Raw genomic sequence first — 56,752 nt, 5'->3', positions numbered from 1 at the left:
GTCAGCCAGTCCAGCCCGTATTGCAGGCGCCGGCCGCGCAGGTCGAGCAGGCGCTCGAACACTTGGCTGCCGGTCTCCAGCTGGGCCTCGGCCTGGTTCTCCACGGCACGGGTGGTGGCGGTCTTGACGGCGAAGTAAGTGGCCGCGACCACCACCAACAGCAACAGCGCAAGCACGCCGGCGATACGGGTCTGGAACGTATGGCGCCACCTCATCGCTGTGCCCTCTGGCAGCGTGCGTCTGTTTCTGCCACTACGTCCCTGTGTCATAGGCTTCCCTGGCAACTGCTGACCCGGCGTCAAAAAAACATCCATTTGGATTGGATATTCGGTTTAAGCAGATTAGCTGGGAGCTGGGATAAGTACACCCAATAAAACAAGGAATGTTGCTGTCAAGTTATTGGCGGCACGGGCTTGACTTGGGGCTGAGCTGGGCGCGGAGCGCCCGTGGAGGCATTCCCACGCGGAGCGTGGGAACGATCGATAAACCAGAGGCGGAAGGAGATCCAATGTGGGAGCGGGCTTGCCCGCGATTGCGGTGGGTCAGCCAACACATGCATCAGCTTATAGGCCCTCATCGCGGGCAAGCCCGCTCCCACATAAGCCGAGCCTGTGCCTCTCTTTAGGCACCGCGCGCGCGCATGAAATCCCCCCAACGCCGCACCAAATAGTTGTGCTCATCCATCACCGAGTTCCACACCGCAATGTGCCCCATGCGCTGTTCATAGGAACCGCCATCACGCACTTCGCCGATATCGATCAACGGCAGGCCATCACTGCCCAGCAGCTCCTCCCGCGCAGGTTGACCGGCGTACCAGTAATCCCACTCGGCGCTGCTCAGGTGGTCGCGGCTGCGCGCCGGGTTGCCGATGTAGTAACCCTGGCGCGCCATCACCGCGCCGGGCCAGCCGGACAGCCACCAGTTGAGGTAGGCATAGGCCGCATCCAGCACCGGCCCTTGGGCATGGCGCGACAAGGACAAGCCGCCAAACCAGGCGCGATAGCCTTCACGCGGCACCGCCAGGCGGTATTTCACCCCGGCGCGGTGCAGGCGCATCAGGGTCGGCGACCACAGGCTCTGGATGTCGATGCTCGGGCTGAGCATCAACTGCGCAGCCTCTTCGTCATCCGACCAGAAGGCGGCGAAGTGGCCTTCCTTTTGTTTGCGCACGAGGATGTCGGCGAGCACGTCGATCTCTTCGATGCTCATGTTGCCGATGTCCTTGAACTGCGCGAGCCCCGCGCCCTGCACCGCCAGCGCGGCGTCCAGGGCGCCGATGGCGGCGTCGCTTTGCAGCGCGGTGCGTGCGCGCCAGGCCGGGTCGAGCAGCCAGCCCCAGCTTTCATTGCCGTGGCAAAAACCGTCGGGCAGGCGCTCGGGGCGGTAGGCAAAACTGTCGGCGTTGTGGGTCAGGGGCAGCATGCTGATGCGTTCGGTAACGGTGCTGCCGAGGCTGCCGTCGTGCTGCACGAACAGGCGTTCGCTGGGCACGCTGCCGCTGCCGAGACGGTCATCCGGCGACAGGCGGCCGCGCTTGGGCAGGTCGTTGATCTCGTGCCACAACGCGATGCGCCGCGTGTCGATGGGCTGGATCGCCCGCGCCGGCCACACAAAATCGACGTTATGGAACCACTGGTCATACAGGTCATAGCTGTCGGGCTGCATCACCGCGATGCGCTGGGCCTGCTCGACATCGTGCACCTGATACACCAGGCGGATGCCCAGCTCCTGCTCGGCACGTACGCGCAGGCATTCCAGCAAGGTCACCGACGTGCCAAGGACACGCAGGGTAATCATGCGGCGAACCGCCGCGAAAACACGTCAAACGAGCGGCGCAGCTGCGCCGGGTCGAGACCGCGCAGGATAAACACCAGGCGCGACTGGCGATCGCTGCCCGGCCATGCAGGCAAGTGCACCGGAGCGTGCAGGCAGTGCTGCACGCCATGAATGACGATGGGGGCGTTGCTGGCGTTCACGTTGAGCAGTCCTTTGACCCGGAGGATTCGTTCGCCGTGGCATCTTAACAGCATCGACAGCCACACCCCGAAGCCGACCCAATCCAGCGGCTGGTCGAAGGTCAGGCAGCACACTTGCGCGGCGCCATGGGTGGCGGTGGTGGGTTGATGCAATTGCCAGCGGCTGACTTCCACGGCGGGTTCGGCGCTGCGCAGGCCTTCGCCGAGCAGCAGTTGCTCGCCGCTGTGGATGTCCTGGGTATCGAGGATCGGCGTGCCGGCGTTGAGCGCCTGCAAGTGCGCGCGCAGCGGGGCGCTGTCGCCAGCCAGGTCGGTCTTGCTCAGCAGCAGGCGATCCGCTGCCGCGACCTGGGCCAGCCATTCCGGGTGTAACCGCTCTTGCAGCGTGGCGTGGCTGGCGTCGACCAGGGTGATCACCAGGCCAATATGAAAGCGCCCGCGCAACTGCACGTCGTTGTTCAAGGTGGCGAGAATTGGCGCCGGGTCGGCCAAGCCGGTGGTTTCGAGGATCACCCGTTTGAATGCCGGGACTTCCCCGCGCTCGCGGCGTTGCAACAGGCCGAGCAGCGCGTCTTTCAACTCGCCGCGAATCGAGCAGCACACGCAGCCGCTGGGCAGCAGCACGGTGTCCGGCGCGACCTCTTCCACCAGCAGGTGGTCGATGCCGACGTCGCCGAATTCATTGATCAGCAATGCCGTGTCGCCGAGGCTTTCGCCTTGCAGCAGGCGCTTGAGCAAGGTGGTCTTGCCGCTGCCGAGGAAGCCGGTGATCACATTCAGGGCGATGCTCATGATTGCATTCCTTTGTGGCGAGGGCGCTTGCTCCCGCTGGGCTGCGCAGCGGCCCCAAAAGCTTGGGAGCGCTGCGCACTCCAGCGGGAGCAAGCTCCCTCGCCACAGTCAGTGTTCAAGGTGGTCGAGCAGTTTGGGATCGAGGGGGTCCAACGGGCGGCCGAGCATGTTTTCGGCGGCCAGCCACAGTTGATCCAGGCCACTCGCCAGTTCCTGCTTGCCGGTGGCGCCGAGCAACAGGTACGAGGCGCCCTGGAAGTCTTCGACCTTGAGCCGGAACACCGCCAGCACCTGGTTGATCGCCGCGATCCGGCGCAGGCGTTCGCGGCGCCGGGGCACTTCATCGCCCAGGGGGTCGCTCCAGTGCAGGTCTTCGCCGAGCAGCCCGCAGAGTCCGCACATGGCTACACCCCGCTCATGGCATGACGTCGCCGGAGTTCGGGCCGAGGGTCTGGCCGACGAACAGATTACCGCCCGGCTCGCTGGCCAGCAGCACGGCGGTGGGCGCCACTTCATCGGCCAGGCCGAAGCGGCCCAGGGGCAACTCCTTGGCCTTGGCGCGTTTCCAGTCGTCGCTGATGCCACCCACCAACGGTGTTTCAATCGGGCCAGGGGCGATGGCGTTGACCAGTACGTTGTCCTTGGCGACTTCCAGTGCGAGGGACTTGGTAAAGCCGATCACCCCGGCCTTGGCGGCGGCGTAGTGAGTCAGTTCGGCGCCGCCCTTGATGCCCAGTTGCGAGGCGATATTGATGATGCGGCCCCAACGCTGCGCGAGCATGTGCGGTAAGGCGCGCTGGCTGGCGACGAACACGCTGGTGAGGTCGACGCGCAGCATGTCGTTCCACATCTCGATGGACAGATCGACACACCGCGCCTGGGTGAGCATGCCGGCGTTGTTGACGAGAATGTCGATGCCGCCGAACTGCGCGACGCAGGTATCCACACTGGCCTGGGCGCCTTCAACGGTGCCGACGTCAGCCAGGCATTCGACGACTTCGGCACCGAGGTTGCGGCAGGTGATTGCGGTTTCGGCGAGGCTGGCGGCGTTGCGGTCGGCCAGCACCAGGCGCGCGCCTTCAGCGGCGTAGGCGCGGGCGATGGCAGCGCCGATGCCGCTGCCGGCGCCGGTGATCACAGCGCGGCGGTTAGTCAGTTGCGTCATACAAAACTCCTCAGACACACACCGGCTCCCTGTGGGAGCTGGCTTGCCTGCGATGGCGGTGGTTCAGTAAATACATGTGCTGCTGACCCACCGCTATCGCAGGCAAGCCAGCTCCCACATTTGGACCGAGTACATCAGTTATTAATCAGGCCAGCGCACTGTGAGGCCGCCGTCGATGACGATGCTTTGCCCGGTCAGATAACTCGACGCATCACTGGTCAAGAACTGCACCAACGACGCCACTTCATCCGCCCGCCCTACTCGCCCCAGCGGAATCGCCCGCGCGGCTTTCGCCAGCCCTTCCGGCCCCAGCGAGTTCTTCACATCCAGCGACTGCGGCGTCTCGATCAACCCCGGGATCACCGCATTGCAACGGATGCCCTGGGCCGCCAACTCCACCGCCAGCGAGCGACACAACCCCGGCACGCCGGCTTTGGCCGCTGCGTAATGGCTGTGTTCCTGCCAGCCATACACGCCACCGGCAATCGATGAAATCGCCACCAGCGCGCCGCCTTCGCTCATGTGCCGGGTGGCCGCACGGAAGGTGCGCATCACCCCCGTCAGGTCGACATTGAGCATCTCGTCCCACAGCGCGTCGGTCATTTCCAGCAGCGGCGCACGCCGCAGCAAACCGGCGTTGGCAACGGCGTAGTCGAGGCGGCCGAAGTGCCGCACGGCTTGCTCGGCCAGGGCGTCCACCGAGGCAGTGTTGCCGACATCCAGCGGCAACATCAGGCATTCGCCGCCGGCTTCTTCCACCAACCCAACCGTGGTGTGCGGGTCATGGGGATCGGCTGGATAATACCCGCCGACCACCGCCACACCGACTCGCGCATAGGCCACGGCGAGGGCTTGGCCGATGCCGCTGGCGGCGCCGGTAATCAAGGCAACTTTACGGCTCATCACACACTCCTTACTGAACAGTTTCCGGGCGCACATGGCGCGCGGCGAACATCAACATGCCGGACAGGAAGCACGGCACCGCACCGAACCACAGCGCGGCGGTCTGCCAGTCGCTGCCGGCGGACAGCACCTGAGTGGCACCAAAACCTGCGACCACCGCACCAATCGGGCCCATGGCGTGGATGATCGCGCCGCCGGTGGCGCGGATGCTGGTGGGGAAGCTTTCGCTGATAAAGAACAGCGCCGCCGAGTACGGCCCGATCAGGAAGAACAGGCCCAGGCTGTACAGCCCGACCACCATCGCCATGTTGCTCGGGCCAAACAGCATGCCGGCGAACGCCAGGCCGCCGAGCATCCAGCCCAGGCCGATGACGTTGCGACGGCCGATCTTGTCGCCCATCCAACCGTGGCTGAGGTAACCGCAGTAGCCCACCAGGTTCGACAGCACGAGGATGATCAGCGAGTTCTCGAACGAGATGTGGTGCACGCTGACGATCACCGAAGTACCGAGCACGCTGAACACCTGGATCGCCGCCCAGTTGAGCAACAGCGCGGCGCCGATCACCAGGGTGGCGCGGCGGGCCGGGCCACGGAACGCGGCCTTGAGGCCGGCCTTGCTGTGTTCGTCGTAGTCCACGCCGTAGGTCACGGCGACGTTCTGCGCTTCAGTCACCGCGCCGCTTTTGCGCAGTTGGCTGATGCGTTCGTGGATCTGGAACTGCGGGCTTTCCTTGAGCTTGCGCGCCATGATCGCGATCACAATCGCCGGGATCGCGGCGAAGATGAAGCAGCCCTGCCAGCCGATGATCGGCAGCAGCAACGCGGTCAAACCGGCAGCGATCAACGCACCGACCGGCCAGCCGCCCTGCACCAGGCTGTAGATAAAACCACGGCGCTTGGTCAGGCGCGGGTCTTCCGAGGCGCCATACAGTTCACTCAGATACGTGGCGTTGACGGTTTCCTCGGCATAGCCCAGGCCGCCCAGCGAACGGATCAGGATCAGCGGCGACTTGCCCCACGCGCCGCCGATGGCGGTCAACGCGGAGCATAGCGCCGAGCCGGCCACGGTGAAGATAATGCCTTTGCGCCGGCCCAACTTATCGACCACCGGGCCAATGGCAAAGGCGACCACCGCCGTGCCCACGGCGACCCATGTCGCGATTTCAGCTTGCTCCACTTCACCCCAGCCAAAATGCCGGCCGATTTCCGGCAGCAAGGTGCCGAAAAGGATGAAGTCGTACACCGCAAACACCCAGGCGAAAAACGCGATCCAGGTGGCGAAGCGCACTTCCTTGGAGGTCAGTTGCCGGGGTTTCCAGCCGGTCAGGTCAAGCTTGTTGTAGATGGACATGAGTCGCGCCTCGGGGAGTAGGAAGGTCAGGTACGCGGTTGACGGCGGATAAAGTCATCGGCGATTTCGTCGAAGGTGACGAAGCGCACGCCGGCATGGCTCTGGATGTGTTCGATCAGGCGCTCCAGCATCAGCAGCACTTGCGGGCGGCCGGAGACGTCGGGGTGGATGGTCATGGTGAACACCGCGTGTTCGTGTTCGCGGTAGACCCAGTCGAACTGGTCGCGCCACATTTCTTCAAGGTGACGCGGGTTGACGAAGCCGTGGCTATTGGGGGCTTTTTTGATGAACATCATCGGCGGCAGGTCGTCGAGGTACCAGTTGGCCGGGATCTCTACCAGGTCGGTTTCTTCGCCGCGCACCAGGGGTTTCATCCAGGTGTCGGGGTGCTGGCTGTAGTCGATCTTGGTCCAGCTGTCGCCCTTGCGTACGTAGTAGGGGTGGAAGTCGTTGTGCATCAGGCTGTGGTCGTACTTGATGCCTTTTTTCAGCAGCAGTTCGTTGGTGACCTTGCTGAACTCCCACCACGGCGCAACGTAGCCGGTCGGGCGTTTGCCGGTGACCTGGGTGATCAGCTCGATGGACTTGTCGAGGACGATTTCCTCTTGCTCCGCGGTCATGGCAATCGGGTTTTCGTGGCTGTAGCCGTGCACGCCGATCTCGTGGCCGGCGTCGGCCACGGCTTTCATTTGCTCGGGGAAGGTTTCCATCGAGTGCCCGGGGATAAACCAGGTGGTGCGCAGGCCGTAGCGCTCGAACAGTTTGAGCAGGCGTGGCGCGCCGATTTCACCGGCGAACAGGCCGCGGGAGATGTCGTCGGGCGAGTCTTCGCCGCCATAGGAACCGAGCCAGCCGGCGACGGCATCAACGTCGACGCCAAATGCACAGAGGATGTCTTTAGCCATGGTGTGTCTCCTTAAATAGTCATTGCAGATTCGACGGACAACGCGGCGCGCAACAGGCGTGCGTCTTCCCCCGTCGGGGCGCTGAGCAGCAACCCAGTGGGCAGGCCCAGGGCGTCGCGGCCGCTGGGCAGGTTCACGCCGGGCATGTCCAGGAAACTGCCGGGCATGGTCAGGCGCAGGGTGGCGAGGTTGGTGTGGATGAACAGGTCATCGTCGGCTTCCAGCGGCGCCAGGGGCGGCGCGACGTGGGCGACGGTGGGGGTGATCAGCAGCGCGCCGTCGAGGTCGTCGAGCAGTTGTTGTTGCAGGCGGCGGCGGGCTTCGATCAGGTACAGCAATTGGCTGGCGGGCAGCGCGCGGGCGGCTTCGAGGCGGCGGCGTACGCGGGGGTCGAGGTGGTCGGCGTCGGGGCTGCCGAGCAACGCTTCGTGCAGGGCGAAGGCTTCGAAGGAACCGAGCCAGCCGTGGTCGCGGATCAACTCCAGGGTGGCCTGGAACGTCGGGCATTCACGTTCTTCGATCAGCGCGCCGGCGGCTTGCAGTTGCGCCACGGCGCGCAGCAGGTTGTCGCGCACGGCCGGCTCGACGTCTTGGTGCGCCAACACAAAACGCTGGCCCTTGAGGCTGCGGGGCGTGTGGACTTGGCGGCGGCCATGGAGCAAATCGTCGATGGTCAACGCGTCGCGCACGCTGCGGGTCAGCGGGCCGAGGCTGTCGAGGGTGCGCGACAACGGGAACACCGCGTCGCGGCTGTAGCGCCGGCTGCTGCTGCGGTAACCCACCAGGCCATTCAACGCGGCGGGGATGCGGATCGAGCCGGCGGTGTCGGTGCCCATGGCAATCGGTACGATCCCGGCCGCCACGGCGACCGCCGAACCCGAGGACGAACCGCCGGGGATGCGCGCCTGGTCACTGCTGTGCGGGTTGAACGGCGTGCCGAAATGCGGGTTCAGGCCCAGGCCGGAATAGGCCAGCTCGCTGAGGTTGGTCTTGCCCACGCTGACCATCCCCGCGCGGCACAACAGGCCGACGCTGGGCGCATCGAGCAAGGCCGCCGGCGCGTTGCGACGGTAGGCGGCGCCCGCCGTGGTGATGCTGCCGGCCACGTCGAACAGGTCTTTCCAGGCCAGCGGCACGCCATCAAGCACGCTCAGCGGCTGGCCGGCCCGCCAGCGCGCGGCTGAGGCTTCAGCCTCGCGACGGGCACGCTCGGCAGTCAGGGAGATAAATACGCAGGGGGCCATGCTCGCGTGGACAAGTGCCTGATCAAGCACCTGCACCGGGTCGCTGCGACCGCTGGCGAAATCCTCGGCCATGGAAGTGGCGTCTGACATCAAGATGACCCTCGCAAAACGTACATATTAATAAAATGTACATTTTACAAAGGCAGATTTCGTGCCAGTCTCTGTGTCGAGGTTTTTGCCAAGCGTGGGTTTATCGCCCAGAGCTACGGGATAGATAGCTTGGATAGCAGGAAAAATAGTTTGACTGAAGCCGGCGCAAGGCCTTGAATGAAATAATGTATCTTTTATTAATAAGTACATTTTGGTGCAGAAAAGTAACATTCCAACATTCCCAGCCCCAAAAAAGTGCCACCGACGTGGCGCAGGGTGACAGGCACAACTTATGAGAGAATCCCCGGCCACCGTCCTGAAAGCCCCTGAGAACGCAATGAAAGCAGTGTCTGCCTCGGCCTCCCGCTACGCGATGATTCACCAGGTATTGCGTGACGCGATCGTCAACGGCACGGCCCGCCACGGCCTGGTGTTGCTGGAAGCGCCGCTGGCCGAATTGTTCGGCACCAGCCGCGTGCCGGTGCGCAAGGCCCTGGACCTGTTGCACGACGAAGGCTTGATCTGCCGTTTCAACGGCCGGGGTTACCTGATCAACCCCGAAGGCCTGGCGATGGAGCCGCTGCGCCTGCCCTTGAGCCATGCGCACCTGGGGCTCAATGGCGAAGCGGAGTTGGTGGACACGCGGCCATTGGGCGAGCGCATCGTCGAGGAAATCGGCGCGGCGCTGTCCACCTGCATTGCCTTCGGCCATTACCGCCTGGATGAACAAGCCGCCGCCGACCACTACGGCGTCAGCCGCGCCGTGGTGCGTGAAGCGCTGATGCGCCTGCGCGACCGTGGCCTGGTGGAAAAGGAGCCCTATTCCCAATGGCTGGCCGGGCCGTTGACCGCGCGGGAAGTCACCGAAGACTACGAACTGCGCGCCTGCCTGGAACCCGAAGCCCTGCGCCTCAGCGCGCCGGGCCTGGACCGCGAGGAGCTGGAAGCGATGTTGCAACGGGTGCTGGACGCCCAGGACAGCCCGCAGTGCAGCCTGGAAGCCATCGAGCAGATCGAAGAGGATTTGCACCAGCGCTGCCTGGCCGGGTTGCAGAATCGCAAGATCGCTGCACTGATTCGCCAGGGGCAGAGCCCGATGATTATCAGTCGGATTTTTTACCGATTGCTGGGGATCGGCGCTGATCCGGCCATGTTGGCCGAGCATCGCTTGATTTTGGAGTTGTTGTTGCATGGGGCGGTGGATGCGGCGGCGTTGAATCTGCGCGAGCATTTGCAGCGGGCGCGGCAGCGGATGTTGCAGCGGTTAAAGGTATTGTCGGTATTGCCGGAACAACCCCTGCCCTCCTACCTCCACAAAATCAGCTGACTAAACACCATTTAAAGTGTGGGAGCTGGCTTGCCTGCGATAGCGGTATATCAGTCAAAGATGCTTCAACTGACAGACCGCTATCGCAGGCAAGCCAGCTCCCACAGGGTTCGTGTTGAGACAAATACTATGCAATATGTTGCTAACTTGACCTGACCATTGAAACCACCGCAACCCCGCCCCATCTAACCTGCATACTTCCTGATGCAGGTGCCCCATGAGCGACCAGCAAGAATTCCCCGAATACGACCTCAACGACTACGCAGATCCCGAAAACGCTGAATCCCCTTCGTCCAACACTGGCCTGGCGCTGCCTGGGCAAAACCTGCCGGACAAGGTCTACATCATCCCGATCCACAATCGGCCGTTCTTCCCGGCGCAAGTGCTGCCGGTGATCGTCAACGAAGAGCCGTGGGCCGAAACCCTGGAGCTGGTGAGTAAATCCGATCACCACAACCTCGCCCTGTTTTTCATGGACACGCCGCCAGAAGACCCACGCCATTTCGACACCTCCAGCCTGCCGCTGTACGGCACCCTGGTGAAGGTGCATCACGCCAGCCGCGAGAACGGCAAGCTGCAATTTGTCGCCCAGGGCCTGACCCGTGTGCGCATCAAGACCTGGCTCAAGCACCACCGTCCGCCGTACCTGGTGGAGGTCGAATACCCGCACCAGCCGTCAGAGCCGACCGATGAGGTGAAGGCCTACGGTATGGCGTTGATCAATGCGATCAAGGAACTGCTGCCGCTCAACCCGCTGTACAGCGAAGAGTTGAAGAACTACCTCAACCGCTTCAGCCCCAACGACCCGTCGCCGCTCACCGACTTCGCCGCCGCACTGACCTCGGCCACCGGTAACGAGTTGCAGGAAGTGCTGGACTGCGTGCCCATGCTCAAGCGCATGGAAAAAGTCCTGCCGATGCTGCGCAAAGAAGTAGAAGTTGCGCGCCTGCAAAAGGAAATCTCCGCCGAGGTGAACCGCAAGATCGGCGAACACCAGCGCGAGTTTTTCCTCAAGGAACAACTCAAGGTCATCCAGCAGGAGCTGGGCCTGACCAAGGACGACCGCAGCGCCGATGTCGAGCAGTTCGAACAACGCCTGCAAGGCAAAGTGCTGCCGGCCCAGGCGCAAAAGCGTATCGATGAAGAACTGAACAAACTGTCGATCCTCGAAACCGGCTCGCCAGAGTACGCAGTCACCCGCAATTACCTGGACTGGGCGACGGCGGTGCCGTGGGGCGTGTATGGCGAAGACAAGCTCGACCTGAAACACGCGCGCAAGGTGCTGGATAAACACCATGCGGGCCTGGACGACATCAAGAGCCGCATCCTCGAATTCCTCGCGGTGGGCGCTTATAAAGGCGAAGTCGCCGGCTCCATCGTGCTGCTGGTAGGCCCGCCGGGCGTGGGCAAGACCAGCGTCGGTAAATCTATCGCCGAATCCCTGGGGCGGCCGTTCTATCGTTTCAGCGTCGGCGGCATGCGCGACGAGGCCGAGATCAAGGGCCATCGCCGCACCTACATCGGCGCCCTGCCGGGCAAGCTGGTGCAGGCGCTGAAAGATGTGGAAGTGATGAACCCGGTGATCATGCTCGACGAGATCGACAAGATGGGCCAGAGCTTCCAGGGCGACCCGGCGTCGGCGCTCCTGGAAACCCTCGACCCGGAGCAGAACGTCGAATTCCTCGACCATTACCTGGACCTGCGCCTGGACCTGTCCAAAGTGCTGTTCGTGTGCACCGCCAACACCCTGGATTCGATCCCCGGCCCGTTGCTGGACCGGATGGAAGTGATTCGCCTGTCGGGCTATATCACCGAAGAAAAAGTCGCCATCGCCAAGCGCCACCTGTGGCCAAAACAGCTGGAAAAAGCCGGTGTGGCCAAAACCAGCCTGACCATCAGCGACGGCGCCCTGCGTGCACTGATCGACGGTTACGCCCGCGAGGCCGGGGTGCGCCAGTTGGAGAAACAGCTGGGCAAACTGGTGCGCAAGGCGGTGGTCAAGTTGCTGGATGAGCCGGACTCGGTGATCAAGATCGGCAACAAGGACCTGGAAAGCTCCCTGGGGATGCCGGTGTTCCGCAACGAACAAGTGTTGTCCGGCACCGGCGTGATTACCGGCCTGGCCTGGACCAGCATGGGCGGCGCGACCTTGCCGATCGAGGCGACGCGCATCCATACGCTCAATCGCGGTTTCAAGCTCACCGGGCAGTTGGGTGAAGTGATGAAGGAGTCCGCCGAAATCGCCTACAGCTACATCAGCTCGAACCTGAAGTCGTTTGGCGGCGACCCGAAGTTCTTCGACGAAGCCTTCGTGCACTTGCACGTGCCGGAAGGCGCCACGCCGAAAGACGGCCCGAGCGCCGGCGTGACCATGGCCAGTGCGCTGCTGTCTTTGGCACGTAACCAGCCGCCGAAAAAAGGCGTGGCCATGACCGGCGAGCTGACGCTGACCGGGCATGTGCTGCCGATTGGCGGGGTGCGTGAGAAGGTGATTGCCGCGCGGCGCCAGAAGATTCACGAACTGATCTTGCCGGAGCCGAACCGTGGCAGCTTCGAGGAATTGCCGGAGTACCTGAAGGAAGGCATGACGGTGCACTTTGCCAAGCGGTTTGCGGATGTGGCGAAAGTGCTCTTCTAAATCTCACCCCCCCTGTGGCGAGGGAGCTTGCTCCCGCTGGGCTGCGCAGCGGCCCCAAAAATTTTGGGAGCGCTTCGCACTCCAGCGGGAGCAAGCTCCCTCGCCACAATGGTTTATGTCACTTTCACCCTGTCACACCTTGTCTCATCTTCGGTTATGCTCGCCCTTCGTCGTGAATCAACGGAGCCCCCATGACCGCTGCCCGCCTGCTTATCCCCCTAAGCCTTGCCCTGCTGGCCGGGTGCGCCAGTGCCCCCAAGCAAAACATCAGCGTAGACGCGCAAAGCGCCTGCCCGCTGCAGCTCAAGACCGGGCAAAACCTGATCCTTACCCTGCCGAGCAACCCCACCACTGGCTACCGCTGGGCCATCCAGGACTCCGCCGGTGGCGTGCTCCGCGCGCTGAGCCCCGAGGTCTACAGCAGCCGTGAATCCGGCGTGATCGGCGGCGGCGGGCAATCCACCTGGCGCTTCCAGGCCTTCGCCGCAGGCCAGGGCCGCTTGCGCCTGACCTCCCAGCAACCCTGGGAACCCGAAGCCGAACCTGCCGACACTTTCGACTGCGCCATTACGGTGAACTGATATGCCATGGATGATTCTTGCGTTGATGGGCGCCGGCACCTTTGTCTACGGCCTGGCCACCCACGCCACCTTACTGTGCCTGCTGGTCAAACCGCTGCCGGTGCTGGCGCTGCTGGGCTGGCTGCATGATGCACCGCCCACCGACTATCGACGCTGGATCAGCCTGGGGCTGATTTTTTCCCTGGTGGGCGACGTGCTGCTCGCCTGGCCGGGCGACCTGTTTATCTTTGGCCTCGGTGCATTCCTGTTTGCGCACCTGGCGTACCTCAAGGCCTATTTCAGTGATTGCCGGCGGTTGGCGCTGCTGCCATTGCTCTTGGCGCTGGGCGTCGGCGCTGTGCTGCTGAGCATCCTGATTTCCCACGGCCTTGGCGACTTGCTGATTCCCGTGGTGGTTTACGCACTGGTGATCAGCGCCATGCTCTGGCGTGCGCTGGCACGCCTGGGCAGCGACGTGCCCAAGCGCTCGGCGCTGCTGGCGGCGGCGGGCGCGGCGTCGTTTGTGTTTTCCGACACGCTGATCGGTATCAACCGGTTTGTGCTGGCGTTCGACGCGGCGCCGTATTTGTTGATCGCCACTTACTGGCTGGGCCAGTGGGGCATCACCGCGTCGGCGTTCAGCCAAGCGCCTCAGAGTTTGTCGAGCGTGAACAGATAACTGGTGATGACATAGGCCAATTGGTACTCGACGGCCTTTTTCAGCGCGGCCTTTTCCGCCTCTTTCTTGGCGTTCTTGGCCGGGTCCTTGTCGGGAATCCCATAGTCCAGACGGCGCAATTCGAGGTACAGGATCTTCATGGCATCGGCCAGGATGTCCGCGGCGTTACCGATGATGCGCATGTTGTCCCGTACGGGCAGCAACGCGCTGTTGGCGACCTCGTCATCCGCCTGTCTCCTGAGATCGAGAAACTCGGCGGGTTCGATCTTTTTGTCCTTGTTGATCTTCGCCAGCAGGGCTTTCAACTTCTTGTCGGTGACGGTCAGTTTCAGGCTCATGACTCCATCCTCGGAAAATATCAGACGCCTTGAATCTGAGCCCAGCCCAACTATCCGTCTACTGTCAGAATTAACAGGTGCCAAGCCCGCCTGACTAACGGTCCGATCAACCATGCATCCCACCGCCAACTTGGCTAAAATGCCGGCCTTTCCCCTTTTCGTCGCCGGAACAACCGTGAGCAAAGAACCCGATCGCCTATTCGCCCAGCCCCTGCCCCAGGTGCCGGACTTCGCCTTTAACGAGGACGTGGTGCGGGTGTTCCCGGACATGATCAAGCGCTCGGTGCCCGGTTACCCGACCATCGTCGAAAACCTCGGCGTGCTCGCGGCGCAGTTTGCCCAGCCCAACAGCGTGCTGTACGACCTGGGTTCATCCCTCGGCGCCGTGACCCAGGCCTTGCGCCGCCATGTGCGCACCGATGGCTGCCGGGTGATCGCGGTGGATAACTCGGCGGCGATGGTCGAGCGCTGCCGTGAATACCTCAATGGCCAGGACTCGATGTTCCAGGAGTTGCTGCCGGTGGACGTGATCGAGGGCGATATCCTCGCGTTGCACTTCCAACCGGCCTCGGTGGTGGCGCTGAACTTCACCCTGCAATTTATCGCCCCCGATGAGCGCCTGGCCTTGCTCGCGCGCATCCGCCAAGCGCTGCTGCCGGGGGGCGCACTAATCCTTTCGGAAAAGCTGCGCTTCAATGATCCCGAAGAACACGCGTTGCTCACCGATCTGCACGTCGCGTTCAAACGCGCCAACGGCTACAGCGAACTGGAAATCGCCCAGAAGCGCAGCGCCATCGAAAACGTCATGAAGCCCGACAGCCTCGAAGAACACCGCGAACGCCTGCTGGCGGCCGGGTTCTCGAAAGTCGTGCCGTGGTTCCAGTGTCTTAACTTTGCCTCGTTGATTGCCTTGCCATGATTGATCTGTCCCCCCTCGCCCGCCACTTGGTCGGCACTCCCTTGGCCGTGTGGGCCCAAGGCCTGCAAGCGCAACTCGATAGCAAGATGGAAAAAGGCCATGGCGACCTGGAGCGCTGGCAGAGCGCGCTGGATGCGCTGCCGAAGATCCAGCCCAGCGACGTGGATTTGCTCAACGGCCTGACCCTCGACACCGATTGCGACGACGAAACCCGCGCACAAATGCACACCGCGTTGATGGGCCTGAGCCCGTGGCGCAAAGGCCCGTTCCACCTGTTCGGCGTGCATGTGGACACCGAATGGCGCTCGGACTGGAAGTGGTCACGGGTGGCACCGCATTTGGACTTGAAGGGCAAACGCATCCTCGACGTAGGCTGCGGCAACGGTTACTACATGTGGCGTATGCTCGGCGCCGGGGCCGACAGCGTGATCGGCGTCGATCCGAACTGGCTGTTTTTCTGCCAGTTCCAGGCCGTGCAGCGTTACCTGTCAGAACCCAAGGCGTGGCACCTGCCGTTCCCGTTCGAAGACTTGCCGGCGAATCTGGAAGGTTTTGATACGGTGTTTTCCATGGGTGTGTTTTATCACCGCCGCTCGCCCATCGAGCATTTGCTGGCGTTGAAAGACACCTTGGTCAAAGGCGGTGAACTGGTGCTGGAAACCCTGGTGGTGGAAGGCGATCAGCAACAAGTGCTGGTGCCGGAAGACCGTTACGCACAGATGCGCAACGTGTGGTTCCTGCCGTCGGTGCCGGCGTTGATGCTGTGGCTAAGACGTGCCGGGTTCAGTGATGTGCGCTGTGTGGATGTGAGCGTGACCACGGTGGAAGAACAGCGTGGGACGGAGTGGATGAAGTACCAGTCGTTGAGTGATTTCCTTGATCCTGAAGATCACAGTAAGACGATTGAAGGGCTGCCGGCGCCGATGCGGGCCGTTATCATCGCTCGCAAGTAAGCGTGCGGTTTCACTGAATAAATAGAGATCAAAACTGTGGGAGCTGGCTTGCCTGCGATAGCGGTGTATCAGTCACTGATGAGTTGGCTGACAGATAGCTATCGCAGGCAAGCCAGCTCCCACATTGGTCTGCGGTGTTAGTTGGATTGTGGTTTGGCTCGGCGGGCCTTGAAGAACTCACTCAGCACCGTGCCGCACTCTTCTGCCAACACCCCACCTTCAAACAGCACCTTGTGATTGAGAAACCCCTGGGTAAAAAACTGCCCCTGGCTCTGCACAATCCCCGCCTTCGGCTCCAGCGCGCCGTACACCACCCGCGACACCCGCGAGTGCACGATCAAGCCAGCGCACATGCTGCACGGTTCCAACGTCACGTACAGCGTGCTGCCCACCAGCCGATAGTTGCTGATGGCCTGCGCCGCATCACGGATGGCGACCATTTCGGCATGGGCGCTGGGGTCGTTGCCGCTGATGGGGCAGTTGAAGCCGCGGCCGATGATTTCACCGTCCTGCACCAGCACCGCGCCCACGGGCACTTCACCCAGCGCGGCGCCTTGGGCGGCGAGGGCCAGGGCTTCGCGCATGAAGTCCTGGTCGCGGCTGCGGTCGATGATCGCCACGGGACGAAACTGGCGCATCACGCCACCTCGATGGCGGCCATCAGGCCGGTTTCCATGTGGTCGATCACGTGGCAGTGGAACATCCACACCCCCGGGTTATCCGCCACCAACGCCACGCGGGCGCGTTCGTTCTTGCCCAGCAGGTAGGTGTCGGTGAAGTACGGGATCACCTTGTGGCGGTTCGAGGCGATCACCTTGAAGCTCATGCCGTGCAGGTGGATCGGGTGCTGGTACTGGGTCATGTTCTTCAATTCGAAAATGTAGCTCTTGCCCTTCTCCAGCTTGGCGATCGGGCGGTCGGCGCAGGTCTTGTCGGTGATGTCCCAGGCCTGGCCGTTGATCTGCCACAGGCTGGGCGGCCGACCATCGTCGACCGAAACGGTGCCGACCCATTCGAAATTGAAGTTGAGTTTCTCGGCGTTGGCCAGGTCCGGCTCGGCAATCGGGTTGGCGGGCAATGCCGGCGGCCACTCGGTGGGCGCGTCGGTATTGGCCACGGAACGGAATGTACCCAGGCGTACCGGACCATTGCGGATCGACAGCTCTTCGCCGGCCGCCGGTGCCTTGATCGCCAGGCAAATGCGCATGCCCGGGCCCAGCCAGTATTCCTTGCCCAGTGGGCGCGGCTCGATGGGGTTGCCGTCCAGCGCGTAGATCTGCGCTTCGACGTCGGGAATGTTGATGCGATAAGTCAGGGTGTTGTCGAGATTGAGCAGGCGCACGCGGGTGATCTGCCCGGCCGGCAAGTCGATCACCGCCTGGGACACGCCGTTGATCGTCGACAAGCGCCCGGCCGTACCGCCACGTGCCGCTTCACGGGGCACGCTGAAGGCGACGAAAGCGCCCTCTTCGTCCACATGCCAGCTCTTCAGGCTAAGGGTGCGTTCGTGTTTGAAACCGGTGGGTTCGCGCTCTTCGATAATCAGCGGGCCTACCAGGCCACGGCCGAGTTCTTCGCTGCTGTTCACGTGGGGGTGATACCAGTAGCTGCCGGCGTCGGGCACGCGGAATTTGTAGTCGAAATATTCGCCAGGCAGCACCGGCAATTGGGAGACGTAGGGCACGCCGTCCATCTCCAGCGGCAAGCGGATGCCATGCCAGTGGATGGTGGTGGCGACCGGCAGGTGGTTGATAAAACGTACCCGCAGCCATTCGCCCTGGCGCACACGCAACTCGGTGCCCGGCGCGGAGGGGCCGAACGCCCAGGCTTCGGTTTTGTGGCCCGGCACCAGTTCCACGTCCAGCGGTGCGGCGATCAATTCGTAATCGTGGCCCGCCTCGGCCTCGGCGACTTTCCCCAGCCAGTAGCGATAGGCGCCACCGGCACCGACGCCCACTACGGCCAGGCCGGCAAGGCCACCCAGGATTTGTCGACGGGAAAAGGATCGGGACACAACAACCTCACGTATCAGCCGCAGGCCCAGGGCCTGCAAAGGGCAGATACGATACACCCGCATGGCCTAAACAGTAAGGCTTCGCATTGCCGCATGGCTGAATTCTGGACACACCAAAGGTCAACTGTGGAAGATCAAATGTGGGAGCGGGCTTGCCCGCGATTGCGGTGGGTCAGCCAATGCAGCTTTGACGGGTGTACCGCAATCGCGGGCAAGCCCGCTCCCACATTTTTTGATCTTCAGGGGTTTTTAGACTGTGTTGGGTCAGGCTTTGGCGGCGGCCAGGATCAGGGCCTTCATCTCGGCCACAGCACCTTTGAAACCGACAAACAGCGCATGCGCCACCAGCGCATGGCCAATGTTCAGCTCGTTAATACCTTTGATCGCCGCCACCGCTTCAACGTTGTGGTAGTGCAGGCCGTGACCCGCGTTGACGATCAGCCCTTCGCGCAGGCCAACGGCGACACCGTCGATGATGCGTTGCAGCTCATCGGCCACTTCGGTCGGGGTGGTGGCGTCGGCATACCGCCCGGTATGCAACTCGATGGCTGGCGCACCGACGCGGCGCGAGGCTTCGATCTGGCGCTCGTCGGCGTCGATGAACAGCGAGACTTCGCTGCCGATCTGCGACAGGCGATCCACCGCGGCCTTGATCCGCGCTTCCTGGCCCGCGACATCCAGGCCGCCTTCGGTGGTGAGTTCCTGGCGGGTTTCCGGTACGAGGCAGATGTGCGCCGGGCGGATGCGCTCGGCGAACAGCATCATCTCTTCGGTCACGCCCATTTCGAAGTTCATGCGGGTTTGCAGCACGTCCTTGAGCACCAGCACATCGCGCTCCTGGATGTGGCGGCGGTCTTCGCGCAGGTGCACGGTGATGCCGTCGGCGCCTGCTTCTTCGGCGTCCAGCGCGGCCTTGACCGGATCAGGGTAACGGGTGCCCCGGGCCTGGCGCAGGGTAGCGACGTGGTCGATATTGACGCCAAGAAGAATGCGATTGCTGCTGGTCACGGAAGCGCTCCTGAATAGGGAAAGAAACGCTGCACAGCATACACGGGGTTGTCAGGGCTTTCGAAACAACTCGCGACTGACCAGCGGCCGTCCGCCCAAGTGCACGGCCAAGGCTTGACGCATCAGGCGTTTGGCGGCGGATAAAGCGCCCGGCGCGCTCCAGTCTGCTTCGCTCATGGCCAGTAGCTCGGTGCCTTGGAACAGGCCGGGTTGCAGCAGGTAGACACGTTCCAGGCCCGCGTCCACTTGCAGGCGGTACATGCCGTCGGCGGCGATGGGGTCGCCATGCAGGTCGTTGGCCAGTTCGAAACCGTAGCCCAGGTCGTCGAGCAGGCGCCATTCGAAGGCACGCAGCAGCGGTTCCAGGGGACGGCCTTCGGCGAGGGCGAGCAACGTGGCGGCGTAGTGATCAAAGACGGCTGGGTGCGGGTCTTCGGCGGGGAGCAGGCGAATCAGCAACTCGTTGAGGTAAAGGCCGCTGAACAGCGCTTCGCCATTAAGCCAGGCGGAAGTGCCGACGCTTTCCAGGCGGCCGACGTTTTTCAACTCGCCCTTGCCGCGAAACTCCACGTCCAACGCCACGAACGGCCTTGCCTGCGTGCCCGCCTTGCCCCGAGCGCTGCGCAACACTGCGCGCAGGCGGCCTTGGGGCGTGAGGAAGTCCACCAGGGCGCTGGTCTCGCGGTAGGCGCGGCTGTGCAGGACGTAGGCGGGTTGGCTGAGGGGTTGGGACATGAGACGGGGAATCTCTAAAGAGGAAGAGCGCTTTTGTGGCGAGGGAGCTTGCTCCCGCTGGGCTGCGGAGCAGCCCCTATGTCAGCCACCGAGTTTTATCTGAAAAAACTCAGTGGTTTTGTTGGGGCCGCTGCGCGGCCCAGCGGGAGCAAGCTCCCTCGCCACAGCAAGCCCGCCAACCATTAAGCGGTGTGCTTACAGGTCGCCGTAGCCCAGGGAGCGCAGTGCACGCTCGTCATCGGACCAACCACCCTTAACCTTCACCCACAGGTTAAGCATGATCTTGGAATCGAACAGCAACTCCATGTCCTTGCGCGCCTCGGTGCCGATGCGCTTGATGCGCTCGCCCTTGTCGCCAATGATGATTTTCTTCTGGCCGTCACGTTCGACGAGGATCAGCGCATGAATGTGCAAGGTCTTGCCCTGCTGCTTGAACTCTTCGATTTCGACGGTGATCTGGTACGGCAGTTCGGCGCCCATCTGGCGCATGATTTTCTCGCGCACCAGTTCGGCGGCAAGGAAACGGCTGCTGCGGTCGGTGATCTGGTCTTCCGGGAAGAAGTGCTCGTTCTCCGGCAGGTGGCCGGCGATCACGCGCTCCAGGGCTTCGAGGTTGTGGCCGTGCTGGGCGGAGATCGGGATGATCTGCGCATTCGGCAGTTGTTCCTGCAGCCAGCTCAGGTGCGGCATCAGCTCGGCTTTGTCTTCGATGCGGTCGGTCTTGTTCAACGCGACGATCAACGGGCCGGTGACGTACTGCACACGCTCAAGGACCATCTGGTCTTCGTCGGTCCACTTGGTGCGGTCGACCACGAAGATCACCACGTCGACGTCTTTCAACGCTGCCGAAGCGGTCTTGTTCATGTAGCGGTTGAGGGCTTTCTCGCCACCTTTGTGCATGCCCGGGGTATCGACGTAGACCGCTTGCACGTTGCCTTCGGTCTTGATGCCCAGCATGTTGTGGCGGGTGGTCTGCGGCTTGCGCGAGGTGATCGCGAGCTTCTGGCCGAGGATGTGGTTCAGCAGCGTGGACTTGCCCACGTTCGGGCGGCCGACGATGGCAACATAGCCACAGCGTGTTGCGGTTGAATCAGTCATGGCCATTCTCCACGCCCAGGGCAATCAGTGCTGCAGCGGCCGCTACCTGTTCGGCAATACGACGGCTCACACCCTGACCTCGGCTTTTTTCGTTCAGTAAGGTGATTTCACATTCCACGAAGAATACGCGGCAATGGGGCTCACCCTGGATATCCACCACTTCGTAGCGTGGCAGTTCGCAACCACGGGACTGCAGGAATTCCTGCAGGCGGGTCTTGGGATCTTTGTTGGTATCGACCAGCGTGAGGCTTTCGATCTCGGAGGTCAGCCACGCGGTGACGCGTTCCTTGGCCGCTTCCATGCCTGCATCGAGGTAGATCGCACCGATCAGCGCTTCAAGGGCGTCGGCGAGGATCGACTCACGGCGGAAACCGCCGCTCTTCAGCTCGCCGGAACCCAGGCGCAGGTACTCGCCAAGGCCGAAACCACGGGCCAGCACGGCCAGGGTCTCGCCCTTCACCAAGCGTGCGCGCAGGCGTGACAGCTGGCCTTCACGGGCTTGCGGGAAGCGCTCGAACAGCGCCTCACCGGCGACGAAATTGAGGATGGCATCACCGAGGAATTCCAGGCGTTCGTTGTTACGCCCTGCAAAGCTGCGGTGTGTGAGGGCAAGGACCATCAATTCCTGGTCCTTGAAGGTGTAGCCGAGCAGACGCTCGAGACGTGCTAGAGAAACGGTCACGGTTTACCCATATCTGTGTGGTGGCACCGGCGGCCATCGACGATTGACGCAGTGTTCAAATTCAAATCCTGGTTGGTGCTGCATGGAGCCGGACATTTGTCCAAGCCCCAGAAAAGCATTCGGCGCTGTGTTCACAGCGCCGCCTGTATTACTTGATCAGCCCGACTCGCGAGAAGTTCGGCAAGTGGCTGAGCTTGGACTCCGGCCAACTCATCCAGACCGCGAAGGCCTTGCCGACGATATTCTCGTCGGGAACCATGCCCAGCATGTCCTTGGGAATGTTGGGATCGTTCCAATAGCGGCTGTCATTGGAGTTGTCACGGTTGTCGCCCATCATGAAATAGTGCCCGGCCGGCACTTTCCACTCGCCATCAGGCTGGCGGTAGCGCGACATTTCCTTGCGGATCTCGTGCTCCACCGCGCCGAGTTTCTCCTGGTACAGCTCGGCGCTGCCCAGGGAATTCGGCTCGGAACCGATCAGCTTCTCAGCCACCGATTCACCGTTGATGAACAGGCGCTTGTCGCCGGTGTAGCGGATCACGTCGCCCGGCAGGCCGATCACACGCTTGATGTAGTTGACGTTCGGGTCGCTCGGGAAGCGGAACACCATCACATCGCCGCGTTGCGGGTCGCCGACTTCAATGACCTTCTTGTCGATCACCGGCAGGCGAATGCCGTAGGCAAACTTGTTCACCAGGATGAAGTCGCCTACGTCCAGGGTAGGTTTCATCGACCCCGAAGGGATCTGAAACGGTTCCACCAGGAACGAGCGCAACACCAGCACGATGAACAGCACCGGGAAGAACGACTTGCCGTATTCAACCAGCAAAGGCTCTTTGTTCAGCTTCTCGACCACCACGGCATCGGGCTGGCTGACGCTGCCCTGATAGGACGCGATAGCCGCCCGCCGACGCGGGGCGAAGAACACCAGATCGAGCAACGCCAGGAGACCACAGACGGCAACGGCGATGACCAGCAACAGCGGGAAATTTAGTGACATAGGACCTAACTATCCAACCTGAGCACTGCAAGGAAGGCTTCTTGTGGAATTTCCACGTTGCCCACTTGCTTCATGCGTTTTTTACCGGCCTTTTGCTTCTCAAGCAGCTTGCGCTTACGGCTTACGTCACCGCCGTAGCATTTGGCCAGTACGTTCTTTCTGAGAGCCTTGACGGAGGTCCGTGCAATGATCTGCCCGCCAATGGCGGCCTGGATCGCGACGTCGAACATCTGGCGCGGAATCAGTTCTTTCATCTTCTCGGTCAACTGGCGACCTTTGTAGTGCGCGTTGTCCTTGTGCACGATGAGTGCCAGGGCATCGACCTTGTCGCCGTTGATCAGCACATCCAGTTTCACCAGATTAGCCGATTGGTAACGGTCGAAGTGGTAATCCAGCGAAGCATAGCCGCGACTGGTGGATTTGAGACGGTCGAAGAAGTCCAGGACCACTTCGTTCATCGGCAGATCGTAGGTCACTTGCACCTGGGTGCCGAGGAACAGCATGTCGTGCTGCACGCCACGCTTCTCGATACACAGGGTGATCACGTTGCCCAGGTGCTCTTGTGGCACGAGGATGTTGGCCCGCACGATCGGCTCGCGCATGTCTTCGATGGAAGACAGGTCTGGCAGCTTGGACGGGTTGTCGACGTAAATCGTTTCACCGGTTTTCAGCGCCAGCTCAAAAATAACCGTTGGCGCGGTGGTGATCAGGTCCAGGTCGTATTCGCGCTCGAGACGCTCCTGGATGATCTCCATGTGCAGCATGCCGAGGAAGCCGCAACGGAAGCCGAAGCCCAGGGCGTCGGAGCTTTCCGGGGTGTACTGCAACGACGAGTCGTTGAGGGTCAGCTTTTGCAGGGCTTCGCGGAAGTCTTCGAAGTCGTCGGAGCTGACCGGGAACAGGCCGGCGTAGACCTGCGGCTGGATGCGCTTGAAGCCTGGCAGCACGTCAACGTCGGGGGTGGAGCTCAAGGTCAGGGTGTCACCGACCGGTGCACCGTGGATGTCCTTGATACCGGCAATGATGAAGCCCACTTCACCGGCTTTCAGATCGGTGGTTGCGGTGTGTTTCGGGTTGAATACACCGACGCTGTCCACCAGGTGGATCTTGCCGGTGGATTTGACCAGGATCTTGTCGCCTTTCTTCACACGGCCGTGGCGCACGCGCACCAGGGACACAACGCCCAGGTAGTTGTCGAACCAGGAGTCGATGATCAACGCTTGCAGCGGATCTTCGTAGTTGCCGGTCGGCGCGGGAATGGTCTTGACCAGGCGTTCGAGCACTTCATCGACGCCCATGCCGGTCTTGGCGCTGCACTCGACGGCGTCGGTGGCGTCGATGCCGATGATTTTTTCGATTTCTTCTTTTACGCGGTCTGGATCGGCCTGTGGCAGGTCGATCTTGTTCAGCACCGGCATCACTTCCAGGCCTTGCTCGATCGCGGTGTAGCAGTTGGCGACGGACTGGGCTTCAACGCCCTGGCCGGCGTCTACCACCAGCAGGGCGCCTTCGCAGGCGGCCAGCGAGCGGCTGACTTCGTAGGTGAAGTCAACGTGGCCGGGGGTGTCAATGAAGTTCAGCTGGTACTTGATACCGTCTTTTGCTGTGTAGTACAGGGTAACGCTGTGGGCCTTGATGGTGATGCCGCGCTCACGTTCGAGGTCCATGGAGTCCAGGACCTGGGCTTCCATTTCACGCTCGGCAAGGCCACCGCACATTTGAATGAACCGGTCGGCCAGCGTCGACTTGCCATGGTCAATGTGGGCGATGATGGAGAAATTGCGGATATGACTCAAATCACTCACGGATCAACACTCAAAAAGGCTGCAGGCAGATTGCCCGCTGAAAAATAGCCGGGAATTGTACCTGATGCTCTGCCCGGGCGTCATCTTTGCTGACCAGAACAAAAATGCCCCGATCTCTCGAACGGGGCATTTTTTGAACATAAGCGCGCTATCAACCGGCTCGGCGCAACAACCAGAACCCGGCCACGGCGCAGATCGCGGTCGGCACCAGCACCGCAAACAGCGGCGAGAAGCCGAACACCAGGCTCGACGGGCCGAGCAGGTCCTGGGCGATGCGGAAGGTAAAGCCCACCAACACGCCAGTAAAGACGCGCTGGCCGAGGGTCACGGAGCGCAATGGGCCGAAGATGAACGAAATCGCCATCAGCACCAAGGCGGCGGTCACCACTGGCTGCAACACCTTGACCCAAAATGCCAGCCAGTAACGGCCGTTGTTCAGGCCCTGCTCCTTCAAGTAGTGGATGTAACTCCAAAGCCCGGAGATCGGCAGGCTTTCGGGGATCATCACCACGGTATTGAGCAGTTCCGGCTTGAGGGCGATGTCCCACGCCTCAGTCGGTGCGTTGATCACTTCGGTACTGGACTTGGTGCCTTGGCCCGCATTGCGGAAATACGTCGTGGTGATGTCGGTCAGTTGCCATTTCTCGGCGCTGTATTGCGCACGTTTGGCGAAACTGGACGACAACAGGTGGCGCTCCTTGTCGAAGGTGTAACGCGTCACGCCAATCAACAGGCCGCCGGGTTGCACGGCGTTGATGTGGATGAACTCGTCACCCTGGCGGTGCCACAGACCATGCTTGGAGCTTTGTGCATCGCCCGAACCCTGGGCCAGGGCGCGGTTGGCCTGGGCCGTGGTTTCGGCCGGTGGCGCGACATACTCGCCGATCAGCACGCTGCACAGCATCAGCAGCAGCATAGGTTTCATCACGGCCCAGACGATGCGGCCGATGGAAACCCCGGCGGCACGCATGATGGTCAGTTCGCTGTTGCTGGCCAGGCTGCCCAGGCCGATCAGGCAACCGATCAGCGCGGCCATCGGCATCATGTCGTAGAGGCGACGCGGCGCGGTGAGCGCCACGTAGCTCAGCACGTCCCATACGGTGTAGGTGTCGGTGACGTTGCCGACTTCATCAATGAAGGCGAACAACGAGGCCAGGCCCAAGATGATGCCCAATACCGCCAGGATGGCGATCAGTACGCTGCTACCAATGTAGCGATCGAGCTTAGCCACGAGCCAACTCCTTCTGGCCACGACGGCTCAACATTTTCAGACGGATAGGCTCCCAATAGAGCAGCCCCAGGCCAATCACCAGGAAGATCCCGTGAACCCACCACAGGCCCAGGGTCGGCGACAGCTTGCCCTTCTCCAGGGAACCGCGGGCAGAAATCAGGATGGTCAGGTACGCCATGTACAGCAGGATTGCCGGCAACAGCTTGAGGAAACGGCCCTGGCGCGGGTTGACGCGCGACAGCGGCACGGCCATCAGGGTCACGATAAACACCAGCAGCGGCAGGGAAATCCGCCATTGCAGCTCGGCGATGGAGCGCAACTCCTTGCTGCCAAGCAGTTCGGTGGTCGGGATGGCATCGCGATCGGTGACTTCGTCGCTGACGTCCGGGCGGGCCAGCAGCACGCCGTAGGTGTCGTACTTGATCGCACGGTAATCGGCCATGCCGGGGCTGCCGTCATAGCGGTAGCCGTTTTCCAGGATCAGGTAGCGGCTGCCGTCGGGGCGCACTTCCTGGCGGCCGGAGTCGGCCACCAGCACGGAGATGCCACGGTCTTTCTTGTCCTGGCCCAGGCGCTTCTCGGAGATGAACACCCCGCCGAGGTTGGCGCGGTCTTCGGTCATGGTTTCGGTGTAGGTGACCCGCGTGCCGTCATTGAGCGCCTGGAAGCGGCCCGGTTCGAGGGTATCGAACTCGGTCATGGCGTCCTGCTTGTTCAGCACCAACTGGAACTGCATGGCCCCCTGGGGCGCCAGGCTCAGACTCAGCCAGGCCACGATCAGCGCCACACCGGCGGCCGGGATCATGGTCATGCCCAGCAGGCGTTGCTGGCTCATGCCAGTGGCCGAGAGCACGGTCATCTCGCTTTCGAGGTACAGCCGGCCATAAGCCAGCAAGATCCCGAGGAACAGGCCCAGGGGCAGGATCAGCTGCAGGAACCCCGGCAGGCGAAAGCCCATGATCAGGAACAGCGACCCTGGGTCCAGGGCGCCAGAAGCAGCCTGGGCCAGGTATTTGACGAAACGACCACTCATGATGATGACCAGCAATACCGCACTCACGGCACTCAGGGTCAACAGGACTTCGCGGGACAGATAACGGAAGACGATCAAACCAGACACTCCAGGGTTGTCAGGCTAAGGCGGCCAAACAAGCAAGCATACCGAGTCGACCTGTTTGCACAGGCCGGCTAAAAAGATTGCGCATTATCCTGTGATTGGCCGCGCCTGTCACGGAGCATGCTCATTGACAGGGACAAAGCTTACGCCGAGGGTTGTCAGGCTCCGCCGCCGAGGTTCAAACTGCGGCCTTTGTCGCTGGCGGTTTACACAGCTGCCATGCATTAAAGCCTGCGTACAGACGCAAGGCTCTCAGACCTTTATAAGGGACCCGAAAATGGAATTGGTTGTAAAAAGCGTTAGCCCCGAAACGTTGAAAACCGCCACCCTCGTGGTCGCCATCGGCGAAGGCCGCAAACTCGGCGTTGCCGCCAAACAACTCGACGAACTGAGCGGCGGCGCCATCAGCGCGATCCTCAAGCGCGGCGACCTGGCCGGCAAAGTCGGCCAGAGCCTGCTGCTGCAAAGCCTGCCGAACCTCAAGGCCGACCGCGTATTGCTGGTGGGCGTGGGCAAGGACGCCGAACTGGGCGACCGCCCGTTCCGCAAGATCATCAGCGGCATCCTCACCACCCTCAAGGGCCTGGGCGGCAGCGATGCCACGCTGGCGCTGGATGAAGTCGTGGTCAAGGGCCGCGACAGCTACGGCAAGACCCGCCTGCTGGCCGAGAGCCTGGTGGACGGCGGCTATATCTTCGACGAGTTCAAGAGCACCAAGGCCGAACCGCGCGCCCTGAAGAAAATCACCCTGCTGACCATCAAGGCCGCCCAGGCTGAAGTGCAGCGCGCCGTGACCCACGCCACCGCCATCGCCAACGGCATGTCGTTCACCCGCGACCTGGGCAACCTGCCGCCGAACATCTGCCACCCGACCTTCCTCGGCGAACAAGCCAAGGCGCTGGGTAAAGAGTTCAAGGGCCTGAAAGTCGAAGTCCTCGATGAGAAGAAGATCAAGGAACTGGGCATGGGCTCGTTCTATGCCGTGGGCCAGGGCAGCGACCAGCCGCCACGCCTGATCGTGATGCAATACAACGGCGGCAAAAAAGCCGACAAACCGTACGCTCTGGTGGGTAAAGGCATCACCTTCGACACCGGCGGCATCAGCCTCAAGCCGGGCGCCGGCATGGATGAGATGAAATACGACATGGGCGGTGCCGCCAGCGTATTCGGCACCCTGCGTGCCGTGCTGGAGCTCAAGCTGCCGATCAACCTGGTGTGCATCCTGGCTTGCGCCGAGAACATGCCAAGCGGCGGCGCAGCGCGTCCGGGCGACATCGTCACCACCATGAGCGGCCAGACCGTCGAGATCCTCAACACCGACGCCGAAGGCCGCCTGGTGCTGTGCGATGCCCTGACCTACGCCGAACGCTTCAAGCCGCAAGCCGTGATCGACATCGCCACCCTGACCGGCGCGTGCATCGTCGCCCTGGGCTCCCACACCTCGGGCCTGCTGGGTAACAACGACGAACTGATCGAACAACTGCTCAGCGCCGGCAAGGCTGCCGACGACCGCGCCTGGCAACTGCCGCTGTTCGACGAGTACCAGGAACAGCTGGACAGCCCGTTCGCCGACATCGCCAACATCGGCGGCCCGAAAGCCGGCACCATCACCGCTGCCTGCTTCCTGTCGCGTTTCGCCAAGAACTTCAACTGGGCGCACCTGGACATCGCCGGCACGGCCTGGACCAGCGGCGGCAAGGACAAGGGCGCCACTGGCCGTCCAGTGCCATTGCTGACCCAGTACCTGCTGGATCGCGCCAAGGCCTGAAAATGAGAACCCCAGGGCGGCCTTTATAAAGCCGCCCTGGGTTCCAGGAACCGCAATGACCCAAGTCGACTTCTATATATTGCCCAGCGCCGACCCGCTCGCGCGCCTGGACTTTGCCTGCAAACTCACCGAAAAAGCCTGGCGCATGGGCCACCGCATCTACCTGCATTGCAGCGATGCCGCCCAACGCGACGAGCTCGACGCCCGCCTGTGGCGCTTCAAGGGCGAAAGCTTCGTGCCCCACGGCCCCGCCGAATCAGAACCCGAAGGCCTGGTGGTGCTGGGTTTGGGCGACAGCTGCGGCGATCACCATGACCTGCTGGTCAACCTCGACCTGAAAGTGCCGCCGTTCGCCAAGGCGTTTGCCCGCGTGGCAGAGGTGGTGGTGGAAGATCCGGCTATTCGTCAGGCCGCGCGGGAGAGTTTCCGTTTCTATCGCGAACAGGGCTATCCTTTGCAGGATCACCGGCTACAACGACTTTGAGTAAATGATGGACACTCCCAACCCTATAAAAAAAGACGACCACCTGCTGGACGACCTTGAGTCGATCCGCCAGTTGCTCGGTGATGATGACTTGCAACCGCCGCTGTTGACCGATTCGGTCGATGCCGAGGTACAGATTCCGCTGTTGTTCGACATGGTCGGCGCCAAGGCCGCTGCGCCGGCGCCGGTTGCCGCTGCTGTCGAACCCGCCCCCGCCGAAAAAGGCCCGGACGCCCTGCTGCTGCACCTGGACAACGAACTGCGCGCCGCCGCGCAGTTGATCATGCAAGACGTGATCGACGACTTCGCCCCGCATATCGAGACCGAGATCAAGCGCCGTCTGGATGCGCGGATGGAGCGGTTGCTTAGCCAATACCAGTCTTGAGACGGACATAGGTCTCCTGTGGGAGCTGGCTTGCCTGCGATAGCGGTGGATCAGTCAGTGCATCAATAACTGATCCACTGCTATCGCAGGCAAGCCAGCTCCCACATTGATTTGCATCGACCTCTAGACCGTCTTCAACTCGCCCTCCACGCCCTGCCCCGTTATACTTGCCGGCTTTCCTGAATAAATGCCAACTAGGGTCCCGCCGCGCATGGATAAGACCTACCAGCCGCACGCTATCGAAACTTCCTGGTACAACACCTGGGAATCCGAGAATTATTTCGCCCCGCAAGGCGCGGGCGATTCCTACACCATCATGATCCCGCCACCGAACGTCACTGGCAGCCTGCACATGGGCCATGGCTTCAACAATGCGATCATGGATGCGTTGATCCGTTTCCGCCGCATGCAGGGCCGTAACACCCTGTGGCAACCGGGTACCGACCACGCCGGTATCGCCACGCAGATGCTGGTGGAACGCCAACTCGAAGCCACCGGCCAGAGCCGTCACGACCTGGGTCGCGAGAAATTCCTGGAAAAGATCTGGGAATGGAAAGACCAGTCCGGCGGCAACATCAGCCGTCAGATCCGTCGCCTGGGTTCGTCCGTAGACTGGAGCCGCGAGCGCTTCACCATGGACGACGGCCTGTCGGAAGCCGTGAAAGAAGCCTTCGTGCGCCTGCATGAAGACGGCCTGATCTACCGCGGCAAGCGTCTGGTCAACTGGGACACCAAGCTGCACACGGCAATTTCCGACCTTGAAGTGGAAAACCACGACGAGAAAGGTTTCCTGTGGAACCTCAAGTACCCGCTGGCTGACGGCGCCAAGACCGCTGAAGGCAACGACTACCTGATCGTCGCCACCACCCGCCCGGAAACCATGCTCGGCGACGCCGCCGTCGCGGTTAACCCGAACGACGAGCGCTACCAGGCGCTGATCGGCAAATTCGTCGAGCTGCCGTTGGTCGGCCGTCGCATCCCGATCATCGCGGACGACTACTGCGACCCTGAATTCGGCACCGGCTGCGTGAAAATCACCCCGGCCCACGATTTCAACGACTACGAAGTCGGCAAGCGCCACAACCTGCCGCTGCTGAACATCTTCGACAAAAATGCTGCCGTGCTGCCAGCCTGCCAGGTGTTCAACCTGGACGGCACGCTGAACGAAAGCATCGACGGCAAGATCCCGGCCGAATACGCCGGCCTCGACCGTTTCGAAGCACGCAAGCAGATCGTTGCCGCCTTCGACGCCGCCGGCTTGCTGGTGAGCGTTGACGACCACGGCCTGAAAGTGCCGAAGGGCGACCGTTCCGGCACCATCATCGAGCCGTGGTTGACCGACCAGTGGTACGTGTCCACCAAACCGCTGGCCGAGCCTGCGATTGCTGCCGTGGAAGACGGCCGCATCCAGTTCGTGCCAAAACAGTACGAAAACATGTACTTCTCGTGGATGCGCGACATCCAGGATTGGTGCATCAGCCGTCAGCTGTGGTGGGGCCACCGCATTCCGGCCTGGTACGACGAGTCGGGCAAGGTCTACGTCGGCCGCGACGAAGCCGAAGTGCGTGCCAAGCACAACCTCGGTGCCGACATCGCACTGCAACAAGACAACGACGTACTGGACACCTGGTTCAGCTCAGGCCTGTGGACGTTCTCCACCCTGGGCTGGCCGCAGCAGACCGAATTCCTCAAGAAATTCCACTCCACCGACGTGCTGGTCACCGGCTTCGACATCATTTTCTTCTGGGTTGCCCGGATGATCATGCTGACCATGCACCTGGTGAAGAACGAGGACGGCACGCCGCAAGTACCGTTCAAGACCGTGTACGTACACGGCCTGGTGCGTGATGGCCAGGGCCAGAAGATGTCCAAGTCCAAGGGCAACGTCCTGGACCCGCTGGACATCATCGACGGCATCGACCTGGAAACCCTGGTGCAAAAACGCACCTCGGGCCTGATGCAGCCGAAACTGGCGAAGAAGATCGAGAAGCAGACCCGCGACGAGTTCGCCGACGGCATCGCCAGCTACGGCACCGACGCCCTGCGCTTCACCTTCTGCTCGCTGGCGTCCACCGGTCGCGACATCAAGTTCGACATGGGCCGCGTCGAAGGCTATCGCAACTTCTGCAACAAGATCTGGAACGCGGCGCGCTACGTGCTGGACAAAGGCGAAGACTGCGGCCAGAACGGCGAAGCCTACGAGCTGTCCCTGGCGGATCGCTGGATCATCTCCCAGCTGCAACGCACCGAAGCCGAAGTGACCCGCCAACTCGACCAGTTCCGTTTCGACCTGGCGGCACAAGCCTTGTACGAGTTCATCTGGAACCAGTACTGCGACTGGTACCTGGAACTGTCCAAGCCTGTGCTGTGGGACGAAAACGCCCCGGTCGAACGCCAGCGCGGCACCCGCCGCACCCTGGTGCGCGTGCTGGAAGTGGCGCTGCGTTTGGCACACCCGTTCATGCCGTTCATCACCGAAGAAATCTGGCAGCGCCTGGCGCCGCTGGCCGGTATCGAAGGCAAGACCATCATGCTGCAACCTTGGCCCGTGGCCAACGAAGCGCGTATCGATGAGGCCGCCGAAAGCGATATCGAATGGCTCAAGACCCTGATGCTTGGCACGCGCAACATCCGCGCCGAGATGAACATCGGGCCGGGCAAGCCACTGGCAGTGTTCGTGAAGAACGCCAGCGCTGAAGACCAGCGTCGCCTCACCGAGAACGATGCGCTGCTCAAGAAGCTGGCGAAGCTGGAGTCGATCACCGTATTGGCTGCCGACGCCGAAGCACCGCTGTCCGCCACCGCACTGGTTGGCGAGATGGAAGTGCTGGTGCCGATGGCCGGCCTGATCGACAAGGGCGCGGAACTGGCCCGTCTCGATAAGGAAATCGCGCGCCTGCAAGGCGAAGTGCAGCGCGTGGGCGGCAAGCTGTCCAACGCGGCATTCGTCGACAAGGCCCCGGCCGAAGTGATCGACAAGGAACGCGCCAAACTGGCCGAGGCCGAACAGGCCCTGGGCAAGCTGGCGGAGCAACATGCGCGGATTTCCAGCCTGTAAGCTGCAATCTGTGTAGAAAAGAGGCCTTCGGGCCTCTTTTTTTTCACCTTGAAAACCCAATCAATGTGGGAGCTGGCTTGCCTGCGATGCAGACAACTCGGTCCTTCAGCAGGCCAAGGTGATGCCATCGCAGGCAAGCCAGCTCCCACAGTTGACCGAGTAAGGCTCAAGATGTGTGACAATGCCCACCACTTTGAGCCAACACCAGAATCATCATGACCGCCCCCAGCACACCCAAACCTCCGCGCAAGAAGCCTAAAACCGCCGCCACGGCCAAACCCGTTGCGCCGCGCAAAGAGGCTACCTTGCACCCGCGCAACCGCCACACAGGCCGTTACGACTTCCCGGCGCTGATCAAGACCACGCCGGAACTGGCGAAATTCGTGATCCTCAACCCGTACGGCAAAGAGAGCATCGACTTCGCCAGCCCGGATGCAGTGCGGGTGTTCAACCGGGCGCTGCTCAAGTCCTTCTATGGCATCCAGCACTGGGACATCCCGGCCGACTACCTGTGCCCACCGGTGCCAGGGCGTGCAGACTACGTGCACTTCCTCGCCGACCTGCTGGCCAGCGTCAACGACGGCAAGATCCCCCGTGGCTCCATCGTCAAGGTGCTGGACATCGGCATGGGCGCCAACTGTGTCTACCCGCTGATTGGCTACATGGAATACCGCTGGAACTTCCTCGGCTCGGAAGTCGACCCGATTGCTGTGGCCGCAGCCAAGGCTATCGTGCAGTCCAATGACTTGAGCAAGGTCATCCAGCTGCGCCAGCAGACCAACCCCAAGCAGATCCTGCTGGGCCTGTTGGAGCCTGGCGAACGCTTTGACCTGACCATGTGCAACCCGCCGTTCCATGCGTCCATGGACGAAGCCACCAAAGGCAGCGAGCGCAAATGGCGCGCCTTGGGCAAGGCGGATCCCAAGCGCAAGTTGCCGGTACTGAACTTCGGTGGCCAATCGGCCGAGCTGTGGTGTGAAGGCGGCGAAGCGCGGTTTGTGACGCAACTGATCGCCGAAAGCGCGCATTTTGCCCACAAGGTGTTGTGGTTCAGCTGCCTGGTGTCAAAAGCGTCAAACCTGCCCGCGATCGAAACAGCCCTGAAAAAGGCCGGCGTGCTGGAAAGCCAAGTGGTGGAAATGTCCCAGGGGCAGAAACAAAGCCGATTCGTCGCCTGGACCTTCCAGACCAAGAACGAGCAGCAGATCTGGCGCCAGCGTTGGGTTCGCGACTGACAAATCGCAGGCAATAAAAAACCGTGCCCGGATCGCTCCGAAGCACGGTTTTTTTTGCTGCGTCTTACTTGTTAACAGCGTCGGTCAGGCTTTTGGCCACAACCAGCTTGATAACTTTCTTGGCAGCGATTTCGATGGCAGCGCCAGTCGAAGGGTTACGGCCAGTACGGGCAGGACGCTCGCTCACTTTCAGTTTGCCAACACCTGGCAGAGTGATTTCCTGAGCGTTTTCCAGCTGATCAGCAACGATCTGGGACAGTTGCTCCAGAACTGCACGCACCTGAACCTTGGTGGTGTCGGTGGATTCAGCGATATCAGCGATCAGTTGGTCTTTAGTCAAAGCCATTGTGGTGTTCCTTCCCTATCAAATTCATATGGATTGCAGAGTGCAGTGTCAGCCATCGAGCCCGACCGTCTAGGCCTGGCACCCCTGACCATAACCACGAAGTTCGGGGTTATAGATGCTTGAAACGGGGATTGGTTCGACCTGACAGATGCTGAATGCACGCTTAACGCCGAGACTTGGCGTAAGACGGGGCAAAACTAGCACAGAGACGGGGAAATATCCGCTTCTACCTACCCATTTGGTCAGCTTTATCGCTCTAAACCGTGAAAAAAAGGAATATGCCTCGTCGGAGAGGACCAAAACGGCCTTCGGAGCACGTCTTGCCCAATGGGTGCGGTACACTGGGCGACTTTTCGGGGAGGCCAACCGCTCCCCTTCAACCAGCCGAGAAGCCTATGCCGATCCGTCATTGCATCGTCCACCTGATCGACAAAAAACCCGACGGCACCCCCGCAGTTCTCCACGCCCGTGATTCGGAGCTGTCCGAATCGGCTGCCATCGAGAACATGCTTGCCGACCTCAACGAGAGCTACAACGCCAAGCAAGGCAAGGCCTGGGGGTTCTTCCATGCCGAGTCCGGTGCGCACCCGTTCAGTGGCTGGTTGAAGGAATATTTCGACGGTGGCCAGGATTTCACCACCTTCAGCCGCACTGCCGTCGAGCATCTGCAAAAGCTGATGGAAGAGTCCAACCTCTCCACCGGCGGCCACGTGTTGTTTGCCCACTACCAACAAGGCATGACCGACTACCTGGCCATCGCCCTGCTGCACCACAGCGAAGGCGTGGCGGTGACCGATGAGCTGGACGTGACCCCGTCGCGCCACCTGGACCTCGGCCAGCTGCACCTGGCGGCGCGGATCAACGTGTCCGAGTGGCAGAACAACAAGCAGTCCAAGCAGTACATCTCGTTTATCAAGGGCAAGAACGGCAAGAAGGTCTCGGAGTACTTCCGCGACTTTATCGGCTGCCAGGAAGGCGTCGACGGCCCGGGCGAGACCCGTACCCTGCTCAAGGCGTTCAGCGACTTCGTTGAAAGCGAAGACCTGCCGGACGAATCCGCCCGCGAAAAAACCAAGACCCTGGTGGACTACGCCAGTAGCCAGGCCAAGCTCGGCGAACCGATGGGCCTGGAAGAGCTGTCCGGTTTGATCGATGAAGATCGGCCTAAGGCGTTCTATGACCACATTCGCAACAAGGACTACGGCCTGTCGCCGGAAATTCCAGCGGATAAGCGCACCCTCAACCAGTTCCGTCGCTTTACCGGCCGCGCCGAAGGCTTGTCCATCAGTTTTGAAGCGCACCTGCTGGGTGACAAGATCGAGTACGACGAAGCCGCTGGCACCTTGATCATCAAGGGCCTGCCGACCCAACTGACCGACCAGCTCAAGCGCCGCAACTGATGCTGGGCGGGGTCTTTAAAAAAGTCCTGCTGGTGTTGCTGGTCGTGGTGGTGATCCAGAACTGGGGCAAGATCGAGCGGGTGTTCAACCCGTCGCAGGTGGTGTCGGAGCAAACCCGGGCGTCGGCGCGGGTGGTGCTGTATTCCACCGAGTGGTGCGGGTACTGCAAGCAGATCCGCCGCTTCCTCGATCAGAAGGGCATTCCGTACCAGGCGTTCGATATCGACAAGGACGCCCAGGCGCGCAAGGCCTATGAGGCGTTGGGCGGCGGCGGGATTCCATTTGTGGATGTGAACGGCACGTTGATTCGCGATTACAACCCTGACGCGATCATGGCTGCACTGAAGTAACCCGAGCCAGCTTGTGTGGAGCTGGCTTCTGTGGGAGCTGGCTTGCCTGCGATGCAGACACCTCGGTTTATCAGGGACACCACAGTGAAGCTATCGCAGGCAAGCCAGCTCCCACAAAAAGCTCGGATGCGCCTAGCGCACCACGATCATCCGCCCCAGCACATGGTGCTGCTCGAAGCCCAGCACCGCCTGCAACGCATTCAGCACTGCCTGCGGGTCTTTGCTGGGGAAGCTGCCACTGACGCGCTTGGCGCCCATGTCGTCGCTGAGCAACAGGATGCGACCCGGGTAGTAACGTTCCAGGTCCTTGACCACATCGGCCAATGGCGCCTTGTAATAGTTGAGCCAACCGTCGCGCCAGGCCAGGCGCGATTCGCTGTCTACCGGGTGCATAGCATCGGCGACACCCTCGGCGTAGGCCACTTGCTGCCCGGCGGTAAGAATCTGCTGCTGACCCTGCTTGGACGGCGTCACCCCTACTCGCCCAGACAACACCGTCACCTGCGCCCCCGCCGGTTGCAGACGCACTTCGAATTGTGTGCCCAGCACCCGCGCTTCACCGCTGCCGGCCTGCACCACAAAAGATTCACCCGTATGGGTCACGCTGAAAAAACCGGCGCCACGGCGCAATTGGATATGCCGCTCGCCATGGCTGAAATCCACGGCAATTGCACTGTCGGCATCAAGGGTGACTTGGGATTTATCGGCCAGGGTGACGGTCTTCACCTCCCCCGGCGCGCTCACATAATCGGCGCCAAAGTCATCGACCCAACGCGACGGTTGCCAACCTGCGCCCATGCTTACCATCAGTAGCAGGCACGCAGCCATCGCCAGGGCACCGGACCAGCGCAGCGTCCGTGCACGTTTCGCGGTGTTCATCGCATTCAGGTAACCCTGCAACGCCAGCGCCTCTTCGTCCGCGAGTTTTCGCGCAGGCACTTCACTCAATTCCCACACCACCTGGGCCTGCGAATAGGCCTCGACGTGGGCCGGGTCAGCGCGCAGCCAGTGGCTGAACGTGGCCTGGTCGCCGCTGCTGGGTTGGTCGTGCAACAGGCTCAGCCAGGCCAGCGCGGCGTGTTCCTGGTCGGGCGTGGGGGTGCGGTTCACGGTGCTTTCCCTGGCGTGCGTGGGGGTGATGGCTCACGAAGGCTGGCTTTGCAGGCTTCGAGGGCACGCATCATATGTTTTTCCACGGCACTTTGGGACAGGCCCATGGCCTTGGCGATTTCCGCGTACTTGCGGCCGTGGATGCGGTTGAGCAGGAAAATCTGCCGGGTACGCTCCGGCAGGCTGCGCAACGCAGCTTCGACATGGCGCAAGTCATTGCCCGCCTCCAACGCCGCCTGGGGTTCGGAACCCTGGTTGTCCTGCTGTTCGGGCAGCCAGCCTTCGCTGCTGCGCACCCGTGCACCTTCGCTGCGCAGGTGGTCGATGGCGATATTGCCGGCGCAGCGCAGCAGGTAAGTGCTGAGTTCTTCGACCTGCACCAGCGGGCGTCGCCAGAAGCGCAGGAACAGGTCCTGCACCAAGTCGGCAGCCGTGGCGCGGCAGCCGACGCGGCGATTGACCAGGGCTTCCATCTGCGAACGCTGTGAGAGAAACACCTGTAGGAAATGCGCACGCCCACCCGCTGATTCAGCGCGCTGGCTGTCCTCGGACTCCGGTGGGGTGCTGATCATCATGGGCGGCGCTCAGAGAGTGGCGAAAGCGGCGACGGGGCTGGCCAGCAAGCCAACGCTCGCCAAGATCAAGGCCAACCTTGGCCGATACGGCAACAGCAACACCAGCAGCAACGCGCTGAGCATCAGCACGGCGCACCAATCCACCAGGCCCCGGCTCCAACCGCCAAGCGCCACGGCAGGCCAGATCGACAGCACCAGCAGCAACCACCCCGCTACGCGCAACCCCAGGCGCCGACGGGGCGACGGCTTGCTGTGCAGCAGCTCACCGTGGTGACGGTCGGTGGACAGGCACAGCGCGGTAAACCCGGCGTAGCACAGCAAGAGCGCGAGCAGCATTCAGTTCGTCTCCTGCTTGAGGGTCAACGGCCGCGCGCGTTCAGCCTTGGCTTGCGGCGCCACGCGATGCTGCATCTTCCAGGCGGCCCAGGCGAGGAACACGCCACTGCCCAGGCAGGTCAGGTCGAAGCCGGCCATGGCCCAGTCGCCCGTCGCCAGTGAAACGCCCAGGTGATGGGACGTTGTCAGCGCATTGAGCAGTGGAATCGCAACAAACAGCAGCGCGCCCACACTCAATTGCTCGACCCAGCCCTGGCGGCCACGGCGCAAAATCGCGTGCAGCAGGCTCAAGCCCCAGGCGATAAAGAAAGTTTGCACTTCCCAGCCCGAGCGCTCGGCGAAGCTCACCGGCAACAGGCGGTTGGCCCAGAAGAACGCGGCAATGGCGATCATCAACCCGGACATGCTGGCGATGTTCAGCACCTCCACCAGCCTCAGTTCAAACGGCATCACGCCGCTCTTGGCGTGCTTGAGCTGGCGCTTGCCGAGCCAGATCACCAGCCCGGTGCCGATCATCGCCGTGCCCGCCAGGCCGCAGATAAAGTACAGCCAGCGCAGCACCGGGCCGGCGAAATGGCCCATGTGCAGGCCATAGAAACTGCCGCCGACAATCGCCGGCAGCGATTGCCCGTCACTCGTGCGCAGCAGCTCGCCGGTGGTGCCGTTGAACGACACGATGCTGTCGAATTCATGCACGACGTTGTCGGAACTGGCGCGGAACACATTGACCGAAGCATTCACATCACTGGGGTTGTTCACCCCCAGCCGCCCCACATGGCCGCCGTCCCACTGCGCCCGCGCCTGTTCGTACATCGGCAACAGCGGCAGCAATTGGCCCGGCTGGCCCAGCGCCGGCGCGTTATTGGTGGCGGGGAATACGTCGTTGAAGAAGGCGCGGGTATCGTTGCCGTAGGAAGCGAGGATCGGCGCCGGCATCACCATGCTCATGAAAATCACCAGGCTGCTGTAGGTGATCATCAAGTGGAACGGCAACACCAGCACCCCCACCGCGTTATGCCCGTCGAGCCAGGAGCGCTGGCCTTTGCGGGGGCGGAAGGTGAAGAAGTCCTTGAAGATTTTCTTGTGGGTGATGATCCCGGTGATCAATGCGACAAACATCACCATCGCCGCGATGGTGGACAGCCAGCGGCCCCAGGGGTGGGGCATTTGCAGTTGGAAGTGGAAGCGATAGAAGAAGTCGCCGCCCATGCTTTCGCGGGCCTGCACGTCCTGGCCGGTGACCGGGTCGAGGGTTTTCTGCATGAAGTTGCCGCGCCGGCCGGGGTCGAGCTTGTCTTGCCACATCACCGACAAGGCCGGGTCGCGCTCGTCCGGCAGGTTGATAAACCAGCGCGCGGCCTTTGGCGCCGTTTGCTGCAAATAGGTTTGCGCGACGCCCAGGCTGCGCGCGTTGTCCAGTGGATAGGCCTGCACTTCGGGCTGCATCCAGTGGCTGATTTCTTCCTTGAAATAGGACAAGGTGCCCGTCAGGAAAATCGCAAACAACAGCCAGCCAAAGATCAATCCAGACCAGGTGTGCAACCAGGCCATGGCCTGGCGAAAGCCCTCTTTCATGTGCGCACCATCCACAAACCTACGCCCGCCAGCGTGGCAAACGCCGCGCTCGGCAGCATCACGCCAAACCAGGCGCGCCAGGCCGTGCGGCACGCAAAGCACCAGAGCACCGCCAGCAGGTAGAACACAAACGAACTCATCATCCCGGTGATCACCGCGTCAGCCCGGGACGTGGGCATCCACAACGCCAGGCAGATGGCGGCCAGGGAGGCCATCAGGTAGCCGCCGACCACCGCCGCGAGCACCCGTGATGTCACGGCGAGACGATAAGCGACGGGAAGTGAGGTTTTGCTTTTCATGCAGAAGGCGCCAGGTTCATCAGCGCGCAATATTAATGATAAATATTCTCATAAGCAAAAGAGAACGGATGAAACACCGGTGCTGGCGGATTGCCGAACCGTATCGAGCCGCCTACAATGCGAACAATTCTTGTTCTCTAAAGCATGCAAAATGCTTATGGAGTGATTGCGTTGCAGCCGTCCAACACCGTCGAAGTTCTGTACAACGACCATCACCACTGGCTCACCGGCTGGTTGCGACGCAAGCTCGGCTGCCCGGAAAGCGCTGCCGACCTGGCGCAAGACACCTTCATCCGCGTGCTCACCGCCCGTGAAACGCCCACGTTGATCGAACCCCGCGCCTTCCTCACCACCGTGGCCAAGCGCGTGTTGTTCAACTTCTACCGCCGCCAGGACCTGGAGCGCGCCTACCTCGACGCCCTCGCGCAAATGCCCGAACACGTGGCGCCCTCGGAAGAAGAACGCGCCATCATCCTGCAAACCCTGGTTGAGCTGGACCAGTTGCTCGACGGCCTGCCCACCCAAGTCAAACGCGCCTTCCTGCTGGCCCAGCTCGACGGCCTGACCTACGCGCAAATCGGCGCGGAACTCGGCATCTCCATCGCCACCGTCAAACGCCACCTGAGTAAAGCGGCCATGCGCTGCTACTTTGCCCTATGAACTTTTCCACTCAAGTCGCCGAACAAGCCGTGCATTGGCTGATGGAAATGCAGCAAGGCGCCCTCAACCCGCGCCAACAAGCGGCGTGGCAGCACTGGCTGAATGCCCACAGTGAACACCAGCGCGCCTGGGACCATATGCAACGCGTCAACCAGCGCCTGCGCGGCATGCCCTCGCCCCTGGCCCACGCAGCGTTGAACGCGCCAACCTCCACCAGCCGGCGTCAGGCCCTCAAGCTGCTGCTGATTCTCGGCGCCGGTTCCGCCGCTGCCTGGAGCCTGCGCCAGCAACATATCCTGCCGCCGCTGACCGCCGACTACCGCAGCCCGGTGGGTCAACGGCGCAAGGTGCAACTGGCCGACGGCAGCCAGTTGCACCTCAACACCGGCAGCGCGGTGGATGTGCACTTCGATGGCCAGCAACGTTTGATCCGCCTGCTCGAAGGCGAGATCCTGCTGACCGGCGTCAAAGGTCCTACACCGCTCCAGGTCTTGACCGGCCAGGGCCTGCTCAGCAGCCAGGCCGCACGCCTGAATGTGCGCCAGTTCAACGACCACACCCAACTGGCGATACTCGACGGCCACGTTGACGTGATGCCCAACACCTACAGCGGCCTGCCGCTGACCGTTGACGCCGCGCAGCAGGTCAACTTCACCCGAAAAGGCTGGGACACCCCGCGCACCACCGACGCCAACAGCGGCGCCTGGGCCGACGGCATGTTGGTCGCGGCCCACATGCGCCTGGAAGACTTCCTCAGCGAACTGGGCCGTTATCGCCGTGGCCAGCTCAATTGCGACCCGCAAGTTGCCAACCTACTGATCTCCGGCAGCTACCCGTTGGACGACAGCGAGCGCATTCTCGACCTGCTCACCGTGAGCCTGCCGGTCAAGGTGCGGCGCTTTACCCGCTATTGGGTGACCGTCGAGGCCCGCGCCTGAAATAATTTTCAAACCTTGTGAGCCGTTTTCCACACCTCGCGTGACAGAGAAGGAAAGCCACCTTGATCCTTCCTTCTCAGGACGCTCTTCATGCCCCAGCAACCGACGCTTCTTGCCCGCTCCCTGCGCCAACTCCTACTCGGCGCCAGCTTGAGTCTTACCGTGCTGCCTGCGGTGATGGCGGCTGACGCCAAGCCCTATCACATCGCGCCGACCTCGCTGGAAACCGCCCTGAACCAGTTCGGCCGCGAAGCCGGTGTGCTGATTTCCTTTGGCTCGGAAGTCACCGCTGGCATGCAGAGCCATGGCTTGTCCGGCAACTACAGTGCCGCCGAAGGCCTGCAAAAACTCCTGGAAGGCACCGGCCTGCAAGCCCGCGCCGAAGGCGACAATGCCTACAGCCTGCAGTCGGAAAATGCGCCGGCGACCATTGAGTTGGGCACCTCCAGCGTGGTCGGCGACTGGCTCGGCGACGCCGCGCAAACCAACGTCTTCGAACACCCCGGCGCCCGTGACGTGATCCGCCGCGAAGAGTTCGAACGCCAGGGCGCCACCCAGGCGCGCGACGTGCTCAACCGCATCCCCGGCGTCAACGCCCCGGAAAACAACGGCACCGGCAGCCACGACATGGCGCTGAACTTCGGCATTCGCGGCCTCAACCCACGCCTGGCGTCACGCTCCACGGTGCTGATGGACGGCATCCCGGTGCCCTTCGCGCCGTATGGCCAGCCGCAGCTGTCGTTCGCGCCGATCAGCATGGGCAACATGGACGCGGTGGACGTGGTACGCGGCGGCGGCGCCGTGCGTTACGGCCCGCAGAACGTCGGCGGCGTGGTCAACTTCGTGACCCGCGCGATCCCGGACACGCCCACGGTCAAAGGCGGTTTCCAGACCGAAACCAGCCCGTCTTCCAGCCATGATGGCTTTAAGACAACCGGCAACCTGCTGGCCGGCGGCACCGCCGACAACGGCCTGGGCGGCGCAATCCTGTACTCCGGCACCCGTGGCGGCGACTGGCGCGAGAACAGCAACACACGCATCGACGACCTGATCCTCAAGGGCAAATACCAGCTGGACGAAGCCAACAGCTTCAACGCCATGGCGCAGTACTACGAGGGCCAGGCGGATATGCCCGGCGGTTTGAACGTCAAGGACTACAAGGCTGATCCGTATCAGTCCACCCGTCCCTACGACAAATTCTGGGGCCGCCGTACGATGTTCAACGCCGGCTATCGCTACCAGGAAGACCGCCGCGAATTCACCGTGAACACCTTCTTCACCACCACCCTGCGTAACGGTTACCTGGACCAGACCCGCTTCCTGTCCTTGTCGCCCCGTGAATACTGGGTGCGTGGCCTGGAAAGCCGTTTTGCCCAGGGCTTCGACCTCGGCAACACCAGCCACGAAGTCGGCGTGGGCTATCGCTATATCAACGAAGCCGGCCACGAGTTGCGCTACACCACGCCGATCTCGGCCAACCAGCAAATTCCTACCACCAACAGCAAGAACGACCGCGACACCCGTGGCAGCACTGAAGCCAATGCGTTCTTCATCGACGACCGGATTGATATCGGCAAATGGACCATCACCCCGGGCGTGCGCTACGAGATGATCAAGTCCGAGCAAACCGACCACATCAACAACCTCAACTACAAAGGCAACTACAACACCGCGTTGCCGGCGTTGAACGTGCTCTACCACCTCACCGACAGCTGGAACCTCTACGCCAACACCGAAGGTTCGTTCGGCAGCGTGCAGTACAGCCAGATGGCCAAGCGTGTGCCCAAAGGCCAAGTCAAACCGGAAAAAGCGCGCACCTGGGAAATCGGCACACGCTACGACGACGGCGCCTTGCGTGCAGAAATCGGCGCGTTCCTGATCAACTTCGACAACCAGTACGAAAGCAACCAGACCGACGACTCGGTGATCGCCCGTGGTGAAACCCGCCACCAGGGCATCGAGAGCAGCATCAACTATGCCCTCGACGGCTTGAGCCCGGCCCTGGCCGGTTTTGATGTGTACGCCAGCTACGCCTACGTTGACGCGACCATCCGCGAAGACGGCCCGAACAAAGGCAACCGCGTGCCCTTCTCGTCCAAGCATAAAGGCACCCTCGGCGTGGGTTACACCGAAGGGCCGTGGAAACTGAATGTGGACAGCAGCTACCAGAGCAGCCAGTTCGCCGACAACGCCAATACTGAGCAGGAAAATGCCGACGGCAACACCGGACGCATCCCTGGCTACATGCTGTTCAGCAGCCGTGCGGCGTACGACTTTGGCCCACAGCTGTCGGATTTGAACGTCGCCGTGGGTGTGAAAAACATCTTCAACAAGCAGTACTTCACCCGCTCGTTCGACGACAACAACAAGGGCAAGTACGTCGGCGAGCCGCGCACGGTGTATGTGCAGACCTCCATCGCGTTCTAACCACACAAAACCCTATGGCAGGGGAGCTTGTTGTGGCGAGGGAGCTTGCTCCCGCTGGACTGCGCAGCAGTCCCATTCGTTCAAACAACGAGTGGGGCCGCTTCGCGACCCAGCGGGAGCAAGCTCCCTCGCCACATTAGCTACCCGCCAGGCAACTGGGGGTTGCGGCGACCAGTGCGTCGATGGCGCAGCGGGTCTTGGCCGGCATATGCGGCGCGGTCGGCCAGATCACGTGGATCGGCGAAGGCTGTTCACGGTAGCCCGGCAGCACCGCCTCCAGTTGCCCGCGCAGGACGTAATGGGCGATCAACCAACTCGGCAACCAGGCCAGGCCGACGCCCGCGATGGCGGCATCGGCCACGGCCTGGAGGTCGTCCAGCACCAACGGTGCTATCAGCCGTGACCGATGAGGGGTGTTGGTTCTGTAGGCAATCTCCCGACGGCCTGCCAGATCATCGATGGAGTCGATGTGCCCCACACGTTGCAGGTACGCCGGCGCTGCGGCGAGGCCCACGGCTTGCTCCCCCAGGCGGCGGGCGCTGAGACGATCGGTGTCGGGCAATGGGCCGATGCGCACGGCAATGTCGAAGCCTTCCTGCGTCAAATCGATCATTCGATCAGAGAAGCACACCTCGACCTCCAGTTCCGCATAACGATCCAGCAAGCCCCACAACGCAGGCGCCGCGTAGTGATGCCCGAACGCCAGCGGCACGCTCGCCCTCAACCGACCGCGCGGTTGCTGGCGCCCGCTTTCCAACACCGACTCGGCTGCCTCCAGTTCCGCCAAGGCGCGTAGGCAATGCTCGTAGTACGCCTGCCCGTCTTCTGTCAGATGCTGACGACGGGTAGAACGCTGCAACAGGCGCGTGCCCAGGCGCGCCTCCAACCGCGCCAGGCCTTTGCCCACCGCCGAACGGGTGAGGTTCAGGCGCTCGGCGGCTTCCGTCAGGTTGCCGCTTTCCACCACTTGCAGAAACAGTTCAACGCCATCAAAACGTGGGGTGGCCATGATGCAATTGTCGCCCTTGATTCCCTTATCAGCGGAAAACTTATCACGAATAAAGAAATGCATTCCCCTGAAAATAGCCCGACTTCACTATGACCAGGAGAATCCCATGCCACCCGCCGCCACGTTATCCGTCGCCAGCCGGCCACGCGCCGCCAGAGACCGCCTTGCCCTCACTGCCGTGTGCCTGGTGGCCCTGATGTTTGGCCTGGAAATCTCCAGCGTACCGGTCATCCTGCCCACCCTTGAACAGCAACTGGGCACCGGATTCCAGGACGCCCAATGGATCATGAATGCCTACACCCTGGCCTGCACCAGCGTCCTGATGGCGGCGGGCACCTTGGCGGACCGCTTCGGCCGGCGGCGCATGCTGGTGTTGTGCTTGTGGCTGTTCGCCCTGGCCTCGCTGGCCTGTGGCTTGGCCAACGATGCGTCCACGCTGATCGCGGCACGTTTCGTACAAGGTATCGGCGCCGGGGCGATGATGATCTGTCAGTTTGCGATTCTGTCGCACCAGTTCCGCGAACCGGCGGCACGCGCACGCGCCTTTGCGGTGTGGGGTGTGATCGCGTGGGTGGGGCTGGGCTTCGGGCCGATGGTCGGCGCGCTGATCCTGGCGGTGGCGGACTGGCGCTGGGTGTTTCTCGTACACGTGCCGCTCACGCTTCTGACCTTGGGGTTACTGCACATCAGCGTGCAAGAGTCCCGCGACCCAGCAGGACATCGCCTCGATATTGCCGGCATGCTGACCTTGACGCTGTCGGTGTTTTCGCTGGTGTACTTCATCACCCAAGGCAGTGAACACGGCTTTAGTACACCAGCGATGCTGGGGTGGGCGGGCTTGTCACTGATCGGCCTGGTGCTGTTCATTGTTATCGAGAAGCGCAGCGCACACCCGATGTTTGATTTCTCGGTGTTTCGCATCCAGCGTTTCAACGGCGCCCTGATGGGTTCCATCGGCATGAACTTCAGCTTCTGGCCGTTCATGATCTACCTGCCGCTCTACTTCCAGGCCGGCCTGGGCTACGACACCCTGACCACCGGCGTCGCCCTGCTCGCCTACACCTTGCCGACCTTACTGGTGCCGCCACTGGCCGAACGCCTGGCCCTGCGTTATGGCGCCGAACGCATCATTCCCCTAGGGCTGGGCTTGATGGGTGCGGGGTTCTTGAGCATGGCTGTCGTCAACACTGCGGCGCAGCCGAGCATCGTGCTGGTGCTGATCAGCTGCGCGATAGCCGGCGTGGGCCTGGCGTTGACCAACTCGCCGACCACCAACACCACCACCGGCGCGGTCTCGGCCGACCGCGCGGGCATGGCATCGGGCATCGACCTCAGCGCGCGGTTGATCACCTTGGCGCTCAACATCGCGTTGATGGGATTGGTGCTGTTGCTGGGCATCAGCAATCAACTGGCCACTATTTTGCCTGCAAGCACAGCATTGAACTGGCCCGCCATCAGCCAGGACATTGCGGCGGGCAAGCTGACGGCGCCCATGGGGCTGTCGTTCGCCGACGCCCAGGCCGCACTGCGTCAGGGCGCAGGTTGGGCGATGCTGTTCGCGGGGATGGGTGCGGGCGGGCTGGCGTTGTTGAGCGGGTACTTCTTCCGACGGAGCCACTAAACGCAAACGGGCCTGCATATGCAGGCCCGTTTTCAGTGGGGTGGAAAATACTGTCAGCTATTGAGTGCAGCGTTTTCGTTTTCCAGGAATTCCTCTTCAAGCGCGTCATCATTCACGCTTTTGGCTGGCTGGGGTTTCGCGGCAGCGCGGGGCTTGCCTTGCAGTTTGCCAAACAGATGCTCCAGCGCATGGTCCAGCTTGGTGGCAGCACCGTCGATCGCCTGTTCCAGGGTATCGGCCTTGTGCAGTACCGAGAGCGGCTGATGGCCTTTTGGTCGTGCTTCCAGGCGGCAGCTCAAATCGTGGGGGCCGGGCTTGTCGCCGTTCTCATCCCGCAGGTAGACCTCAACGCGGGTCAGGTCCTCTTCGTAACGTTCGAGCGTGCTTTCAATGGTAGTACGTACCCACTCCTCCAGTCGGATGCTGCTTTCAATATGGTTATCGCTATTGACTTGGATTTGCATAGTTTTTCCCTTATTTCAGCTAGCTCGCGAGAGGTCACAACTGCAACACCGATGCGGTGAAACCATGACCTCTTGACTACACAATTGAGCAGTCAGCCGAACAATTCAACCCCTTTTCAAAGATAAATCCCACATTACAAATTAACCCTGACTACGATCAAAAACGCTGTTAGGGTGGGGAGTTAGTTACAACTTCCTACACGCAACAATCCTCACAATTGCCCGTCGCCCAACGGGTGCAAGCCGCGAAAAATCGCCGCTTCTTCCACCAGCCAATCATGCACCGCACGCACGCCCGGGTGGCTCAGCGCGCCTGGCGCATACAGCAGCACATAGCGTTTATGGTTGGGCACGGCCAGGCCGAACGGCACGATCAAGGTGCCGCGTTCCAGTTCGTCGTTGAGCAAGGTGCGTCGCGCAATCGCCACGCCCATGCCGGCGATGGCGGCTTCGATGGTCAGGTGGTTGCGGTTGAAGGTGTGCCCACGGCGCACGTCGGCTTCGTGATAACCGATGGCATTCAGGTAGAACTCCCACTCCGCATATTCATAACTCCCACGCCAGGCAGTGATGTCGTGCAGCAGCGGAAAGTGCGCCAGATCCGCCGGACCATGCAGCGGCGGTCGTCCACGCAGCAGGCTTGGCGCGCACACCGGAAAAATCTGCTCATCCAACAGGGCTGTGGATAACAGACCGGGGTAACTACCGTCGTTCAAGTCGATGGCCAGGTCGAAGTCGCCCTCGTGCAGGGCGATGCTGCTGTCTTCGGCGACCATGCGCAGTTGAATATCGGGGAAACGCTGCTGTAAACGCGGCAAGCGCGGGGTCAGCCATTTGCCCAGAAACGACGGGATCGAGCGCAGGCGCAAGGTGCCGCTGATCATCCCCGCGTCCAGCCGCTGCAATTCGGCATCGATGCTGCCGTAGGCCTCCCCCACCGTCGCCGCCAGCCGCTGCCCTTCGGCGCTGAGCTCCACACCCCGTGCGCGCCGATGGAACAAGCGAAACCCCAGGCGCTCTTCCAACTGGCGAATCTGCTGGCTCACCGCCCCCGGCGTGATGTGCAGTTCCTCGGCGCAGCGGGTGAACGACAGATGCCGCGCAGCGCATGAGAAAACGTGCAACCAGACGTAGGTCTGGCCATGGAGGGGACGGGTCATAAGGGTTTAGTCCTGCTAAAGGGTGTCTTAGGATAATTCGTTGGTCAGTGCCGATCCAGAGGCTCAGTATCGCGCCAATTGCGCTCGTCCTACAAAACATGGCAGCGATTCCTACTCCATTGCTTGTAAGGCTTTAGCATGGCTATCAGTGTTTTTGATCTATTCAAGGTGGGCATCGGCCCGTCCAGCTCCCACACCGTCGGCCCGATGCGGGCGGCGGCGACCTTTGCCCAAGGGCTGATCGACCAACACTTACTGAGCGACACCCGCCGCGTTGAAGTGCGTCTGTACGGCTCGCTGTCCGCCACCGGTGTCGGCCATGCCACCGACCGCGCCTGCGTGATGGGGCTGATGGGCGAGTGGCCGGACAAAGTCGATCCCACCTCGATCAATGCACGCATCCAGCACCTGCGCGAATCCGGCCGGCTGTTGCTCGCAGGTCTCCAGGACATTGCCTTCAACTGGCAAAGCGATCTCCTGCTGCTGGACGAAAGCCTGCCCTACCACCCCAACGCCATGTCCCTGCACGCCTACGGCGACAGCGGCCTGTTGAGCGAACAAACCTATTACTCGGTGGGCGGCGGTTTCATCATCGAAGCGGCTGAGGCTGAATCCGGTATTGCGCCGACCAGCGACGTGCAATTGCCCTACGACTTTTCCAGCGCCGTAGAACTGCTGGCCTTGTGCAACAAGCATGGCCTGCGGGTTTCCGAACTGATGATGGCCAACGAACGCGCCTGGCGCAGCGACGAGCAGATCCGCAGCGGCCTGCTGCATATCTGGTCGGTGATGCGCGAGTGCGTGGAACAAGGCCTGCGCGATGAAGGCATCTTGCCAGGTGGCCTGGATGTGCCGCGCCGCGCCGCGAAATTGCACCGCAGCCTGTTGGAAATCGGCAAACCGAATGTGATCACTTCCACCTTGTCGGCGATGGAATGGGTCAACCTGTTCGCCCTCGCCGTCAACGAAGAGAACGCTGCCGGTGGGCGCATGGTTACGGCACCGACCAACGGCGCGGCGGGGATCATCCCGGCGGTGCTGCATTACTACATGAAGTTCAACCCCGAAGCGTCGGATGACGACGTGGTCAATTTCTTCCTGGCCGCTGCCGCCGTCGGCATCCTGTGCAAGAAAAACGCCTCGATCTCCGGCGCCGAAGTGGGCTGCCAGGGCGAAGTCGGCTCGGCCTGCGCCATGGCCGCCGCCGGCTTGGCCGATGTGCTCGGCGCCACCCCGGAGCAGCTGGAAAACGCCGCCGAAATCGGCCTGGAACACAACCTCGGTCTGACCTGCGACCCGGTCGGTGGCCTGGTCCAGGTCCCGTGCATCGAGCGCAACGCCATCGCCGCCGTCAAGGCGATCAACGCCACGCAAATGGCCCTGCGCGGTGATGGAAAACACTTCATCTCCCTCGACCGGGTGATCCGCACCATGCGCGATACCGGCGCCGACATGCATGACAAATACAAAGAAACTTCACGGGGCGGCCTGGCCGTGAGCTGGGTGGAATGCTGAGGAGCATTCCCTGACCGTCCCAACGTGAGCCCGCGCAAAAATAATAACGAGGCAATAACGATGACCGATGTACGTACACCTGCTGCCGAAAATCCTGCTGAAACTGCAACAACGACCGTGAGCAAAGGCTGGACCAAACACGACACCACCTGGATGCTCGGCCTCTACGGCACCGCCATCGGCGCCGGCACCCTGTTCCTGCCGATCAACGCCGGTGTCGGCGGTTTCTGGCCGCTGATTGTGCTGGCGTTGCTGGCCTTCCCGATGACCTTCTTCGCCCACCGTGGGCTGACGCGCTTTGTGCTGTCGGGCAAATCCGGCGACATCACCGAAGTGGTCGAAGAACACTTCGGCGTTGGTGCGGGCAAGCTGATCACCCTGCTGTATTTCTTTGCCATCTTCCCGATCCTGCTGGTGTACAGCGTGGCGCTAACCAACACGCTGAGCAGCTTCATGGAGCACCAACTGCACATCGCCCCGCCGCCCCGGGCGATCCTGTCGCTGGTGCTGATCCTCGGCCTGATGGCGATTGTGCGTTGCGGCCAAGGCGTGATCGTCAAAGCCATGAGCGTGCTGGTCTACCCGTTCGTCGCCGCCCTGCTGTTGCTGGCATTCAGCCTGATCCCCAACTGGAACGGTGCGTTCTTCGCCTCGGCCGGTGATGGCATGCCCATGCCGCTGTTCTTCAAGACCCTGTGGCTGGCGATCCCGGTGATGGTGTTTTCCTTCAACCACTCGCCGATCATCTCGGCGTTCGCCGTCGATCAAAAACGCGTGTACGGCGCGCAGGCTGAGCGCAAGAGCAGCGGCATCCTCGCCACCGCCCACGGCATGATGGTGTTGACGGTGATGTTCTTCTGCTTCAGCTGCGTGCTGGCACTGTCGCCGGCTGATCTGGCGGCCGCCAAGGCGCAGAACATTTCGATCCTGTCGTACCTCGCCAACCACTTCCAGACCCCGGTGATCGCCTACGCTGCACCGCTGATCGCGCTGGTAGCCATCACCAAATCCTTCCTTGGCCACTACATCGGCGCCAGCGAAGGTTTCCAGGGCTTGATCGTCAAATCCCTGCGCGGGCGCAACCGCTCGATGTCGGCCAAATGGCTGGAGCGCTCCACCGCGATCTTCATGGTGTTGACCTGCTGGGCGGTGGCCACCTTCAACCCAAGCATCCTCGGCATGATCGAGACCATGGGCGGGCCGATCATCGCGTGCCTGCTGTTCCTGATGCCGATGTACGCGATTCGCCGCGTGCCTTCGCTGCGCCAGTATTCGGGCCAGGTGTCGAATGTGTTTGTGGTGGTGATTGGGCTGATTGCGCTGTCTGCGATCGTTTTTTCGGTATTGCCCTGAAACAACGCACACACCTGAAGAACAACACTGAATAAATGTGGGAGCGGGCTTGCCCGCGATAGCGGTCTGTCAGCCAAGTTTTAGCAAGCTGACACACCGCAATCGCGGGCAAGCCCGCTCCCACAGGGGGACTTCAGAGATTGAGGGTTCGCTGTACGGCACGGCCCTTGCTGTACAGGGAATAAGGGAAATGGCCAGTGGTCAGAAAACGCGAACTAATCCCGACACCGGCCGTCAATGACTGCATGTTCTTATCAGGCGGTACGCACCATGGACAATCCTTTTCAGATCATCACTGACACCTTCACACCCGATTACCGCGTCAACCTCAGCATCCAACGGCTGGATGGCAGCATCATGCTCACCCTCTCCAACGAGGCGGGCGTGGTGGCCAAGCGCATGATCAGCGCCGAACAACGCAACGACCCGCAGCGGCTCAAACGCCTGGTGCAAAGCATCCAATTCGGCATCGCCATCGAGCAGGGCCACAGCGCCATGGAGATCCTGGCGGTGATGACCGATGGCGATCACAAAGTGCTGCAGCGCCCGCCGGCGCGAGCGCTGCCTTTCAGCGTCGGGCTTTAAAGCTCGCCTTTCTCGGTTTCCAGGTTCGCTTCGCCCTTGCGACGCGGGCCATCGACCTTCACCGAGGGGAACGCCGACGAGGCGTAACGCACCACCAGAATCGAGAAGGCCAACAGCAGAATCCCACCGCACAGGTAGATGATGCCTACGTCTGGCGGGTTGTGGTGGGACACGTTGGAGATCAACAGGCGCGTCAGCGCGGTGATCGCCACGTAGATCAGGAAGCGCACGGGCATGTGGTTGGTCTTGAAATAAATCCCGACCATTGCGCCCAATTCCAGGTAGATGAACAGCAGCAAGATGTCATCGATCTTGATGTGCCCGTTCTCCAGCATCCCCAGAAACTCCATCACCGCCGCCCAGGCCGTCACTGCACCAATGGCGAACAGCGCCAGGTAGTGGAACGACTCGACAAACAGGTTGCCCAGGGACTCGGCCAGTTCATGCACGTTCTGGCGCAGCCTTTCGGCCCAGTTGATTTTCACGATGATGCTTCCTTAGGTCGGCTCGACCGGATAATGCGGGTTGGACGTGACGGTTGTTCTGCATGCAGAAAAAAGGCCAGACACTGCAGAGTGAGATGATGGCGGGGTGACATGAGACACTTCAAACCTGTATTTACGGACTACAGTAAAAAACTGCTACCCAAACCCCATGGTTTGGCTTACCCTTTCGCTGTATATAAATACAGTAGTCGCAAAAGACAACTATCGTGAAGGCATGTGAGGTGGTGAATGGCCGTCGAAGTGGTATACCGCAGCAGCCGAGATCTGGAGCGTTTGTTCATGGATAAAGCCGAAGCTGACCGTCATGACAAGATGCTTGAACTCGCTGAGTTGCTGGCAGAAGTGTTGCAAAAAGCCGTGCCGTCGTTGAGCGAGCAGCAGGTGGAGGAAGCCGGGATCTACATGGCGAAGAACCGCGATGTGTTTGCCAAGGCGTTCAAGAGCCAACCGGACGCGCTGTCCGAGTTGCTCAACCCGCCGGCGGAATAAAGCCCGAATTGAACAGGCCCTGAATCATGGATTCAGGGCCTTTTTAATGCCTGGATCATTTGTAGAGCAGGCGCTCGGCCAGTTCGTCCGCCACCCGTGCGGGGCTGCGTTTTTCGGCCTGGGCGTGGGCGAAGATTTCCGTCAGGCGCGTGCCGATATTCGACAGGTGCGCGGTGATATCAGACAGTTCTGCGCCGTTGTGCTTGAGGGCGACGTAGATCAGGCCGCCGGAATTGATCACGTAGTCGGGGGCGTAAAGGATGCCGCGCCCTTCCAGTTGGTCGGCGATGTCCAGGTTGGTCAGTTGCGCGCTGGCCGAGCCGGCGACGGCGGCGCAGCGCAGTTGGCCGACGCTCTGGCGGTTGAACACCGCGCCCAGGCCGCAGGGCGCGAGGATGTCGCAGGGGGTGCTGAGCAAGGCGTCGTTGGCGATGGGGTGCGCACCCAGTTGTTCCATGGCCAGTTGCACTTTGCCATGGTCGATGTCGCTGACCAGCAGCTCGGCACCGGCCGCGTGCAGTTGTTCGGCGAGCGCGTAGCCGACGTTGCCCAGGCCCTGCACCGCCACGCGCAACCCCTCAAGGTTGTCGCTGCCCAGGCGCGCCATCGCGCTGGCGCGGATGCCGGTGAACACGCCCATGGCAGTGTGGGAAGACGGATCGCCGGCGGCGGTGGTGCTGGTGACGAAGCGCGTGTGTTGGGCGATGCAGTCCATGTCGGCCACCGAGGTGCCGCTGTCGATGGCGGTAATAAAGCGACCGTCGAGTTTTTCGACGCAGCGACCAAAGGCTTCAAACAATGCAGCGCGGCTTTCCACGTGCACCGGGCGAATGATCACCGCCGTGCCACCGCCCACCGGTAAACCGGCCAGGGCGGCTTTGTAGCTCATGCCTTGGGCCAGGCGCGCGGCATCGGCCACGGCGCTTTGGTCGTCGGGGTAAGCGAGGTAGCGACAGCCGCCCAAGGCGGGCCCGAGGCGGCTGTTATGGATGGCGATGACCGCCTTCAGCCCGGTGACCGGATCGACGCTCAGGTGCAGCGATTCAAGGCGGGTGCTGTGCATGAGCGCAAACATCGTCAAGCTCCCGAATCACTTCTGGTAGTGGCCCAAGTATAGGCTTGTAGTAGAAATCCGACGGACTACGCTGGAATAAGCCGTGCGTTTTTGTAGGCCATGAGACATAAGCAAGCAGGATATTTTCCAAGCTACTGGACGAAAATTCCCAGCAAGGCTAAAACGGGGGCATCCGCCGGAGAATGCAATGAATCCCCGCACCGCCTTTTTCGCCTGCCTGGAACGTTCGCCCCCAGCGCTGTTTGAAGCAGCTCTGTGGATTGCCGCCGAGCACGACCCCACGGTGCAGCCGTTGCTGATCCTGCAGGAACTGACGGCGCTGCAACAGCAAGTCAGCGTGGCAATGCCCATGCTGCCGGCAGATGAATTGGGCCAACCGCTGCTGCGGCGCCTGAATGACCTGGGGTTTGCCCAGGACGACTTCACCCCCCTGCGCCCCGCCGCTGCCCTGCTGGATAAAGTGCTGCAACGCAAGCGCGGGCAACCTCTGGTAATGGGCCTGATTGCCTTGGAACTGGCGCGACGCCTGCACATTCCGATGGTTGGCGTGAATTTCCCCGGGCACTTCCTGCTGCGGGTGCCCGGCGCCGATCACCTGCTGGACCCCTGCGGCGGCCGACGCCTGTACCCCAACGATTGCCGCGAGCTGCTGCAACGCCAATACGGCCCCAACCTCAAGCTGCAAGCCGAGCACCTGCACAGCGCCGACCCGCGTTCGATCCTGCAACGGCTGTCACGCAACCTGCGGCAACTGCACCTGGCCAATGATGCGCCGCTGGAAGCCTTGGTGGATGCCGAACGTGTGCTGGAACTGGGCAATGCCAGCGCCGCCGACTACCTGGCGCGAGCCAGCCTGTACCAGCGGTTGGATTGTCCCAATGCCGAGCGTTTTGATCTGGAACACGCGCTGATGCTCAGTGAAGACCCGATCCAGCGCTTGCGTCTAACCGAACGGCTCGGGCATTTGCCACCCAACTCGGTGGTGCACTGAGCAGGTGAGGTCTGGCTTGTGTGGGAGCAGGCAAGCCAGCTCCCACATTTTGATCTGCGGCGAGTCAGTGATTGGCCGGCGCTTTTAGAATGTCGCCATGCAATGGACTCCCTGGCTCACGTGAGCCCGGCGATCGCACTTGAATGATCAAGAGTGCCGCTATCACCGCCGGAATCGCGCAAAAGAAAAAAATCTGCTGCACCGGAATATGCATCGCCAGCAACAGGCTGCCGAACAGCGGCCCCAGGATCGAACCAAACCGCCCCACGCCCAGCGCCCAGCCCGTGCCAGTGGCGCGCACGTGCGCCGGGTAGAAGTTGCTGGCGAAGGCATTGAGGGTCAGTTGCCCACCAATGATGCAGAACCCGGCGGCAAACACGCAGGCCACTAGATAACGGGGATTGTCGTGATTCAGGCCGAGCAGGATCGTGCACAGCGCAGCGGCCGCCAACACGCCGGACAGCAGGCGCACTTTGCTTTTCAAACGGTCGGCAAACCAGGCCATGCCGATGGCGCCCACGGTGCCGGCAAACAGGAACATCGAGGTCACCAGGTTGGCTTCCTTGAGCGCCAGGCCACTTTCCAGGAGCAGCGACGGCAGCCAGCTGATCATGAAATACAGCAGGATCAGGCTGACAAAAAACGTCGCCCAGATCAGCAGTGTCGGACGTGCATAGCCGTTGCGGAACAGCTCCACCACCGTCAATTTGCTGCCCTGCTCCTGTAGGTTTTCTGCCGTGCCGGCCAGCGGTGCCTGCCAACCGGGCAACATGCGCGTGGTGACCTGGTGCAAGCGTGCATACGGCGGCGCATCCCGCAGCAAACGTGGCAACGACTCCGGCAGCAGCCACAGCAGGAACGGGAACAGCAGCAATGGCGTCACGCCACCGGCGAGGAACACCGCCTGCCAGCCGAAGCTGTCGATAAAGCCTGCGGCCACAAACCCACCCGCCGCGCCGCCAAACGAGAAACCACAGGCGGCCAGCGTCACCATCAAGGTGCGCAGGCGCGGGGGTGAGTAATCCGACATCAGCGCCATGGCGCTGGGCATGGCGCCGCCCATGCCGATGCCGCAGATAAAACGCGCGGCCATCAGGCTGGTCAGTGAGTTGGCGAACACCATCAACAGGGTGAGGCTGGCGTAGATCAGCACGCAGCCCAACAGGATGCGCCGTACGCCAAAGCGGTCGGCCAGCGGCGTCACCAGTAGCGAGCCGAGGGTCAGCCCCAGCAGGTTGGCACTGAATACCGGGCCGAAGGCGGCTTTTTCCAGGCTCCAGTCCTTGGCCAGGGCCGGTACGACATAACCCAGCACCTGGGCGTCGTAACCATCGGTCACCAGCAACAGCGCCAGCAACAGGAGGATCAACCACTGATAGCGCGACACCGGACGGGCGTCGAGTGCCGCGCGAAAGCTGGCAATCTGATTGTGCATCGCAAGGTACCTGTCTTATTTTTATTTGGAGGTGCAACGCAAATCCATTGTGGGAGCCCGCTCCCACACAAGCTCTCTCCCACAGTGAGATTCAGGGTGTGTCAGGTTGATTGGCGGGATGGGCCTGAATGAACGCAGGATGTTGAGCGGCCAATGCGGCCACCCTTCCTATGCGCGGATACGCCGCCAACGGCACCTTGAAGCGCTCCGCCGCATACAACTGCGGAATCAGAAACGCATCGGCCATGCCTGGCTGCTCTCCAAAACAAAAACCCTTGTCGCCAATCAACTGCTCCACCGCGCCCAGGCCCTGGCTGATCCAATGGCCGATCCACGCCAGCAGCTGCGCCTCGTCGTGCCCCCACTGGCGCAACAGGTTCTGCGTGCTGGAGTTGTGCAGCGGGTGGATATCGCAACCGATGATCGACGCCACCGCACGTTCATGGGCGCGGGTGGCTAGGTCTTTGGACAGCAGCGGCGCCTGTGGATAACGTTCGTCGAGGTACTCGATGATCGCCGGCGACTGGATCAACAACTCGCCCTCCTCGGTGCGCAAGGCCGGCACGCGGCCCTGCGGGTTGATCGCCAGGTACTCGGGCTGGCGATTCGCGCCACCCGCCGGCACCAGCAGGTTGACCGGCACCGCGGTGAAGTCCACGCCCTTGAGCGCCAGGGCGATACGCACCCGGTACGACGAGGTAGAACGGTAGTAGGTATAGAGTTCCATCACCCGAGCCCTCTTAACGCGCGGCGACTACCGTGCCACGGCACTCACCAAAGCCGATGGAGGCAAAACCTTCGCGGCTGCAACGGGCGCGCAGGATGATTTCGTCACCGTCTTCCAGGAACTTGCGCACTTCGCCGGACGGCAACTCGACGACTTTCTTACCGCCTTCGGTCATTTCCAACAAGCTGCCGAACTGCCCCGCTTCGGGCCCGGACAAGGTGCCCGAACCAAACAGATCACCGGCCTGCAACTGGCAGCCGTTGACGCTGTGATGCGCCACCAACTGCGCGACCGTCCAGTACATGTGCAGGCTGTTGCTCAGGGCCAGGCGATGGGCCGGCAGCTT

At 61.9% G+C, this 56,752-nt stretch carries 56 protein-coding genes (2 of these 56 only partly in view); 22 read left to right on the top strand and 34 right to left on the bottom strand.

The annotated features are described in order from the left end of the window. From ACU688_RS07865 to ACU688_RS07825, 9 genes are all read right to left on the bottom strand, one after another. On the bottom strand, nt 1-215 hold the 5' end (the start) of the coding sequence (locus ACU688_RS07865; RefSeq protein WP_448184274.1) for a putative bifunctional diguanylate cyclase/phosphodiesterase. The gene continues 2,122 nt to the left of window position 1, outside the view; only the first 215 of its 2,337 coding nucleotides appear in the window; the start codon lies at nt 213-215; its stop codon lies beyond the left edge, outside the window. A gap of 406 nt (nt 216-621) precedes the next feature. Beyond that, a complete protein-coding gene (locus ACU688_RS07860) occupies nt 622-1,797 on the bottom strand; it encodes an ABC transporter substrate-binding protein (RefSeq protein ID WP_017735351.1) in 1,176 nt (391 codons plus the stop codon). Continuing rightward, nucleotides 1,794-2,768, bottom strand: a complete 975-nt coding sequence (locus ACU688_RS07855) for a CobW family GTP-binding protein (RefSeq protein ID WP_448184273.1) — start codon at nt 2,766-2,768, stop codon at nt 1,794-1,796. Before ACU688_RS07855 ends, ACU688_RS07860 begins: the two co-directional genes overlap by 4 nt. A 108-nt stretch (nt 2,769-2,876) precedes the next feature. After that, on the bottom strand, nt 2,877-3,170 hold the full coding sequence (locus tag ACU688_RS07850) for a hypothetical protein (RefSeq protein ID WP_448184272.1): 294 nt from the start codon (nt 3,168-3,170) through the stop codon (nt 2,877-2,879). 13 nt (nt 3,171-3,183) lie between these two features. Next, a complete protein-coding gene (locus tag ACU688_RS07845; RefSeq protein WP_448184271.1) occupies nt 3,184-3,933 on the bottom strand; it encodes an SDR family NAD(P)-dependent oxidoreductase in 750 nt (249 codons plus the stop codon). Nucleotides 3,934-4,074: 141 nt separating this feature from the next. After that, nucleotides 4,075-4,836 carry an SDR family NAD(P)-dependent oxidoreductase gene (locus ACU688_RS07840; RefSeq protein WP_448184270.1) on the bottom strand — a complete coding sequence of 254 codons (762 nt, stop codon included), beginning with the start codon at nt 4,834-4,836 and terminating at the stop codon, nt 4,075-4,077. Between the two features lie 10 nt (nt 4,837-4,846). Beyond that, on the bottom strand, nt 4,847-6,187 hold the full coding sequence (locus tag ACU688_RS07835; protein ID WP_448184269.1) for an MFS transporter: 1,341 nt from the start codon (nt 6,185-6,187) through the stop codon (nt 4,847-4,849). A 26-nt stretch (nt 6,188-6,213) separates the two neighbouring features. After that, nucleotides 6,214-7,092, bottom strand: coding sequence for a polysaccharide deacetylase family protein (locus ACU688_RS07830; protein WP_003234086.1), 879 nt, complete (start codon nt 7,090-7,092; stop codon nt 6,214-6,216). 11 nt (nt 7,093-7,103) lie between these two features. Next, nucleotides 7,104-8,426, bottom strand: a complete 1,323-nt coding sequence (locus tag ACU688_RS07825) for an amidase (RefSeq protein WP_448184268.1) — start codon at nt 8,424-8,426, stop codon at nt 7,104-7,106. Between the two features lie 337 nt (nt 8,427-8,763). Here ACU688_RS07825 and ACU688_RS07820 point away from each other — a divergent pair, with 337 nt between their 5' ends. The 4 genes from ACU688_RS07820 to ACU688_RS07805 all read left to right on the top strand — a co-directional run bounded on the left by ACU688_RS07820 (nt 8,764) and on the right by ACU688_RS07805 (nt 13,630). After that, nucleotides 8,764-9,753 carry a GntR family transcriptional regulator gene (locus ACU688_RS07820; protein WP_448184267.1) on the top strand — a complete coding sequence of 330 codons (990 nt, stop codon included), beginning with the start codon at nt 8,764-8,766 and terminating at the stop codon, nt 9,751-9,753. 217 nt (nt 9,754-9,970) lie between these two features. After that, the gene (lon, locus tag ACU688_RS07815) at nt 9,971-12,391 is read left to right on the top strand and encodes an endopeptidase La (protein WP_017735973.1); all 2,421 of its coding nucleotides are present in this window, start codon (nt 9,971-9,973) and stop codon (nt 12,389-12,391) included. A 191-nt stretch (nt 12,392-12,582) separates the two neighbouring features. Beyond that, nucleotides 12,583-12,972, top strand: a complete 390-nt coding sequence (locus tag ACU688_RS07810) for a protease inhibitor I42 family protein (RefSeq protein WP_017735972.1) — start codon at nt 12,583-12,585, stop codon at nt 12,970-12,972. Between the two features lies 1 nt (nt 12,973). Further along, entirely contained in the window at nt 12,974-13,630 is a 657-nt protein-coding gene (locus ACU688_RS07805) for a lysoplasmalogenase (RefSeq protein ID WP_448184266.1), read from the top strand. Here the strand turns inward: ACU688_RS07805 and ACU688_RS07800 are convergent. Then, nucleotides 13,603-13,968 carry a hypothetical protein gene (locus ACU688_RS07800; protein WP_448184265.1) on the bottom strand — a complete coding sequence of 122 codons (366 nt, stop codon included), beginning with the start codon at nt 13,966-13,968 and terminating at the stop codon, nt 13,603-13,605. The genes ACU688_RS07805 and ACU688_RS07800 overlap by 28 nt on opposite strands. A 139-nt stretch (nt 13,969-14,107) precedes the next feature. Here ACU688_RS07800 and cmoA point away from each other — a divergent pair, with 139 nt between their 5' ends. After that, the gene (gene cmoA, locus ACU688_RS07795) at nt 14,108-14,887 is read left to right on the top strand and encodes a carboxy-S-adenosyl-L-methionine synthase CmoA (protein WP_448184852.1); all 780 of its coding nucleotides are present in this window, start codon (nt 14,108-14,110) and stop codon (nt 14,885-14,887) included. Continuing rightward, nucleotides 14,884-15,840 (top strand): tRNA 5-methoxyuridine(34)/uridine 5-oxyacetic acid(34) synthase CmoB, encoded by a 957-nt coding sequence (gene cmoB, locus ACU688_RS07790; protein WP_448184264.1) that lies wholly within the window; start codon nt 14,884-14,886, stop codon nt 15,838-15,840. The genes cmoA and cmoB overlap by 4 nt, the downstream gene beginning before the upstream one ends. A gap of 137 nt (nt 15,841-15,977) precedes the next feature. On the opposite strand, the gene tadA is transcribed toward cmoB, so the two are convergent. The 10 genes from tadA to lptF all read right to left on the bottom strand — a co-directional run bounded on the left by tadA (nt 15,978) and on the right by lptF (nt 26,524). Next, a complete protein-coding gene (gene tadA, locus ACU688_RS07785; protein WP_448184263.1) occupies nt 15,978-16,478 on the bottom strand; it encodes a tRNA adenosine(34) deaminase TadA in 501 nt (166 codons plus the stop codon). Then, on the bottom strand, nt 16,478-17,854 hold the full coding sequence (locus ACU688_RS07780; protein ID WP_448184262.1) for a multicopper oxidase family protein: 1,377 nt from the start codon (nt 17,852-17,854) through the stop codon (nt 16,478-16,480). Before ACU688_RS07780 ends, tadA begins: the two co-directional genes overlap by 1 nt. 264 nt (nt 17,855-18,118) lie before the next feature. Next, entirely contained in the window at nt 18,119-18,862 is a 744-nt protein-coding gene (pdxJ, locus tag ACU688_RS07775; protein ID WP_207039937.1) for a pyridoxine 5'-phosphate synthase, read from the bottom strand. Between the two features lie 51 nt (nt 18,863-18,913). Next, on the bottom strand, nt 18,914-19,597 hold the full coding sequence (gene recO / locus ACU688_RS07770) for a DNA repair protein RecO (RefSeq protein WP_448184261.1): 684 nt from the start codon (nt 19,595-19,597) through the stop codon (nt 18,914-18,916). A gap of 195 nt (nt 19,598-19,792) precedes the next feature. Beyond that, nucleotides 19,793-20,695, bottom strand: coding sequence for a GTPase Era (gene era, locus ACU688_RS07765; protein WP_017734281.1), 903 nt, complete (start codon nt 20,693-20,695; stop codon nt 19,793-19,795). Continuing rightward, nucleotides 20,688-21,377, bottom strand: coding sequence for a ribonuclease III (gene rnc / locus ACU688_RS07760; RefSeq protein ID WP_026136456.1), 690 nt, complete (start codon nt 21,375-21,377; stop codon nt 20,688-20,690). Before rnc ends, era begins: the two co-directional genes overlap by 8 nt. A gap of 148 nt (nt 21,378-21,525) precedes the next feature. Beyond that, complete coding sequence (gene lepB / locus ACU688_RS07755; RefSeq protein WP_017734283.1) at nt 21,526-22,377, bottom strand: signal peptidase I; 852 nt, start codon at nt 22,375-22,377, stop codon at nt 21,526-21,528. Between the two features lie 5 nt (nt 22,378-22,382). After that, complete coding sequence (gene lepA / locus ACU688_RS07750; protein WP_448184260.1) at nt 22,383-24,182, bottom strand: translation elongation factor 4; 1,800 nt, start codon at nt 24,180-24,182, stop codon at nt 22,383-22,385. Nucleotides 24,183-24,333: 151 nt separating this feature from the next. Next, entirely contained in the window at nt 24,334-25,413 is a 1,080-nt protein-coding gene (gene lptG / locus ACU688_RS07745) for an LPS export ABC transporter permease LptG (protein WP_305432824.1), read from the bottom strand. Beyond that, nucleotides 25,406-26,524, bottom strand: coding sequence for an LPS export ABC transporter permease LptF (gene lptF, locus ACU688_RS07740; protein WP_448184259.1), 1,119 nt, complete (start codon nt 26,522-26,524; stop codon nt 25,406-25,408). Before lptF ends, lptG begins: the two co-directional genes overlap by 8 nt. Nucleotides 26,525-26,807: 283 nt before the next feature. Here lptF and ACU688_RS07735 point away from each other — a divergent pair, with 283 nt between their 5' ends. The 5 genes from ACU688_RS07735 to rlmF all read left to right on the top strand — a co-directional run bounded on the left by ACU688_RS07735 (nt 26,808) and on the right by rlmF (nt 33,460). Next, the gene (locus tag ACU688_RS07735; protein WP_124527338.1) at nt 26,808-28,298 is read left to right on the top strand and encodes a leucyl aminopeptidase; all 1,491 of its coding nucleotides are present in this window, start codon (nt 26,808-26,810) and stop codon (nt 28,296-28,298) included. Between the two features lie 55 nt (nt 28,299-28,353). Continuing rightward, the gene (locus tag ACU688_RS07730) at nt 28,354-28,782 is read left to right on the top strand and encodes a DNA polymerase III subunit chi (RefSeq protein WP_012722396.1); all 429 of its coding nucleotides are present in this window, start codon (nt 28,354-28,356) and stop codon (nt 28,780-28,782) included. Between the two features lie 7 nt (nt 28,783-28,789). After that, a complete protein-coding gene (locus ACU688_RS07725) occupies nt 28,790-29,167 on the top strand; it encodes a DNA polymerase III subunit chi (RefSeq protein WP_448184851.1) in 378 nt (125 codons plus the stop codon). A gap of 211 nt (nt 29,168-29,378) precedes the next feature. After that, complete coding sequence (locus ACU688_RS07720) at nt 29,379-32,225, top strand: valine--tRNA ligase (protein WP_448184258.1); 2,847 nt, start codon at nt 29,379-29,381, stop codon at nt 32,223-32,225. 215 nt (nt 32,226-32,440) lie between these two features. Next, complete coding sequence (gene rlmF, locus ACU688_RS07715) at nt 32,441-33,460, top strand: 23S rRNA (adenine(1618)-N(6))-methyltransferase RlmF (RefSeq protein ID WP_207039942.1); 1,020 nt, start codon at nt 32,441-32,443, stop codon at nt 33,458-33,460. Nucleotides 33,461-33,524: 64 nt separating this feature from the next. Here the strand turns inward: rlmF and ACU688_RS07710 are convergent, their stop codons facing one another. Beyond that, entirely contained in the window at nt 33,525-33,806 is a 282-nt protein-coding gene (locus ACU688_RS07710; RefSeq protein WP_448184257.1) for an HU family DNA-binding protein, read from the bottom strand. A gap of 395 nt (nt 33,807-34,201) precedes the next feature. On the opposite strand from ACU688_RS07710, the gene yejK reads away from it, so the two are divergent. Both yejK and ACU688_RS07700 read left to right on the top strand, forming a co-directional pair. Further along, complete coding sequence (gene yejK, locus ACU688_RS07705) at nt 34,202-35,206, top strand: nucleoid-associated protein YejK (protein WP_003171997.1); 1,005 nt, start codon at nt 34,202-34,204, stop codon at nt 35,204-35,206. Beyond that, nucleotides 35,206-35,556 carry a glutaredoxin family protein gene (locus ACU688_RS07700; protein WP_448184256.1) on the top strand — a complete coding sequence of 117 codons (351 nt, stop codon included), beginning with the start codon at nt 35,206-35,208 and terminating at the stop codon, nt 35,554-35,556. The genes yejK and ACU688_RS07700 overlap by 1 nt, the downstream gene beginning before the upstream one ends. A gap of 132 nt (nt 35,557-35,688) precedes the next feature. On the opposite strand, the gene ACU688_RS07695 is transcribed toward ACU688_RS07700, so the two are convergent. The 5 genes from ACU688_RS07695 to ACU688_RS07675 are packed head-to-tail and all read right to left on the bottom strand — an operon-like array spanning nt 35,689 to nt 39,451. After that, a complete protein-coding gene (locus ACU688_RS07695) occupies nt 35,689-36,666 on the bottom strand; it encodes a FecR family protein (protein ID WP_448184255.1) in 978 nt (325 codons plus the stop codon). Beyond that, nucleotides 36,663-37,241 (bottom strand): RNA polymerase sigma factor, encoded by a 579-nt coding sequence (locus tag ACU688_RS07690; protein ID WP_124527346.1) that lies wholly within the window; start codon nt 37,239-37,241, stop codon nt 36,663-36,665. The genes ACU688_RS07695 and ACU688_RS07690 overlap by 4 nt, the downstream gene beginning before the upstream one ends. A gap of 9 nt (nt 37,242-37,250) precedes the next feature. Further along, nucleotides 37,251-37,577 (bottom strand): DUF3325 domain-containing protein, encoded by a 327-nt coding sequence (locus ACU688_RS07685; RefSeq protein ID WP_448184254.1) that lies wholly within the window; start codon nt 37,575-37,577, stop codon nt 37,251-37,253. Then, nucleotides 37,578-39,152, bottom strand: a complete 1,575-nt coding sequence (locus ACU688_RS07680; RefSeq protein WP_448184253.1) for a PepSY-associated TM helix domain-containing protein — start codon at nt 39,150-39,152, stop codon at nt 37,578-37,580. Next, nucleotides 39,149-39,451, bottom strand: coding sequence for a DUF3649 domain-containing protein (locus ACU688_RS07675; RefSeq protein WP_026136722.1), 303 nt, complete (start codon nt 39,449-39,451; stop codon nt 39,149-39,151). Before ACU688_RS07675 ends, ACU688_RS07680 begins: the two co-directional genes overlap by 4 nt. A gap of 171 nt (nt 39,452-39,622) precedes the next feature. Between ACU688_RS07675 and ACU688_RS07670 the strand changes: the two genes are divergently transcribed. The 3 genes from ACU688_RS07670 (at nt 39,623) to fecA (ending at nt 43,476) form a co-directional block, all read left to right on the top strand. Further along, on the top strand, nt 39,623-40,111 hold the full coding sequence (locus tag ACU688_RS07670; RefSeq protein ID WP_448184850.1) for a sigma-70 family RNA polymerase sigma factor: 489 nt from the start codon (nt 39,623-39,625) through the stop codon (nt 40,109-40,111). Further along, nucleotides 40,108-41,049, top strand: a complete 942-nt coding sequence (locus ACU688_RS07665) for a FecR domain-containing protein (protein ID WP_448184252.1) — start codon at nt 40,108-40,110, stop codon at nt 41,047-41,049. Before ACU688_RS07670 ends, ACU688_RS07665 begins: the two co-directional genes overlap by 4 nt. A gap of 90 nt (nt 41,050-41,139) precedes the next feature. Next, on the top strand, nt 41,140-43,476 hold the full coding sequence (fecA, locus tag ACU688_RS07660) for a TonB-dependent Fe(3+) dicitrate receptor FecA (RefSeq protein WP_448184251.1): 2,337 nt from the start codon (nt 41,140-41,142) through the stop codon (nt 43,474-43,476). 136 nt (nt 43,477-43,612) lie between these two features. Here the strand turns inward: fecA and ACU688_RS07655 are convergent, their stop codons facing one another. Then, nucleotides 43,613-44,485 carry a LysR family transcriptional regulator gene (locus tag ACU688_RS07655; protein ID WP_448184250.1) on the bottom strand — a complete coding sequence of 291 codons (873 nt, stop codon included), beginning with the start codon at nt 44,483-44,485 and terminating at the stop codon, nt 43,613-43,615. Nucleotides 44,486-44,591: 106 nt separating this feature from the next. Between ACU688_RS07655 and ACU688_RS07650 the strand changes: the two genes are divergently transcribed. Continuing rightward, a complete protein-coding gene (locus tag ACU688_RS07650; protein WP_448184249.1) occupies nt 44,592-46,106 on the top strand; it encodes an MFS transporter in 1,515 nt (504 codons plus the stop codon). Nucleotides 46,107-46,159: 53 nt separating this feature from the next. Here the strand turns inward: ACU688_RS07650 and ACU688_RS07645 are convergent, their stop codons facing one another. Further along, a complete protein-coding gene (locus ACU688_RS07645) occupies nt 46,160-46,570 on the bottom strand; it encodes an HPF/RaiA family ribosome-associated protein (protein WP_017736189.1) in 411 nt (136 codons plus the stop codon). Nucleotides 46,571-46,782: 212 nt separating this feature from the next. Beyond that, nucleotides 46,783-47,730 (bottom strand): LysR substrate-binding domain-containing protein, encoded by a 948-nt coding sequence (locus ACU688_RS07640; protein ID WP_017736190.1) that lies wholly within the window; start codon nt 47,728-47,730, stop codon nt 46,783-46,785. Nucleotides 47,731-47,868: 138 nt separating this feature from the next. Between ACU688_RS07640 and ACU688_RS07635 the strand changes: the two genes are divergently transcribed. From ACU688_RS07635 to ACU688_RS07625, 3 genes are all read left to right on the top strand, one after another. Beyond that, nucleotides 47,869-49,245 (top strand): L-serine ammonia-lyase, encoded by a 1,377-nt coding sequence (locus ACU688_RS07635; RefSeq protein ID WP_448184248.1) that lies wholly within the window; start codon nt 47,869-47,871, stop codon nt 49,243-49,245. Nucleotides 49,246-49,305: 60 nt separating this feature from the next. Further along, entirely contained in the window at nt 49,306-50,598 is a 1,293-nt protein-coding gene (locus ACU688_RS07630; protein WP_124527357.1) for a serine/threonine transporter, read from the top strand. A 270-nt stretch (nt 50,599-50,868) separates the two neighbouring features. Further along, nucleotides 50,869-51,183, top strand: coding sequence for a DUF3509 domain-containing protein (locus ACU688_RS07625; protein WP_448184247.1), 315 nt, complete (start codon nt 50,869-50,871; stop codon nt 51,181-51,183). On the opposite strand, the gene ACU688_RS07620 is transcribed toward ACU688_RS07625, so the two are convergent. Next, on the bottom strand, nt 51,180-51,668 hold the full coding sequence (locus ACU688_RS07620; protein WP_124527359.1) for a phosphate-starvation-inducible protein PsiE: 489 nt from the start codon (nt 51,666-51,668) through the stop codon (nt 51,180-51,182). The two genes, ACU688_RS07625 and ACU688_RS07620, sit on opposite strands and share 4 nt — an antisense overlap. Nucleotides 51,669-51,917: 249 nt before the next feature. On the opposite strand from ACU688_RS07620, the gene ACU688_RS07615 reads away from it, so the two are divergent. Beyond that, entirely contained in the window at nt 51,918-52,178 is a 261-nt protein-coding gene (locus ACU688_RS07615; RefSeq protein ID WP_010564043.1) for a YebG family protein, read from the top strand. 55 nt (nt 52,179-52,233) lie between these two features. Here the strand turns inward: ACU688_RS07615 and ACU688_RS07610 are convergent, their stop codons facing one another. Then, nucleotides 52,234-53,253: a Leu/Phe/Val dehydrogenase gene (locus ACU688_RS07610; RefSeq protein ID WP_448184246.1), complete on the bottom strand. Its 1,020-nt coding sequence runs from the start codon at nt 53,251-53,253 to the stop codon at nt 52,234-52,236. 187 nt (nt 53,254-53,440) lie between these two features. On the opposite strand from ACU688_RS07610, the gene ACU688_RS07605 reads away from it, so the two are divergent. Further along, on the top strand, nt 53,441-54,244 hold the full coding sequence (locus tag ACU688_RS07605) for a SirB1 family protein (RefSeq protein ID WP_448184245.1): 804 nt from the start codon (nt 53,441-53,443) through the stop codon (nt 54,242-54,244). A 64-nt stretch (nt 54,245-54,308) separates the two neighbouring features. On the opposite strand, the gene ACU688_RS07600 is transcribed toward ACU688_RS07605, so the two are convergent. The 3 genes from ACU688_RS07600 to fahA all read right to left on the bottom strand — a co-directional run. Further along, nucleotides 54,309-55,679 carry an MFS transporter gene (locus tag ACU688_RS07600; RefSeq protein WP_448184244.1) on the bottom strand — a complete coding sequence of 457 codons (1,371 nt, stop codon included), beginning with the start codon at nt 55,677-55,679 and terminating at the stop codon, nt 54,309-54,311. Between the two features lie 91 nt (nt 55,680-55,770). Beyond that, on the bottom strand, nt 55,771-56,406 hold the full coding sequence (maiA, locus tag ACU688_RS07595; protein ID WP_448184243.1) for a maleylacetoacetate isomerase: 636 nt from the start codon (nt 56,404-56,406) through the stop codon (nt 55,771-55,773). 13 nt (nt 56,407-56,419) lie between these two features. Then, nucleotides 56,420-56,752, bottom strand: partial view of a fumarylacetoacetase gene (fahA, locus tag ACU688_RS07590; protein WP_448184242.1) — the final stretch only. It continues 954 nt past the right edge of the window; only the last 333 of its 1,287 coding nucleotides appear in the window; its start codon lies beyond the right edge, outside the window; the stop codon is at nt 56,420-56,422.

Source organism: Pseudomonas acericola (SeqCode), assembly GCF_053456465.1.
This window is presented reverse-complemented; position numbering and strand designations above follow the sequence as displayed.

Excerpts from the sequence above, each read along its gene's own strand:
- ACU688_RS07835 (WP_448184269.1), bottom strand. The coding sequence starts at position 6,187 with ATGTCCATCTACAACAAGCTTGACCTGACCGGCTGGAAACCCCGGCAA.
- lepB (WP_017734283.1), bottom strand. The coding sequence starts at position 22,377 with ATGTCACTAAATTTCCCGCTGTTGCTGGTCATCGCCGTTGCCGTCTGT.
- ACU688_RS07680 (WP_448184253.1), bottom strand. The coding sequence starts at position 39,152 with ATGAAAGAGGGCTTTCGCCAGGCCATGGCCTGGTTGCACACCTGGTCT.
- yejK (WP_003171997.1), top strand. The coding sequence starts at position 34,202 with ATGCCGATCCGTCATTGCATCGTCCACCTGATCGACAAAAAACCCGAC.
- ACU688_RS07635 (WP_448184248.1), top strand. The coding sequence starts at position 47,869 with ATGGCTATCAGTGTTTTTGATCTATTCAAGGTGGGCATCGGCCCGTCC.
- ACU688_RS07710 (WP_448184257.1), bottom strand. The coding sequence starts at position 33,806 with ATGGCTTTGACTAAAGACCAACTGATCGCTGATATCGCTGAATCCACC.
- ACU688_RS07610 (WP_448184246.1), bottom strand. The coding sequence starts at position 53,253 with ATGTTTGCGCTCATGCACAGCACCCGCCTTGAATCGCTGCACCTGAGC.
- ACU688_RS07615 (WP_010564043.1), top strand. The coding sequence starts at position 51,918 with ATGGCCGTCGAAGTGGTATACCGCAGCAGCCGAGATCTGGAGCGTTTG.
- era (WP_017734281.1), bottom strand. The coding sequence starts at position 20,695 with ATGACTGATTCAACCGCAACACGCTGTGGCTATGTTGCCATCGTCGGC.
- fecA (WP_448184251.1), top strand. The coding sequence starts at position 41,140 with ATGCCCCAGCAACCGACGCTTCTTGCCCGCTCCCTGCGCCAACTCCTA.
- lon (WP_017735973.1), top strand. The coding sequence starts at position 9,971 with ATGAGCGACCAGCAAGAATTCCCCGAATACGACCTCAACGACTACGCA.
- ACU688_RS07820 (WP_448184267.1), top strand. The coding sequence starts at position 8,764 with ATGAAAGCAGTGTCTGCCTCGGCCTCCCGCTACGCGATGATTCACCAG.
- ACU688_RS07805 (WP_448184266.1), top strand. The coding sequence starts at position 12,974 with ATGCCATGGATGATTCTTGCGTTGATGGGCGCCGGCACCTTTGTCTAC.
- tadA (WP_448184263.1), bottom strand. The coding sequence starts at position 16,478 with ATGCGCCAGTTTCGTCCCGTGGCGATCATCGACCGCAGCCGCGACCAG.
- recO (WP_448184261.1), bottom strand. The coding sequence starts at position 19,597 with ATGTCCCAACCCCTCAGCCAACCCGCCTACGTCCTGCACAGCCGCGCC.
- ACU688_RS07700 (WP_448184256.1), top strand. The coding sequence starts at position 35,206 with ATGCTGGGCGGGGTCTTTAAAAAAGTCCTGCTGGTGTTGCTGGTCGTG.
- ACU688_RS07825 (WP_448184268.1), bottom strand. The coding sequence starts at position 8,426 with ATGTCAGACGCCACTTCCATGGCCGAGGATTTCGCCAGCGGTCGCAGC.
- ACU688_RS07640 (WP_017736190.1), bottom strand. The coding sequence starts at position 47,730 with ATGACCCGTCCCCTCCATGGCCAGACCTACGTCTGGTTGCACGTTTTC.
- ACU688_RS07605 (WP_448184245.1), top strand. The coding sequence starts at position 53,441 with ATGAATCCCCGCACCGCCTTTTTCGCCTGCCTGGAACGTTCGCCCCCA.
- ACU688_RS07725 (WP_448184851.1), top strand. The coding sequence starts at position 28,790 with ATGGACACTCCCAACCCTATAAAAAAAGACGACCACCTGCTGGACGAC.
- ACU688_RS07685 (WP_448184254.1), bottom strand. The coding sequence starts at position 37,577 with ATGCTGCTCGCGCTCTTGCTGTGCTACGCCGGGTTTACCGCGCTGTGC.
- cmoB (WP_448184264.1), top strand. The coding sequence starts at position 14,884 with ATGATTGATCTGTCCCCCCTCGCCCGCCACTTGGTCGGCACTCCCTTG.
- ACU688_RS07735 (WP_124527338.1), top strand. The coding sequence starts at position 26,808 with ATGGAATTGGTTGTAAAAAGCGTTAGCCCCGAAACGTTGAAAACCGCC.
- ACU688_RS07630 (WP_124527357.1), top strand. The coding sequence starts at position 49,306 with ATGACCGATGTACGTACACCTGCTGCCGAAAATCCTGCTGAAACTGCA.
- ACU688_RS07665 (WP_448184252.1), top strand. The coding sequence starts at position 40,108 with ATGAACTTTTCCACTCAAGTCGCCGAACAAGCCGTGCATTGGCTGATG.
- maiA (WP_448184243.1), bottom strand. The coding sequence starts at position 56,406 with ATGGAACTCTATACCTACTACCGTTCTACCTCGTCGTACCGGGTGCGT.
- ACU688_RS07855 (WP_448184273.1), bottom strand. The coding sequence starts at position 2,768 with ATGAGCATCGCCCTGAATGTGATCACCGGCTTCCTCGGCAGCGGCAAG.
- ACU688_RS07845 (WP_448184271.1), bottom strand. The coding sequence starts at position 3,933 with ATGACGCAACTGACTAACCGCCGCGCTGTGATCACCGGCGCCGGCAGC.
- rlmF (WP_207039942.1), top strand. The coding sequence starts at position 32,441 with ATGACCGCCCCCAGCACACCCAAACCTCCGCGCAAGAAGCCTAAAACC.
- ACU688_RS07830 (WP_003234086.1), bottom strand. The coding sequence starts at position 7,092 with ATGGCTAAAGACATCCTCTGTGCATTTGGCGTCGACGTTGATGCCGTC.
- ACU688_RS07645 (WP_017736189.1), bottom strand. The coding sequence starts at position 46,570 with ATGCAAATCCAAGTCAATAGCGATAACCATATTGAAAGCAGCATCCGA.
- ACU688_RS07655 (WP_448184250.1), bottom strand. The coding sequence starts at position 44,485 with ATGGCCACCCCACGTTTTGATGGCGTTGAACTGTTTCTGCAAGTGGTG.
- ACU688_RS07810 (WP_017735972.1), top strand. The coding sequence starts at position 12,583 with ATGACCGCTGCCCGCCTGCTTATCCCCCTAAGCCTTGCCCTGCTGGCC.
- ACU688_RS07860 (WP_017735351.1), bottom strand. The coding sequence starts at position 1,797 with ATGATTACCCTGCGTGTCCTTGGCACGTCGGTGACCTTGCTGGAATGC.
- ACU688_RS07730 (WP_012722396.1), top strand. The coding sequence starts at position 28,354 with ATGACCCAAGTCGACTTCTATATATTGCCCAGCGCCGACCCGCTCGCG.
- ACU688_RS07800 (WP_448184265.1), bottom strand. The coding sequence starts at position 13,968 with ATGAGCCTGAAACTGACCGTCACCGACAAGAAGTTGAAAGCCCTGCTG.
- ACU688_RS07840 (WP_448184270.1), bottom strand. The coding sequence starts at position 4,836 with ATGAGCCGTAAAGTTGCCTTGATTACCGGCGCCGCCAGCGGCATCGGC.
- ACU688_RS07850 (WP_448184272.1), bottom strand. The coding sequence starts at position 3,170 with ATGTGCGGACTCTGCGGGCTGCTCGGCGAAGACCTGCACTGGAGCGAC.
- ACU688_RS07675 (WP_026136722.1), bottom strand. The coding sequence starts at position 39,451 with ATGAAAAGCAAAACCTCACTTCCCGTCGCTTATCGTCTCGCCGTGACA.
- ACU688_RS07650 (WP_448184249.1), top strand. The coding sequence starts at position 44,592 with ATGCCACCCGCCGCCACGTTATCCGTCGCCAGCCGGCCACGCGCCGCC.
- ACU688_RS07625 (WP_448184247.1), top strand. The coding sequence starts at position 50,869 with ATGGACAATCCTTTTCAGATCATCACTGACACCTTCACACCCGATTAC.
- ACU688_RS07600 (WP_448184244.1), bottom strand. The coding sequence starts at position 55,679 with ATGCACAATCAGATTGCCAGCTTTCGCGCGGCACTCGACGCCCGTCCG.
- ACU688_RS07720 (WP_448184258.1), top strand. The coding sequence starts at position 29,379 with ATGGATAAGACCTACCAGCCGCACGCTATCGAAACTTCCTGGTACAAC.
- ACU688_RS07690 (WP_124527346.1), bottom strand. The coding sequence starts at position 37,241 with ATGATGATCAGCACCCCACCGGAGTCCGAGGACAGCCAGCGCGCTGAA.
- cmoA (WP_448184852.1), top strand. The coding sequence starts at position 14,108 with ATGCCGGCCTTTCCCCTTTTCGTCGCCGGAACAACCGTGAGCAAAGAA.